36 protein-coding genes and 2 pseudogenes (2 of these 38 running past the window's edge) are annotated in these 57,671 nt (G+C 48.4%); 25 read left to right on the top strand and 13 right to left on the bottom strand.

Features of this window, described 5'->3' with window-relative positions; all coding sequences use genetic code 11:
* Together ACN4EK_RS06020 and ACN4EK_RS06015 are read left to right on the top strand one after the other, a co-directional pair.
* On the top strand, positions 1-30 hold the end of the coding sequence (locus tag ACN4EK_RS06020) for a globin family protein (RefSeq protein ID WP_431656613.1). It extends 1,707 nt beyond the left edge of the window; the window shows 30 of its 1,737 coding nt (coding positions 1,708-1,737); its start codon lies off the left edge, out of view; the stop codon is at positions 28-30.
* A gap of 170 nt (positions 31-200) precedes the next feature.
* Positions 201-2,270, top strand: coding sequence for a YncE family protein (locus tag ACN4EK_RS06015; protein ID WP_431656611.1), 2,070 nt, complete (start codon positions 201-203; stop codon positions 2,268-2,270).
* A gap of 160 nt (positions 2,271-2,430) precedes the next feature.
* Here ACN4EK_RS06015 and ACN4EK_RS06010 read toward each other — a convergent pair whose 3' ends face one another.
* The 5 genes from ACN4EK_RS06010 to ACN4EK_RS05990 all read right to left on the bottom strand — a co-directional run bounded on the left by ACN4EK_RS06010 (position 2,431) and on the right by ACN4EK_RS05990 (position 8,839).
* Positions 2,431-2,847 (bottom strand): hypothetical protein, encoded by a 417-nt coding sequence (locus ACN4EK_RS06010; protein WP_431656609.1) that lies wholly within the window; start codon positions 2,845-2,847, stop codon positions 2,431-2,433.
* Positions 2,848-2,861: 14 nt separating this feature from the next.
* A complete protein-coding gene (locus ACN4EK_RS06005) occupies positions 2,862-4,817 on the bottom strand; it encodes an alpha/beta hydrolase (protein WP_431656607.1) in 1,956 nt (651 codons plus the stop codon).
* 12 nt (positions 4,818-4,829) lie between these two features.
* Entirely contained in the window at positions 4,830-5,750 is a 921-nt protein-coding gene (locus ACN4EK_RS06000) for a hypothetical protein (RefSeq protein WP_431656605.1), read from the bottom strand.
* A gap of 235 nt (positions 5,751-5,985) precedes the next feature.
* On the bottom strand, positions 5,986-8,217 hold the full coding sequence (locus ACN4EK_RS05995) for a M6 family metalloprotease domain-containing protein (RefSeq protein WP_431656603.1): 2,232 nt from the start codon (positions 8,215-8,217) through the stop codon (positions 5,986-5,988).
* A gap of 298 nt (positions 8,218-8,515) precedes the next feature.
* Positions 8,516-8,839: a hypothetical protein gene (locus ACN4EK_RS05990; RefSeq protein WP_431656601.1), complete on the bottom strand. Its 324-nt coding sequence runs from the start codon at positions 8,837-8,839 to the stop codon at positions 8,516-8,518.
* Positions 8,840-9,865: 1,026 nt separating this feature from the next.
* Here ACN4EK_RS05990 and ACN4EK_RS05985 point away from each other — a divergent pair.
* The 9 genes from ACN4EK_RS05985 (at position 9,866) to ACN4EK_RS05945 (ending at position 20,828) form a co-directional block, all read left to right on the top strand.
* Positions 9,866-10,549 (top strand): response regulator transcription factor, encoded by a 684-nt coding sequence (locus ACN4EK_RS05985; RefSeq protein ID WP_431656599.1) that lies wholly within the window; start codon positions 9,866-9,868, stop codon positions 10,547-10,549.
* A 111-nt stretch (positions 10,550-10,660) separates the two neighbouring features.
* The gene (locus ACN4EK_RS05980) at positions 10,661-10,936 is read left to right on the top strand and encodes a hypothetical protein (protein WP_431656597.1); all 276 of its coding nucleotides are present in this window, start codon (positions 10,661-10,663) and stop codon (positions 10,934-10,936) included.
* 218 nt (positions 10,937-11,154) lie between these two features.
* Positions 11,155-13,410 (top strand): C25 family cysteine peptidase, encoded by a 2,256-nt coding sequence (locus ACN4EK_RS05975; RefSeq protein WP_431656595.1) that lies wholly within the window; start codon positions 11,155-11,157, stop codon positions 13,408-13,410.
* A gap of 269 nt (positions 13,411-13,679) precedes the next feature.
* Positions 13,680-15,362: an alpha-amylase gene (locus tag ACN4EK_RS05970; RefSeq protein ID WP_431656593.1), complete on the top strand. Its 1,683-nt coding sequence runs from the start codon at positions 13,680-13,682 to the stop codon at positions 15,360-15,362.
* 135 nt (positions 15,363-15,497) lie between these two features.
* Positions 15,498-16,427, top strand: a complete 930-nt coding sequence (locus ACN4EK_RS05965) for a thermonuclease family protein (protein WP_431656592.1) — start codon at positions 15,498-15,500, stop codon at positions 16,425-16,427.
* 85 nt (positions 16,428-16,512) lie between these two features.
* The gene (locus ACN4EK_RS05960; protein WP_431656621.1) at positions 16,513-17,493 is read left to right on the top strand and encodes a cyanophycinase; all 981 of its coding nucleotides are present in this window, start codon (positions 16,513-16,515) and stop codon (positions 17,491-17,493) included.
* 19 nt (positions 17,494-17,512) lie between these two features.
* Complete coding sequence (locus tag ACN4EK_RS05955) at positions 17,513-17,872, top strand: hypothetical protein (protein WP_431656591.1); 360 nt, start codon at positions 17,513-17,515, stop codon at positions 17,870-17,872.
* 16 nt (positions 17,873-17,888) lie between these two features.
* Positions 17,889-18,932 carry a patatin-like phospholipase family protein gene (locus tag ACN4EK_RS05950; protein ID WP_431656590.1) on the top strand — a complete coding sequence of 348 codons (1,044 nt, stop codon included), beginning with the start codon at positions 17,889-17,891 and terminating at the stop codon, positions 18,930-18,932.
* A 420-nt stretch (positions 18,933-19,352) separates the two neighbouring features.
* The gene (locus ACN4EK_RS05945) at positions 19,353-20,828 is read left to right on the top strand and encodes a C1 family peptidase (protein ID WP_431656589.1); all 1,476 of its coding nucleotides are present in this window, start codon (positions 19,353-19,355) and stop codon (positions 20,826-20,828) included.
* Between the two features lie 102 nt (positions 20,829-20,930).
* On the opposite strand, the gene ACN4EK_RS05940 is transcribed toward ACN4EK_RS05945, so the two are convergent.
* From ACN4EK_RS05940 to ACN4EK_RS05930, 3 genes are all read right to left on the bottom strand, one after another.
* A complete protein-coding gene (locus ACN4EK_RS05940; RefSeq protein WP_431656587.1) occupies positions 20,931-24,365 on the bottom strand; it encodes an nSTAND1 domain-containing NTPase in 3,435 nt (1,144 codons plus the stop codon).
* A gap of 172 nt (positions 24,366-24,537) precedes the next feature.
* Entirely contained in the window at positions 24,538-24,945 is a 408-nt protein-coding gene (locus ACN4EK_RS05935; RefSeq protein ID WP_431656585.1) for a hypothetical protein, read from the bottom strand.
* A 603-nt stretch (positions 24,946-25,548) separates the two neighbouring features.
* On the bottom strand, positions 25,549-25,689 hold the full coding sequence (locus tag ACN4EK_RS05930; protein WP_431656619.1) for a hypothetical protein: 141 nt from the start codon (positions 25,687-25,689) through the stop codon (positions 25,549-25,551).
* 319 nt (positions 25,690-26,008) lie between these two features.
* Between ACN4EK_RS05930 and ACN4EK_RS05925 the strand changes: the two genes are divergently transcribed.
* From ACN4EK_RS05925 to ACN4EK_RS05895, 7 genes are all read left to right on the top strand, one after another.
* Positions 26,009-26,245, top strand: a complete 237-nt coding sequence (locus tag ACN4EK_RS05925; protein WP_431656584.1) for a hypothetical protein — start codon at positions 26,009-26,011, stop codon at positions 26,243-26,245.
* A gap of 320 nt (positions 26,246-26,565) precedes the next feature.
* The gene (locus tag ACN4EK_RS05920; protein ID WP_431656583.1) at positions 26,566-31,479 is read left to right on the top strand and encodes a two-partner secretion domain-containing protein; all 4,914 of its coding nucleotides are present in this window, start codon (positions 26,566-26,568) and stop codon (positions 31,477-31,479) included.
* A 38-nt stretch (positions 31,480-31,517) separates the two neighbouring features.
* Positions 31,518-34,310: a CHAT domain-containing protein gene (locus tag ACN4EK_RS05915; protein WP_431656582.1), complete on the top strand. Its 2,793-nt coding sequence runs from the start codon at positions 31,518-31,520 to the stop codon at positions 34,308-34,310.
* Positions 34,311-34,364: 54 nt separating this feature from the next.
* A complete protein-coding gene (locus tag ACN4EK_RS05910; protein WP_431656581.1) occupies positions 34,365-36,365 on the top strand; it encodes a hypothetical protein in 2,001 nt (666 codons plus the stop codon).
* Positions 36,366-36,367: 2 nt separating this feature from the next.
* Positions 36,368-37,243, top strand: a complete 876-nt coding sequence (locus ACN4EK_RS05905; protein ID WP_431656579.1) for a hypothetical protein — start codon at positions 36,368-36,370, stop codon at positions 37,241-37,243.
* Positions 37,240-41,142, top strand: a complete 3,903-nt coding sequence (locus tag ACN4EK_RS05900; RefSeq protein ID WP_431656578.1) for an nSTAND1 domain-containing NTPase — start codon at positions 37,240-37,242, stop codon at positions 41,140-41,142. Before ACN4EK_RS05905 ends, ACN4EK_RS05900 begins: the two co-directional genes overlap by 4 nt.
* A 60-nt stretch (positions 41,143-41,202) precedes the next feature.
* Positions 41,203-42,009, top strand: a complete 807-nt coding sequence (locus ACN4EK_RS05895; protein ID WP_431656577.1) for a DUF928 domain-containing protein — start codon at positions 41,203-41,205, stop codon at positions 42,007-42,009.
* 272 nt (positions 42,010-42,281) lie between these two features.
* Here the strand turns inward: ACN4EK_RS05895 and ACN4EK_RS05890 are convergent.
* A pseudogene (locus ACN4EK_RS05890) lies at positions 42,282-42,587 on the bottom strand (transposase); the annotation flags it as partial.
* Positions 42,588-42,668: 81 nt separating this feature from the next.
* Between ACN4EK_RS05890 and ACN4EK_RS05885 the strand changes: the two are divergent.
* From ACN4EK_RS05885 to ACN4EK_RS05865, 5 genes and pseudogenes are all read left to right on the top strand, one after another.
* Positions 42,669-43,598, top strand: a pseudogene (locus ACN4EK_RS05885) (ISAzo13 family transposase); the annotation flags it as partial.
* 163 nt (positions 43,599-43,761) lie between these two features.
* Positions 43,762-45,309 carry an IS21 family transposase gene (gene istA / locus ACN4EK_RS05880; protein WP_431656492.1) on the top strand — a complete coding sequence of 516 codons (1,548 nt, stop codon included), beginning with the start codon at positions 43,762-43,764 and terminating at the stop codon, positions 45,307-45,309.
* A gap of 24 nt (positions 45,310-45,333) precedes the next feature.
* Complete coding sequence (istB, locus tag ACN4EK_RS05875) at positions 45,334-46,098, top strand: IS21-like element helper ATPase IstB (RefSeq protein ID WP_431656493.1); 765 nt, start codon at positions 45,334-45,336, stop codon at positions 46,096-46,098.
* A 196-nt stretch (positions 46,099-46,294) separates the two neighbouring features.
* A complete protein-coding gene (locus tag ACN4EK_RS05870) occupies positions 46,295-48,046 on the top strand; it encodes a transposase (protein WP_431656576.1) in 1,752 nt (583 codons plus the stop codon).
* Between the two features lie 349 nt (positions 48,047-48,395).
* Positions 48,396-50,447, top strand: a complete 2,052-nt coding sequence (locus ACN4EK_RS05865) for an NACHT domain-containing protein (RefSeq protein WP_431656574.1) — start codon at positions 48,396-48,398, stop codon at positions 50,445-50,447.
* Between the two features lie 99 nt (positions 50,448-50,546).
* Here ACN4EK_RS05865 and ACN4EK_RS05860 read toward each other — a convergent pair whose 3' ends face one another.
* On the bottom strand, positions 50,547-50,891 hold the full coding sequence (locus tag ACN4EK_RS05860; RefSeq protein WP_431656573.1) for a DUF6788 family protein: 345 nt from the start codon (positions 50,889-50,891) through the stop codon (positions 50,547-50,549).
* Between the two features lie 137 nt (positions 50,892-51,028).
* Positions 51,029-52,783 (bottom strand): hypothetical protein, encoded by a 1,755-nt coding sequence (locus ACN4EK_RS05855; protein ID WP_431656571.1) that lies wholly within the window; start codon positions 52,781-52,783, stop codon positions 51,029-51,031.
* An 879-nt stretch (positions 52,784-53,662) separates the two neighbouring features.
* On the opposite strand from ACN4EK_RS05855, the gene ACN4EK_RS05850 reads away from it, so the two are divergent.
* Positions 53,663-54,745, top strand: a complete 1,083-nt coding sequence (locus tag ACN4EK_RS05850; protein ID WP_431656570.1) for a hypothetical protein — start codon at positions 53,663-53,665, stop codon at positions 54,743-54,745.
* A 67-nt stretch (positions 54,746-54,812) separates the two neighbouring features.
* Positions 54,813-56,096, top strand: coding sequence for a PDDEXK nuclease domain-containing protein (locus ACN4EK_RS05845; RefSeq protein WP_431656569.1), 1,284 nt, complete (start codon positions 54,813-54,815; stop codon positions 56,094-56,096).
* 2 nt (positions 56,097-56,098) lie between these two features.
* Here ACN4EK_RS05845 and ACN4EK_RS05840 read toward each other — a convergent pair whose 3' ends face one another.
* Together ACN4EK_RS05840 and ACN4EK_RS05835 are read right to left on the bottom strand one after the other, a co-directional pair.
* Positions 56,099-57,079, bottom strand: coding sequence for a ParB/RepB/Spo0J family partition protein (locus ACN4EK_RS05840; protein WP_431656567.1), 981 nt, complete (start codon positions 57,077-57,079; stop codon positions 56,099-56,101).
* A protein-coding gene (locus ACN4EK_RS05835) for an AAA family ATPase (RefSeq protein WP_431656566.1) crosses the window boundary here: on the bottom strand, positions 57,076-57,671 show its 3' portion. It continues 97 nt past the right edge of the window; only the last 596 of its 693 coding nucleotides appear in the window; the start codon falls outside the window, past its right edge; the stop codon is at positions 57,076-57,078. Before ACN4EK_RS05835 ends, ACN4EK_RS05840 begins: the two co-directional genes overlap by 4 nt.

Below are 57,671 nucleotides of genomic sequence, written 5' to 3'. Positions count from 1 at the left end.
CTCGATTACGCCATTAACGCTGCTGCCTAGGGTCCTGTCAGTTGTCAGTTTGGGATGAAGCGCTGATCTTCCTTCAGGGTGAAAGAAATTAGATTTCTTAGATGAGTATTTACGCTTGTCAAAGATCTAATTGCTTTGTAGACAGTTCAAACTGTAATAAAAATATCACTATTTTCTGATAATGATTTGGAGGTTAAAACATGGTTACTTCCATTCAACTTGCATCTGGTTTAGCTGGTGCGATCGGGTGTGATTATCGACGCATTAATGATCAACTCTTTTTTGTAGAATATGCGGGTGGTAGAGTTTCTGTTTTAGATCTGGTTCGTCCTGTCAGTGCGATCGTGTCTCAGGGAAATACCCTTCTCAAAGGCACCTGGTTATTTGATTGTGAAACGGGTACCCTTGGTGGGAATCTTTCTGGTCCCGGAGACATCTGGTGGGAACAGGTCAATGCCGTAGAGCGCAAAATGGTGCCGATTGCTGGAGCCAAATTGGTCAACCTGGGTAAAGTCGATTTCAACGCAATTACCCATGCGGAACTACAAAACCTGACTTATGGTACAACACCGATTCCCGGCAACAACGATGCCACAAATCAATTAGTCACAGGTGATGTCTTTGCCGTCATCACTAATGCTGGCAATTTCACCAAGATCAAAGTCCTTAATTACGGCTATGACATGAGCATCCAGTGGGTGACCTACAAACTGGGACCACGTTATCGGGTGCTGGGGACAGGCTACACCCAACCAGAAGACCTGAAGCTGCGCTCAGACAATCGCTACGCCTACGTGACCGAGCGGACTGGCAATCTCCTGCGCGTGGACTTAATGAATGCCAATCGCACGGCTGCCACGGTCATCAGTTCCGGTATGAACGCCCCTCAGCAAATCGTATTGGATGAAGCGCGGAATTTGGTTTACGTGGTGGAGTACGCAGACCCCGGACGGCTACTGCGAATTGACCTGACCAGTGGGGTTCAAACAGTGCTTGTGCATAACCTGACCTGGGCGATCGGGTTAGCCATGAGCAGTGATTTTCAAACTGCTTACATTAGTGAGCAAAGCCAGGGGCGAGATGCAGGGCGGGTCAGCCGGATTATGCTTAGTACAGGTAACCGTGAGGTGCTAGTACAGGGATTAGTTAATCCGTTCTTCTTGACTTGGGCCGATGCGAATCAAAGTATCCTTCTCATCCCGGAGCGAGACCCAGCCAATCGCGTGACAATGATTGACTTGACGCGCACACCATTCGTTGCCATCCCAGTTTTCAGCGCGGTTCCGGGTCGTCCGTCCAGCGTCGCCGTGAAATCAGGTAATCAAATTCTGGTGTGTAGCGATCAGGAGATCACGCAGGTTGATCTAGCACAAAGTTTCTTCAACAGTGCCGGCTCAATGCTCATGGGAATTGGTCATGTGCCGAAGGATAAGATCATTGATGGCTATGCAACAACTGATACAAATTACTTTTTCAAGGTGAAAGACGCGCCCTTTGGCGGCACTTTGGCATTGATGATCAACCACGACAAGGCGAGAAGTCTGGGTGCCCAGTTCTATCAAATCTATGTGGATAGAAGTGCTCAAAATCAGACCTGGAATGATTACAAGTGGGTCACAGGTCAAAATGCGTTTGTGCTAACTCCCACACTGCCTACCAATAGCAACTTTTTCCCGGTGCGATCGGCTGGAGAGGTCTGGTACAACAAATGGTTGGGATATCAGCTCAATACCACGGCTCTGATTGATGGGTTACACACCATTACCGTGAAACTATTCAATCAGAGTTATGGTGAAATTCCTAATAGTGCAGATAGCGTGAAGGTGCAGATTGATAACCACTGGCCGCAGGTCGCGATCGACGAAATTATTCACGATGGTAGTGTGGTTGGAACCTGTGGCATTGTGGATGCAGGGAGTGATGTATTCACTTTCCGAATTGTGGCGCAGGATGCAGAACAACATTTATTGAGCTGGACACTGCTCGCACTGTGGGGAAATAATAAGTCTGCAACGGTTGCCTCAGACACTTACGAAAATCAACTATCTAACCCTGTGGTGGCATCGACTAAAAAATGGGCAGGGGTTAATGGTACTACCCCTATACCTGCGGCGGGATGGTACGCAACGGTAGCCAATGATCCGACCTCACGGCGATGTGCCCACACGTTCCGTTTAGCTGTTTGGGATCGCGTCATTAACGGGTGGAATTACATTCACTACGCTGAATACAATAAGTCGATCACCATTATGTTACCGCCAGCGGCGTAACTGTGTAGTTAAAGGGGAACCATTAGGCTCCCCTTTAACTATAGTTCTAGTGGACTCTTAGCTTACGAGTTAGACAGATCAGTTCTAGCCAACCAATTTCCCATCGAATTGGAGGAGAGTAATAGAAATTGGGAATTCATATTGTTGACTTTCATTATGGTTATTCCCGAAGCACCTCTGCTTGAGTAGGGAGCTGGGTGACATCGACTGCCACCAGATTGCGATCGCGATCGCGTTGAGGGATTCGGACTCCCGTATTGATAAATTCATCCGAGCCGGGTCTGCGGAAACGCACTTCTTCACCCTGTAAGGTTGCCAGTTGTTGGGGATCGTTTACCTTAAAATAAATCCCGTTACTGAACTGGGAGTATTGGCGAATCTGTTGATCACCCACATACAGTTCTACACCTCTGCTGTCATATACAGGTGGCGATTGCACGTAAAGCTTGACGATGTACGAGACTTCCTCGACCTTCTCCCTGCGTTCGGCAGCAAAGTGATGAATTCGTCGCAGGTCAGCCACTTCAGGACGGGCGAGCATTAACTGAGCGCTGGTCAAAACAATTTCAAGAGACATGTGCTCCTCCGGAGTTAATGACTGAGTTGAATTTCGTCGAAATACAAAGAACCCCGGCAGGTATTCGTTCCCAGGATGGGTTCATCAAATAGCAGGATAATTTGCCGGAGATGGCGTACATCTACTCCCTGTTCTGCAAATAAGCTGAGGGGAACGCGTAGGCTTTGCATGACGGAGCGGCGCATTCCTCTAGGAAAATTGATGTCTGCTGGGTAGGGGAGTGGGGCGATGCTAGCGGCTTTGACCGAGTGAGAATGGGTTCCGTCACTGAGGGTAAGGGTGAAATTCTGCAGTTTATCCAGCAGGTTTTTGGCATCGTTGGATTGCCCAGCTCGCAAAGCCAGCAGGTGCAGTTTTCCGGGTGTCAGGCCACCGGGAGCGATGTTAATCACATACTGCTTACCTGATACATCCCAATCTATCTTGAGTCCTTTTGTTTGCTGATACAGGTTACTATTCACCCCTTGATTAAAAATTAGCTCTAAAGCAGTGATATTTGAAGTATCAACGCTCGCATTCACAGGGGGAGAACTGGTGGTGACGAGGGTATCTTCCTCATAATGGGCAATGAAAAGTCGCTGTCGATCCTGATACTGGCTAACGAGCCGGATAGCATTGGGAATCCAGCCTTTTTGCTGGCTCAGTTGATGGTCTTTAAGCAAGCTGAGGTACTGCGATCGTCCCAACAATAGCCCTTGAGCGATCGCCCCAAAATACACCTTAGCGACATTTTCCTGCTCGGCTCTGGTGATAAACGGATTGCCCTCCTGCTCCCAAACTACGTTAAAGAAATTGTGGTTGCCTCCGTAAATCCAGAGCAATGCCTTGAACCCTTCCGCATCCTGCGTGGGGTGCGCCAGATCGATCGGATGCGCCCGGTCATAGGTCTGGTAACCTTCAAAAGTCCACACATCCCCATCACGACTGCCATGCAGGATGATGTAATTGTCCTGGACGCGCACCGGTCCGGAAACAGGCTGGTACTGGTTTTCCGTAGGCGCGATCGCTACCACCGCTCTCAGGTTGAAATGGTACGGTCCTAAGCCCAGGGAACCATCCAACGGCACCGGGGGATCACCTGGATGGGGCACGACAGCATCCAGCCGATTAAAGGCACTGGCATGACCAACAGCTTCTCCACCTCTGGAGTGTCCGGCAATCATGATCTTCTCTAGATCAACTTTGCCATGCAGTGGGTGATCCGTTTGTTGATTCCAGAGCTGAAACTGTTTGATCTGTTCGAGATGAACGATCGCCCGACCATCGTTTTCCCCAAAGTTGAAGCCATTGAGGAAGTTACAGTCTACACTGCCTGCCAGGATGCCATGAGAGGCGAGGAGATTTAACAAATAAACATAACCGGGAGTCGAGTTTTCCTGAGGGAAATGGTTGCCGTGGACGATCAGGCAGACAGGGAAGGGACCATCTCCCTGGGGAACGCGCAGAAGACCGTTAATAGGAACGTTGGCGATCGTAAACGGCCAATGGGGTGAGGCGGGCAGGGTCGCAAAATCAGATAGATCAATTGTCCGAGTTTGATAACTGGGGGTTGGAGCCTGGAAGACAGTGTATTGGCTCAATTCAGGGTTTCCTGAGTAATTGAGTCCCGGTGCGGCGTAAACAACCTCTTGGTAGGAGAATGGCCCAGCGATCGCCGGATTGATCAAATCATTAGTGACTTTGCCTTTGAGATACAGGTCGCCCTCGGGGTGGAGTTCCGCCCGCACTCCCTGGGTCTGGTGCCTAAACTGAAGCCCCTCCAGGGGGAGCAGTGCCCGTTCAAACAGGCGATGTTGCAGTTGGGTATTCTGTTCCGTTGTGGCGAGTTTTGGGGTGGAAGTTTGGGCGATCGCCAATCCTCCCACTGGCAACGACCTGAGTGTATCTTCCTGGTAGTATCCCAAGAATGTGGCATCCCCAGTGTCGCTGATGGTCATGACATCCTGGGTGACTTTTCTAATTCTCAACATGGCATTCCTCCTCTAAGAATTGGTAGAACGCTCAAGTCTGGCAAGCCGCTGATTCTGTACCTGAATGACTTCATCCTGTTGCAGCAAGTACAGCGAAAGTTCTTCAATCTTCTTCAACAGAGACAGGCAAAATTCCCCTAAATTCACTCCTTCCTGATGGATGGTTTGGGCTGAAGGGATATCGGGCAAGTGTTTGTGGCGATCAATAAATGTTCGCAGTTGATTCAGATCTCGCAGTTCATAGTCCGGTTCAAACACGTAATCGGGAACGGATAAGGTCCAATCTTTGACTTTTATGTCACCGTTGACATCCAGTGTTGCCTGGGGATTGGTTGTGCCAATGCCAACTCTGCCGTTGGTAATTCGCATCACCTCCACCTCTGTCAGCTTGTTGTTTTCCCCCGTACCATTCACACAAAAGGCAAGTCCCCCTGTCCAAGTTCCCTGATCTGTGGATTGGATGAAACCCGGTCGCCATTCCGCAGTCGTATTTCTAGGATCGCTCCAGAATTCCAGACGACCTGCTCCAAAGCCAGTGGAAGATTGAATGCGGACAGTCGTTGGATTGTTGGGGGAGTATACATGCAACGGTGCTTGAGGTTTTGGCGACCCAATCCCCACATACCCAATGTGATTAATCACAAATTTAGGCATTAGATCGGGAGAACCAAATCCATCTTCATCGTAAACTCGCAGCGTATCGTTATCCCCAGGGCTCCACAGGACAATCGTATTGCCATTGCAGAAAATCCCCCCTGACTCGGAGCCATCTGTACTTGCTTCTAGCCACAGTCCGTTGCAATTGTTATCGGGGTTAAAATTGACGCTCTGACCAAGTTTCCCGCGATTGCCATAATGCAGGGAAACATGATTATCAGATTTCAAATAAGTATCTCCATTAATTTGAAGATTGTCGTTAATGACTTGAGTCATCGCTACCTCCTGGTAATTTTTTGATTTATCGTTAGTGTTCTGAAATTAATCAACTGATTCGTAACATCCTGTTCCCTGAGGGCAAGATTGAGGCATGTTCAAATTATTACTTCTAAATTTTCTGAACGACTTCTTGAGTGTGATTAATTCATCCTTGAAACGGGCGCTATTGTTCCAGACACCGGGAATTTGTTAAAAACACTCGGTGTCTGGAACAAAAACCTTGAATTTCGCCTCAGAACATTAACCGCAGCGACCACTTCTCCAGTTTGCCCGCGTCCTCCGATTGCAAATCTTTGACCCGTAGCATCCAGTCACCCTGGATGGGTTGACCCAGTAAGGCTTTCAGGGCAGGAGTAGAGGTACGATCGTAGGTCATCCTCAGGTCATCTTGGCTATCTCCTGTCTGGTTATGCAAGGTAACACTCTGCCCTGAAGGAGCGACGATTTCGACCAGCAGATCTCCGATGTAGGGGTGGACGATCGCCACGCTAATGGACAAATCCGTTAGATTTCCAGACTCAGCGATCGCAATACTACTGCTGATTCCATCTGGTTTGTTGTCGGGAATCGGTAAGTTAGGGCTGACCTCTCCCTGGGCTACCTTTCCTGCGTCCTCATATTCCACCTCAATACTCCAACGGTTCAACCGTCCAATATCGCGGGTAGCCACGTCGCGCACCACCAGCACCCAGTCCCCCTTCAGGTCATCCCCCACCAATGGCTTCAGCGTAGGAATGGTGTCAGTGGTAAAGGTCTGTTTCAGATCACGCTGCATCGTTCTAACTCGATCGTAGAGCAACGCTTGTTTCCCCGAGGGCGACTTCAATTCGATCTGCAAATCTGCGGCGTAAGTATGGGTGATATCAACGCTCACCTTAACTGCTTTCACCTTGCCAGCTTGCCGCATGTTGATGATGCTACTCACTCCTTCACGCTGGTTGTCGGGAATGAGCAAATCAGCAATCACTTCGCCCTTGACCACACTGCCGCTTCCTTTCCCGATCTGCATCCGGATTACGTCACCTGGGGCTGAAATATCTGCAATGACTAACCCTGAGTCGGAGCCATCCCAGGCACGAGTCGAAGGCATAGTGGTGTAGGACAGAGCCACCCCACTGACTTGCTTAAACAGGTCGGTGCTGTCGCCCATGTTGCGGTTGGTCTCCAGGTCGAGATGCCCGTCGGCTTGCAGCAGTCCACACTGGTAATGGCGACTACTCGTCCCACCCTGCCATTCATTCGAACCCAATGTATCGCAGTGATAAATTGCCAATCCACTGGAGGGAATGTAGGTATCTAACCCTTGCTGAGTACGATTTTCCAGGATGAAGTATTCATTGGGGCGATGGGTTTCGTATTTCATCAACGTCCCGTAATCACCCTGTTTGATTTCGTAAATGCTGGGTGCATTGAGGCGAATTTCGCGATCGCACCATCCCACTAGATCTCGCAGGTAAGCACAGATAGGAGCAGGTGTGCGCCCATTGTTCAGGTGATTTCCAGCAGACATCAGGCAGTAGTATCCCATACCACTGCTTTTTTCAGAATCCCCATCGCGCGAGCCATAATCGTACAAATCAGGGAAACGGCACAGCAAATGCCCACTCTCATGACAGAATGTACCAATGCTCAAATCGACCCGCTGACGCCCCAAACTTTGGATCGTATAACCCCGTACCTTGATGCCGTTATAGGTCAGCTCCAACTCAGAGTTATGGGGCCAGAGGTCGCCTTCGTAGAGGGTTCGTCCAGCATACATAAAGCTTAAGGCATCGACATAGCCTTCATGCCGCGAATCAAACTGGGACAAATCAATTCGCAGTTCGTTCACCACTTGGTCAAGTGCTTCCTGACAGAGCAGATTTTGCACATAATATCGCTGGTTTTGTCGCAGTTTAACCGGTCCTACCACCAGGTTGGAGTAATCCAGTTTTCCGTTCGACAGGCGCAGGAAATAGTCTCGCACTGAGCAGAAGTTGCCGTTGTCCTGATAGTTTGACCCGTTCAACATGGCATCCACATCGGCAGCCGTTACGCCACTAGCAAGATCAGTAAATTCCACCAGAATCGTCAGCCCTCGCACCTGTCCTTCGCTGACTCGCCTGCCGTCTAATAAACCGTTGTTGCGTCCGAAGGTCCGCTCAATATTCGATGCAGCATTGATTGAAGGCGGACGCAAGTCTGCATAGCGTTGCTCAAACTTTTCATTGCGAATCTCCTCAGATTCACGCAATCCCCGCCGCAGATCGGTCGGGGGACGCTTAGAAACAGGAACCCCGCTGGATGCAAAACGACCTTTCATCAGGGCAGCATAACAGTAGAGACCACGATCGGGATCGTAAACAACCGTGTAGCCATCTTTCGTCTCATAGCGGGCATAGAACTCATCGCCAAATACAACCAGTTCTACATCGGAACCACTCTCCTGTTGAAAAATTAGCATTTCACCAATAATGGCACTCATCGTTATCTCCTTAGTTCGGGGGTAATGTTTTTAGCATGAATAAGTAGATGAATCTAATTTTTTAGGATGGACTACGTTACGCCAATCCATAATGTTCAAAGATTTCAGTTTCGTAATGCTGCAAAAATCAAATTATGTGTTGAAAAACAGTAGTTTTTATGATGCTAATCTATACCTGACGGCTATCAATAGTCAGTTGTTAGACACCTAGTGTTGTGTAGGAAAATGTGAGCCATTGGTAGGTCAAAAGAAATACCGAGTGTCTGATCCCCCCTAAAAGCCTTCAAGGCACTCAGAATTAAGGATTAAACGGGAGATCGGCCTCGGAAGGTCTAAGTTCGATGTATCGCTGACTGAATTTTTCTTGTCGGATAGCAGTATCTTCTTCTAGATGCGGTTGAATCCCAGTCGGTAGCGGTTCTGAGATGGGAGTCCCACTTGAGACAAGGTGTCCATCTTGCAGCACAGCATAGCAATACTGACCCAGAGCCTCGTCGTAGAGGACAGTATATCCCTCTAGAGTTTCACGGCGAGCATAGAACTCATCGCCAAAAACAAGCAATTCTACCTCTGACCCATTTTCTTGAGAGAAGGTGAGTTTTTCTCCAAAGATGGCACTCATAAAACACTCCTTCGATAAGCAAAGCAAGCGTCACTATCAATTTCACAGTTGATGATGGTGTTCAGCAAATACTGAGCTTTCCAAGTACACTGCCATTCTGGGTTGATGTATTAACACGAATGGTATACAGATAATCTCCAGAGAGCCAGCAATAACTTGCGTTATTCACAAAGGGAACGATGCGAATGGAATAAAGTTCTTTCTTCGATGCCTCCTAAACCATACCCTATCCAAGCAACGAAACGGCACTTTTTAAGCAGTCAACAAATCCTACTAATGACTTGGAAAGCGGATCTCAAGACCTTAAAACACAGATTGAAACATATGCTTGTAGCGATCGTGCCCCGCCTTTAAGATCCTTTCCTGTCAAGATTTTGTTCTAATTTTTTGTGAACGACCGACCTAAAGCAAAGATGTTTTTTAAAGATAGTTCAGATTTTCTAACCAATACCAATTGTAAGGCGTATTTTTCCATCGTCAACTGTTATTACTGATTTGATACGCTTTAGCACCCTTCTCACAGAGTTGTTTCCAGGCAGGAAGCCCTTCCCTCCCTTCTACTAGCTTGTTTGTGCGGCACAACCTAATGTAAGGTGGCTCCAATACAGATAAGCCTGAGCAACACTGAAATGGTAATACTCCACTTTGCATGCTTCGAACTGTATAAACAAAGTTATAGAAAAGTGTCAAACAAGTATTATTAGTAACAATCGTTGATACCTAAAAAAAGATTTTTATATAATAGGAGATTATTGCGATGTTACGTCTCTTTTAGAGAAAAGCTTTTTATCAGGGTGTTTCACTAGTAACCTTCTCGTATTAGTTGCCCAAAAGAGAATGACATGGTCAGATTGATGCTCAATACTCTGGTATTAGTGTACTAAATTTGTTGACTGTGTCTTTTGTCATAAGTGTTATCTGCCCTCCTGATATTTTAGCAGTGTTAGTTAGTGTGCAGAATAGAAACCGATTCCGATTACTGCTTGTGTTGCCGAGTTTGTAATTTTTGAATAACAAAAGATTTTTATGCCCCTAGAACAAAAGATGTCCTTGAGTTGCGATCGCCGCATTGCCCCAGACTGCGATCGCTGTACTGTGAGCCGCTTACGTCCGCACCAAATACTAACAGAGGAGGATAACTTCGCTTGCCATCAAATTCAACTACTACTGAGACAATTTGAACAAGTGGTAGAACAGGGGGGAGTAATCAGTTTGGCGATCAATGGACAAGTACAATTCATTACTCCCCAAGCAGAACAGCTACTGAACCAGTATTTTGGCTGTCAAGACTCACACGCCTTACCAGGCTCCTTACAGCAGTGGTTCAACGATCAGATGTCGCAACTGACACGCAACAGTCATGGTTTGCTCAACCGTTTGACCTTTTACATGGAGCAAGCAGAGCAGCGATTGCTCATTCGCCTCATTCCCGACCCCATTGGGACGCACTATCTTTTGCTATTAGAGGAACAAGTGCCGCTGTCGTTTTCGATCGCAGCTTTGGAATCTCTGGGACTGACGCAACGGGAAGCGGAGGTGCTGTTTTGGGTGGCTAAGGATAAAAGCAATGCTGCCATTGCCAGAGTCTTAGATTGCTGTGAAGGCACGGTACGAAAGCACCTGGAGCATCTTTACAAAAAATTAGATGTGCAAACCCGGATGGGGGCTGTGATGACTGCTCTAGAAAGGTTGAAGCTAATCCGGGCATAGTTTTTGCGCGATTGCCACAATCCTATACGCGGACGATCGTATTGCTATCACCACTTGTGCTAAGGAAAATTGGAGCTAAAGAGTTATAACAGGGAAAACGAAACAACATCAATGCCATTACTTCGTGTTGCGCTACAGGATGGTTTGATCAATGAAACTGTGATCGTTCGAGTCAATAATGAAGAGGTATTTCAAAAAACAGGTGTTAATACAAGATTTCAGATTGGGTTTGCTGAATTATTTGAGCTTGATGTACAAGACGGAAAAAATAAGAAGGTTGAGATAGTATTACCTTCGAAACAACAGTCGGAATCACAAACTTTAGAGATATCAAAGCCGACGTATTTGGGTATCTCAATCACAAAATCAAGCGATCGAACGCTTTAAAGTGACTATTCGAGTTCAGTAGATTGCAAAGAACATCATCTTAGATTTTGAGCAGGTTAAAGCCGTAACCGTCTAATCTGAGCAGTTTTTCAAACATTGAAATCGGGGATTTTGTGCTGTAGAGAGATGTAATCGTCGAGTCTCGCATTAACTTAAGGGCGCTAATTGCTTTGTGACAGCAGCGTTTGGCAAAGAAAAAATATACCGAGATGGAGATTATGAGCGAGAAACATTGGATTAGTTTTGATAACACGGACGTAGATTCGACTAGTGAGACTGAGGTCAGTAAAACCGTCAGACAACTCGCTACTTCTGCTATGCAAGATGCAGGTCAGCGTATTGGTATTACTGTCACCTATAAAGTGGGTGGTTTTTGGGAAGGCATTGTAGAAGGCGAAACGTTTCGAAGCTTTGAAGTCCCTTTTGCTACCCAAATAGAACAGGAAGGGGCACCCGCTGTGCCTAAAGATGGCATTTTTGTAGCGGTGCCATCGGATGCTGAAAATGTCCAGGTTCGAGTCATTGATAAAGCAATGGTGCCGTTTGATCAGGAAGTCTATTTGGTTCCAGCACCCCAGCAATTCAAGGAAGATGATTTCCGTGTGGTCTATCAGCCTGACCCGACCATTTATGAGTCAGACGCTCCTTTCCCTGGGCGGGACTTTGAGTTTTTGGGATTGAAGACTATTTCGGGGTTAAAAGTAGTACATATTTTTGTGTATCTGGGGCAATATCGACCTCGATCCCAACGCATGGAACTGCTTCAGTCCATGACCCTAGAAATCACCTATCAAACGCCCCCTGTGCGCGATCGTGCTCCGGCTAGAAAGCCCAGAGAATTGCCGGTACATGGGCTGATTCTGGGTTTAGATTTACTCAGTGACGAACATGATTTTTCGTCCCAGGTGGAAGACTTTTCCCAAATGAACGCTGTGGACATGGAATTGCTTGAAACTACCCTTGTGCCATCTCGCCGTTCTGACCCCGGTATTTCCTTATTAGAAACTAGCGAACAGGAAGGATATGATCCTGCCGTCATCACCTCTGGCACGCCAAGGCAGGTCGTCCTAATCGCTCCCCCAAAACTGAAAATCCCTGGGTTGATTGCAGAATATATCATTGTCACTAATAACACCCTGGCTGCCTCAGTTGAACCTCTACTGGTAGCGAAGAGTGGGTGGCCGTATTACGCCAAAGTGGCTTTGACTGAGGATATCCAACTGGAATTTCCGGCAGGTAGCCTCAAGGACTCCATTAAATCCTTCATCACCTGGGCTACTACAAACTGGACGGTGCCTCCCCGCTTTGTCGTTCTGGCTGGAGATACGGATGTCATCCCTATCCACACTTATCTCCAGAACAATGGTTCCTATGCCTCCGATCACTACTATACCGATATTTCTGGGGATCTTGTGCCAGAACTAACGGTGTCTCGCATCCCAACTTCAGATGCATCCACACTTAAGAGCGTCTGCGAACATCTGGTTCGGTATGACCGCTATCGGGGTGGTGATTGGGGTGGGTGGCAAAACCGTGTCATGCTTTGTGCTTATCAAGCATCTACCTATGAGACAACTTGTGATGAAATCGACACCAAGATCAAAAATCGTTATGAAGTCGTTAAATGTTACGCCAAGAATACATCTAAAGCAGATGTGATCAACACTGTGAACAATGGTGTGCTATTTGCTGTTTATCGAGGTCACGGATCGAAAACAACCTGGTCTTCTAACAACGGGCTAGATACAGAGAATATTACCAGTTTGAATAATCTATCCTATCCTCCCTTCGTGCTGAGCATTTGTTGCCAAAACGGGTGGGTTGATGACAACTCGCTGGAAACCATTGCAGAAGCATTTATTCGTCGCCGCAAAGCTGTGGCGGTATTTGCCTCGTCCCGCGACTCCTGGACATACCCTAACAATGACTTTGTCAAGTATATGTTTGATGCGGTGATGGTTGGTGGTTGTAATTCGCCTGCAGATATTATTCAGTATGCTAAGACCAAAATGGTTCGTAACCACGCCTCGTCTACATATCATCTGGACAACACTGTGATGTATAACCTGTTCGGTGATCCAGTGGCTCATGTTGCCAGTAATGCGGAATATTTGCGAGGCAGTTGGGTGATGGATCATGACGGTTGGCAAGGAACATTGAATGTCACGCGCATCTGGAACTATCGTATCGAAAATTCAGGTGACTACTCTGCTCCAGTGTGGAGCGTTTCTGGAGCCTATGTCGGTTCAGATAACAAGTCCTATAACTTCGTGGGTACGCTGGGAGGCTTTGATCCAAACCAACTTGGGAGCGAGTCTAAGCGAAGTGATCTCAAGTTTGAAATTCAGATTGCTTTTTCGGCATCAAATAACCAACAGTTTGTGGGATACATCCACTCATGGACTCGCAACCGTATTTCTGGTCTATGTTGGTGGTCAAACCATCCATTCGGTTGGACAGCATCCAAAAAGTAAAAGGGCAGGTTGCGATGCCTTCGGCATCCCCCTGATCAAGCTACTGTGTACACACAAATCGAGTTAGATGTCATTTGCATCGTTATTGGTCCCTAAATTTCCCAAGTTTGGGAAACTTTGAATGGGTTGGCTCCCCCAGAATTGGGGACTGGGGGCGGTTCGACAGGACTTTGACCTTTTTGAACAGAAATAGGGGCGATCGCGGCCAGTTCTCTGAGCAGCGATCGCCGGAAAGAATTGACCAGGACGCAACCAACGAGGTGTAAAATATGTCCGCCAAAATCAATGGTGTCATGCTGCAAGGCTTCCACTGGTTCCTCAAATTAGATTTTCCTGAAAGTCGTAACCGTAGTCTATGGCAATTTCTCCGAGATGAAGCGAACCATTTCAGAACCATTGGTATTGACGCGATCTGGATTCCGCCTGCCTACAAAGCAGCCTTTAACCGCAGCAATAGCGTGGGCTACGATGTCTACGATCATTTCGACTTAGGTGAATTCTTTCGAGATGGGGAAATTACTCCCAAAACTAAATATGGAACAAAGACAGAACTGGTTGAAGCAGTGCGATCGCTACACGGTGATGGAACTCAAAAACGCATTCAGGTGTATGCCGATGTCGTACTCAACCACAAGATGGGAGGGCAGGAAGACCACTATTGGCAAGCTATTCGGGTTGAAAAAGACAACCGTAACATTGAACGCTGGGGTGATGGATTTGAGCGAGGGCTGATCGAAGTTAAAGCCTACACAAAATTTGATCACCCTGAACGGGGAGGTAAATATTCCAGCTTCCGGTGGCGAGCCAGACATTTTGACAGCGTTGATGCGACTGCCGAAATTTGCCAGAACGGCAATGTTTTCCATGATCCCTCGGACAAATATATTTATCGATTCCTGCATAACGAATTAGGCTATATCCCTACTGATAAGAGGTTTGAGTCCTGGGTATCCTTGGAGAAGGGAAACTACGACTATCTCACTGGCTGTGATTTCGACTATGGTCGGTACGATGTGCGGGAAGAGATGAAGTATTGGGGCATCTGGTTTGCTAAAGAGCTTGACCTGGATGGATTCAGGTTAGATGCCGTCAAGCACATCAGCGCTGACTACATTCAAGAATGGCTGGGACATGTACGCTGGCAGACGGACAAAAACTTGTTTGCAGTAGGTGAATACATTGCAGGCTCCACAGAACCACTGCATGCTTATTTGACTCACGTAACTGCTGATGGCAAGTATCCTCAACCCATCACTTTGTTTGACTTCCCCCTTTCCTTCAAATTTAGAGACGCGAGCCGTATGGGAGAAGGCTTCGACCTTCGTACGCTTGACCAAGGAACGTTAATGGCAGAACAACCCACCTTAGCGGTTACCTATGTTGAAAACCACGACTATGAGTATGGTAGAGGCTTTAACTCCCATGTCGAGGAGTGGTTCAAGCCCCTGGCCTATGCCTTTATTCTCCTACGGGACAGGGGGTATCCCTGTATCTTCTTCCCGGATTATTACGGCTCCTTCGACTGGGTTGAAAATGACAACCTCTGGCATCGGGCACAGAAGCCCGGCAGAGAATACCTGGATCTGCTGCTGCAACTGAGGAAGCAATTTGCTTTGGGTGAAGAACGGTACTACACCGATCGCAACGTTGCCGGCTGGGTACGGATGGGTTTTGTCCCCGGTGCTAAAGGGGCTATGGCTGTCGTCATCAATACTGCCTATAAAGCGGTCAGGGCGATTCGGATGAATACTGGACGGTTCAACAAACGCTTCTACCATCTGGCGACCCTTAAGCTAACCGATCAAGGTTTTGTGGTAGTACGTCATCGCTATGACCTCTACGGTGATAAAGCTGAAGGGCTATGGACGGACGCTAATGGCTGGGCCGACTTTCTTGCCGAAGGTGGCACAGCATCTATCTGGATTGAGGATGGGGTTAAGTTAGAGGGCTGAGACCTGTGCTATTTGACGGTATGCTGACCACATTGAAACAGATGTACGATCGCAATCCGTCTTGGGGACATTTGTGATTCATAGCTCTTTAGTGCAAATAAATCTCTGATTGTATTCCACATTAGGGAAAAGCTCATGAACGGAACGGTAATTAAAGATCTCAAACTCATCAAGGTCATTGATGGTGACACAATTAAGATCCTGCTCAATAATGAGCAAGAATCGATTCGCTTCGTCTGCTTAGATACAGAGGAAAGCCAGACTGGAGGTGATAAACCGGTTACAAAAGCTGGTCAATTAGCATCAAAATGGGCGAAGCAATATTTCGCAACTAATGAACAGGGTCTACCGAACGGTGATGTGCGTGTGCATCTCGAATTTGACACGAATGATCCAGTTCAGGTTTGTCTGAATAAGCATCGCGATAACTATGGACGATTGCTCTGCTACGTTTACAAAGCTGGAGAATTGGAAAATTCCAATGTCCGCATCGTGCGCGAAGGGTGGAGTCCTTATTTCGTTAAATATGGACGATCGCGCCTCTATCATCGTCAGTTTGTTGAAGCCGAGGTTGAGGCTCAATCTAAAGGACTGGCGATCTGGAATCCGAATACCAATGCAGACGGCGATCGTCGGGACTACACAACCCTGCTGCCCTGGTGGTCTTTGCGAGACAGTGTGGTGCAGGACTATCGCTATCTGGGAATTCAAGCGGGAGCGCTATCCGTACGTCTAGACTATGACCACTTGATGGAAGCAGCCAGAACAGGTAACGAAGTCACTGTATTTTGCGACCTGCAATCCGGGATTAATCAATGGACGGGCAATGGTGCCCTGATTTATGCCGGATCAACCTTTCAAAAGTTCAATCTGTGGATTCCAGATAAAGATTCGCCAGTGGCTCAAACCATTTTGCGACTGATTAAAACTCGCTATGCCAATTTAGGTCGAGGCTACGTTTATGTTTCGGGCAGCGCCAGTCTCTATCCACTGAGGACGGACGGTAAGCCGCAAATCGTGATCACCCAGGTTAAACAACTCGCTGATTTCCCACCTGGAGCATGATGCCATGAGCCAGAACAGGAAGGATTCCCATTGCCACTCGATGAGATCGCCACACCCGATGAACCCTGTGAGGATATTCGTGCTGATGCTGGGGTTGGCGATCGCCAGTTTTCCAGCCCCAGCCGCCGCTAAGGCAAAACACTATTTGCTGGGAAATCCGACGGATGTTAATCCGCCTCTGTCAGGCGGGGTCTACGATTTGGGGGGCGGTGGCACAGATGTGGATGACGCAATTCAATGGATGATCAACCAGGTGAGAGGGTGTCGCAATTGTGCGACCACAGTCGATGTGGTGGTGATGCGATCGGCTGATAACGATCCTAGGAACGACGATGCCTATAACCCAGCCATTATGAAAATGAACGGGGTCGATTCTGTGGAAACGATCGTGATCAGCAATCGAGAGGATGCCAATCAAGCGGATGTCATCGATCGGGTGCGACAGGCAGAGGTGGTGTTTTTTGCGGGCGGCGACCAGTGTAACTATACGCGGAACTTTTATCGCACTGGATTGGAGGAAGCCGTGAAGTCGGTGTCTGCGCGGGGTGGCGGTGTAGGTGGCACCAGTGCGGGGGCAATGATTCAAAGTGAATTGATCTATAACGCCTGTTTGCAGGGAACCCGGAATGTCACTAGTCGCGATGCGATGCGCGATCCCTATGCCAATATTAGTTTTACAACAGATCTCTTTCCCTGGGATGCCCTGAAGGGCACGTTGATTGATACTCATTTTGATGTGGACGATCGCCTGGGACGGTTAATGGCTTTCATGGCCCGCCAGATTCGGGATGGTATGGCGGACGACATTCTAGGCATCGGTCTACCGGAAGCAACCTCCCTGATCGTTGATAAATATGGGTTGGCACAGGTGATGGGAAAGGGATCAGTCTACTTTGTTTTCGGCAACCACCAACCGGAAGTCTGTGAACCGGGGCAACCCCTTTCATTCTCCAATTTCAAAATCTGGGAGGTGAAGAGTGGTCAAACCTTTAATTTGAAAACTCGACCAACCAGCGGTTACTACCAGAGGTCGGTCGATCGGGGACAACTCAGCACCATTCGCTAATATTCTGAAGGAGATGATTATGACCCAAGCAGAACAACACAAAGCAACTGAAATCGGTCAAGAGCTGAGCGATCGCTTACAAAAAGGCTGGACGGTCAGTTTACCAAAGCCGGAGGAACTGAAGCACTTAGAACAACTGACGCTTGAATTAGCTTCTAAAGGCTATTTAGGTAAAGTTACCTTTGCTGGGCAAACATCCAGTGGCAGCTATTCTGTGCAGTTCAATACCGAGAATGGAACGGGATATAGTTCTGTGTGGCCAGCCTGGGCGTTTGAATTGGCAAAGTCGGCTTTACTGTACAATAAGCGGTTGTTCATTATTGCCAATGGAGATCCCTTCGGGCAGAACTTAATTCAGGTGCTGATGTTTGCCCAATAGCAGGAGGTAGAGCTTTGTGAAACCTAAATTAGCGATCGCCTGCCAGGGGGGAGGCAGTCATACAGCGTTTACAGCCGGTGTGCTAAAAAGAATTCTGGAGTCAACCATATTAGACGCCTACGATTTGGTGGCGCTGAGTGGCACATCGGGAGGTGGTATCTGTGCCACTGCCGCCTGGTATGGTTTATTAAAGCAAGCTCACGGGTCAATCGATCTGCCCTACAAGTGGCTAATGGAATTCTGGGCAGACAATTCAGCCTATCTCTGGTGGGAACAGTCCTTGAATGATTGGGCGCTGCAGATCCTGCGCTGCCAGGAAGCAGGTCTCTTCCCCCAATTTGAAACCAGTCCTTATACCTCAGAATGGCTGTTTCAAGTATGGAAAACCCTGGTTCCTACGCAGGAGTATTTTGACCTGCAAGCCTTGCTGGAAAAACACATTCAGTTTCAAGAGATCCCGGCACTGCTGCAAAAAAACAGCCCCAGACTGCTACTGGGGGCGGTTGATATCCTGTCCGGTCAGTTCAGAACCTTTGACTCCGCCCAGGAGACAATTCGAGTAGAGATGTTGTTGGCCTCTGCGGCCATTCCCACCCTCTTCAAAGCCGTAGAACTTAATGGTAAAGCCTACTGGAATGGCATCTTTTCAAGGAATCCACCGATCGCGCCTTTCCTGACTGAAGCTGTAGAACATCGCCCCGATGAAATTTGGATTGTGCAAATTAATCCGGAATGCCGAGTCAGTATCCCTAAAACCGCAGCAACCATCCTGGATCGCCGAAACGAACTGGCGGGCAATCTGGCGCTGAACCAGGAATTGCAGTTGATTCAGTTGGTGAATCAATGGCTTGGGGAAGACTCCACCACGAGCCTGTTCAAAGAAATGGAGCGACAACGGTTCAAACCGATTACAGTTCAACCGCCGATTACCATCAGTTCTGGACTCTCGGCATTATTGGACTATGCTTCCAAACTCGATCGCTCACCCACATTTATTAGAAACCTGATAGCCGATGGCGAGCAACAAGCTGAACTATTTTTACAGCGGTTACCTCTGTAAACGGAACTGGAGATCCTGATAGAGGATGCTCTCTATGGAATGGTTATTCACCAAGAGATCAGTATGGTGGATAGTCAGCCACTCAGTGCCAGGGAGTAGGGAGCTTTGTGGACAAGCGCCGCGATCGCCACAATGCTACATAGGCGACCAAAAACGATTGTTACGAGTTTACTATCGCCATATACGCAGATTATCGTATTGCCTGCATAATTGATTTTCACCAAAATAAAAATGAAGGCTGTAATTAGTGAGAGTGATGTCTAGCAGTCGAGTTTCGATCGGTTGTCTGGTGAGAAGTAAGGCAATGCCGAATAGGTCTGGATAGTATTTGCCGTGAGTTTGAAGAACCAATCCAAAGACTGATAGTTTAGATACGGAGTTTCGGTAACTATTTCAACGTCAAATCAGGAGATATGGGCTATGGCATCAGCATCAGACCGTTTGCCCAACATGGGTTGTTTGATGGATCACCACGATATTCGAGATTACGCATTGAATGATGCGCTACAAGCAATCAGTCAAGGTACGTTTGAAGAATTAGAATATGGGATTGTCGAGTATTGTAAACCTCAAAGTGAAAAGGTAATCTTTGATAGCAACAATGGACAATACCGAGCATTCGAATCAGATGACGATGAATCAGAATCTTTGGACAAATACCCGATCAAGAAATTAATTGCAGCCTTGAAAGAAAAACAGCCTACTATGGCTTCGAAAGAAAACCAACTTAGTGATTCTGCAATTTTTGTGCCGCTCCAACCGAAATCAAGATTAGGTGTCAGTTTAGAGGGGAAAAAACTAGTATTGATTGAGGAGAAAAATAATGAGATCGTGGGTGATCTGGAGGCAACTAAAGAAGGAATTACTGTCAAATTTAGGAATGAGCAAAATAACACCGCCCAAGAGGAGCCTTGTTTGCTTTTAGGATCAGGTTTCAGAAAGTATACTCTAAAGGCTCATCATTGGTCTCCAGTTGAGATGCAAGGTGAAACGCTATCTGTTCCCCTAGAAAAACGTAAAAAGTATTATCCTGACCCAATGTGTGGAGCAAATGCTGGAGTTGCCTTGTTAGAATACTTCGAGCGGGCAGCAACAGGAAGGCATCTCAATGCCTCGCGATTGTTTCTTCATCAGGTTGCATGTAAATTGATGGGCGTGGAGCTAACATCAGGGGTGTCGATTCGAGCTATTGTCAAGGCGATGACCAGATTTGGCGTTCCACCAGAAGAGTCCTGGCCATATGACTTCAGCAAGTTAGAAGATAAAAAAGAACCACCCGCCCTTTGCTATGCCTACGCCAGAAATTATCGGGCAACGAGTTATCTGAGCCTTGATCGACCCGGAATGAATAAAGATGCTTTGATTGCCCAAATCAAGATTTTTGTTTATTCGGGTTTGCCCGTCATTTTTGGCTTTTCTATCTACGATTCGATTGATCAATCCTCTGGTGATGATCACAAAGGTAAAATCCCATTTCCTACCTACGGAGAGATTCATGAATGTGGTCATGCAGCAGTCATCGTTGGCTACGATGATGGCATAATCATTGAAAATATGAATCCACTTGGGGACGCTGATAAAGCTAAGGTCAAAAACCTGAAAGCAGAAACCCAAATTGGTCTTGGAGAAGTAGCTTTGATTGGTTATGAAGATACCGAAGTGCTTAAAACGAGGGGTGCGTTTAAAATCCGCAATTCTTGGGGGAAGGAATGGGGTGAAGATGGTTATGGTTGGTTACCCTATGCTTATGTCATACATGATTATGCATTTGACTTTCGGACAATTCTCAAGTTTGAGCGTATGGATCAAGATGATTTTGGACCAATTCAACGCGGAAACAATTTAGTGGTTTGTGAGGATAAGGTAAGAGGTAGAACCACGGGCTACTGCAAGTGAACTATAATTGTTTCTTCAAGAACGGCTACTAATGCCAATTCAAATTCTATCGCTTTTAGACCAGAGTAATGGAGTTAATTGAGTCCCCTTAAATGAAAAGCTCTATGAGCAGAGCTTTTCTGTCTCAAGCTTAAAGGGAGAGGTAGGCTGCGTATATTGTTGAATCAATTGGCACCCATGCTTAAGCAAATCACCTACACTAATAGGATAGATTTTATTATCAATTGGATGCCACTCCCAAAGCCTGATTGTTTTATCACTGCTGGCAGAAACGATAAAGCTATCATCTTTTACCTTTAGAGTATTCCAGTCTTTAGAAAAAACAAAATATGCATTATTTACATCTGCGGTGTGACCTCTCATGGTAGATAATAAAGCTTCTGGTTGCTCACTTATTGCTTGAATAGGTTGACCTATTTTTGAGTAGAGTTCAATAGCTTTTCTTAAATCCCATATCTTTATTGTTTGATCGGAACCTGCAGAAACCAGCTTGGTTCCATCTTGGCTAAATCCTAATCCATTAACAGGCTGCTCATGAGCATGGATTACTGCAAGGGGTTTCAAGGGATTTACAGGTTGAATTGACCATACTTTGATAAATCCTTCACTATCACTAGTTGCTATCTTATTACCATCAGGGCTGAACTTAACCTGAACATCTTGAGCATCATGGTGACCTACCTTTTGAGGAGTCCGTTGCGGAAATCCACTTTCATAGCTCCAGACATTCGAATCTTTTTTTCCAATGGTTTCAGTGTATGCAACTATATTTCTTTGGGGGTGGAAATCAATATCTTTAATCTCAGAGTTTGCCTGACTGCTTGATAAAGGAGAGAGAAAATTGCTTTTTGTTATTTTACTTTTATTGATGCGCCAAAATCTAGCTTTTCCATCACTACCAGAGGAGGCAAGCATACTGTCATCCGAACTAAACGCGACTCCATAAGATACTTGACCATGCCCTGGAAATTCAGCTTCAAGTTTTCCTGTTTCTACATTCCAAAGTTTAACCTTTCCCCCAAGACCTGTTGAAGCGAGTAATTTCCCATCATGGCTAAACTTTAAACTCCAAACATACCCTTCTTGTTGGGGAAGCGGTTTTATGGATTCACCCTTAATATTCCATAACTCAATTGTGCCATCGCGTCCACCAGATGCAATTGCAGCATAGGTAGAAGAGATATTAACACGATTGGGAGGATTGTGGTTAAGGCTCAAAGTATAGATTCTATCTGAATGTGCAATCCACCTATTGCGTTCTTCAACCCCATACACAATAACTTGCAAGCGTTTAAGATATTGCTCTCGATCAATAAACAGATCTTTTGCAGCACTGAGGGCTTTGATACTTGTCACTAATGCTTCAAGTTGTTGGTGATTAGCAAAGTTGTTTTCAGCTAACTGCACCAGGGTTTCAACTTCTCCTTTCTTGGCTGTTTGTGCAGAGAAGAGTGAAAAAATTGTAATCGAGCAGAGTAATCCGGCAGTGAGAAACCAATTGCGACGTTCTCGGCGAAGTTTTGCCTGTTGTTCCCGATCGCGCTTCTCTTGACTTTTCCTGACAAACTCCGTTTCCATACTCGACAATCTGGGGTGCTCTCGTTTCTGCCACTCTTCGATCGCGGTCAATCGTCCTGCTGCGAGGAGATAACCCTCTGATCGCCCTTTTTCCTGCCACTCCTGACAATCATTTTCTAAATGACGGCGCAGACGGATTATTTCTCGGTTCTGTTCAATCAGTTGCCTGAGTAAAGTCCATTCCGTTAATAATGCTTCGTGGGCAACCTCCACAGTTTTTTCATGGGTGACAATCAACCGTCCATCTGCCAACTGTTTTACGACTCGATCCAACTGTTCTGGCGAATCTGCAAGTACCTGTAGCTGCTCCCGTTCTGCCCGTCGCCGTGTTACCTCCTGTCCTTCACCCAATTGCACCAGTTCCATCATGAGTTGACGCACCAAGGTGCGATCGGCATCAGAAAAAATTTCTTTATCAGAATAGATCTGAGCAGCTCGCTGTTGTAAAGCGCCCTGTACCCGTCCGATCGCCCGATACCCCTCCTGCGTCAACTGCTGTTCATCCCCTTTCTCAATGCATTGTTTCCACAACTCCGTTAGGGCATATTGCAGCAACGGTAACTCACCTGGCTGACCTACGACATCTTCAGCAATCTGAGACACCAATCCTGGCTCATAGGCTACCCCATGACGTGCAGCGGGTTGCTCGATCGCTTCCTCTAGCTCCGCCAGAGTTAACGGGGTCACCAAATAGGTAGAGGGTGGGTCAGTTGAGTTGATCAACTTCACCACTTCTATAAACTGGGTACAACGGTCTAGAAAATCTCCCCGAATGGCAATCAAAATCCGGGCATTCGGATTGTTGATTTCTTCTGATAGCCGGTGGATGAATTGCCGCTGCAGGGTCTCCTCCTGGCAGAGGGTAAACAATTCTTCAAACTGATCGACAAATAGTGCAAACGGTTGATTACGTTGATGTTGTCGGTTCAGAATCTCCTCCAGTACAAACGCTGGAGTCTGGCCGGGTGTGCAGCATTCCAGATCCCACTCGCGGCTTCCCGGTAAACGATCGCGCTGCAACTCTGGCAGCAAGCCTGCTTTAATCAGGGAGGACTTGCCACAGCCAGAAGGTCCGTATACTACCAAAAACCGACCTTTCATCAGGCGATCAAGCAGGTCTCGCACCGCTCTCTCTCGTCCATAAAAATAGTCTGCCTGCGTGATATCAAAGGCAGCGAGTCCAACATAGGGATTCTCTCGCCGGACGAGAGGAATAGGGATGGAAGCAGGAGGAGCAACTGGATACTTCACAACAGTGATAGCCTGTCCCCAGCCTAGATGCAGTGGTTCTAGATCCGACTGTCTCAGTTCCCGACTCAGGCAATCAAACAGGCGATCGCCGCTAATTAGTCCTATCTCATCAGCATTGTCGCGAGACAGTGCTTTGAGCAACGCTCCTGTGAAAACGCTATGGGGTTCTCGCCATCTTGCTATGGTTTTCTCAGAACTGCCACAGGCGGTAATAAAGTAGTAGTCTTTACTGGCACTAAACGCAGTTAATCGTTCAACTAAACAATGACGTTCTAGAAAATATCCACTGTGACAGCAATCTAACAATACAATTAAGCTATTCAAATTTGAACCAAGAATCAGTTGGTTAAAGTCACTCAAGGAAATTCCCCGACGCACCTCAAGCACCTGATGATCCTGCCATTCCACTGTAGAATCTGTTGTCACCAGATAGCCACTCTGTTGCTGCAAATAGCCCGTTGCCGTCATTCCGTGTCCTGTAAAATAGATGAGAGCTTCATTGCTTGAGGTTTGCTGTAGTAATAATTTTTGTAGTGCCTGACCTAATTGATTCCCAGTCACTGTTCCAGTCAATCGTGTGATCTTCTGAAACAAATTGGATTGCTCCAGAACCTGAGCAACCATCTGAGCATCAGTCACAGTTTTACTTAAGCTACGGGATGAGCTTTGATAATCGGAAATCCCCACTACTAAGGCATATCGTGCCATGAATGCCCCCTAGAAAAGCCCCCATTGCCGAGGCTAAACTTCAAAAGTTGGAACCACTCCTGAGAACTGGAAAATATTCCGCTCCCTGCCGAGCCAGGTCAACCTGAACGGTACGACTATGAGTATAGATGCAATGGCACTACCAATGAAATATGCTAGAGAACGTACAAATTTAGAATTCTGTCACAAGAATTCTTTCTCCCCATCCACCAGGATCAAGAACAATTCCCTTTGCAGATGAACCTACATTAGGTACTTGGGCATACATCTGAGCAGTATAATTTCCAGCACGTAACCCAACATACACACTCTTAGTGGATATTTCAGCTTGGAGATTTGTCAGTTTTAATGTGCCCTGAGAATCGTAATTGGGCGTTTTATTATCGAGTCTAATTTGAAACCTCACTCCATATCCGTTGTTGATAGAAGCGGCAAGACATTCACCTGAATACTCTAGCTCAATAGGCGTATAGTCTCTTGTTTTTACGACTTTAAAAGCAGGACCAACTGGATTCCAGTTCTGATCATTCAAATCATAAGACTTATCATTTAAACCTGAACTTTGAGTGTAAATAGGCATAATGCTCTCCTTATCGTTAAACTTTTTAGTTCAATACGGGCTTTATAAAAAGCAGAAGCCCGACACAACACCACAATAGATCGGCTAGCTGACGGATAAAGTCAGCGGTTACCGATCGCTCCCAATCCCTCAACGATCGCTGGTCACTCCGTTGCACTGACGGGTTAGTTTAGCGACGTACCGATCAACCTGCTCAATTAACTCTTTTATCTGCCACGTCTCCTCAAACTACTGTTTTCACCAACCATTAGGAACTTGTATAAGATTTCTATTTGAACTCTAACCAAAATCGCTTCCTGAGAAAATACGATGATCTGCGTATAGGATTATGAAAAAGTTGCAACACAAAGTTCTTCTCTCTGTTGCCCAGCAGACCTTTGTATTATCAGACCAGAAGCTAACGGCCAAGGTAAGCTGCTATATTTCCACGACTTGGCCCATGACAACTTTTAGTGCTCCGATGGCAGGGTCAGGATGTCTACCACTCGGGAGTTAATTGACACTTGGAATTCCGATTCTGTTGCAAAAAACTATTGAAGTACAAACGATTAACCTGTTCTAGACTCGATTCAGCACCAAGATCAAAAATTTGAGACACGACTTCTACTTGTACTTATACACAACTCTTTCAACATCCTGAACTTGCCCTTTATGAATCATATTCATCGCCTCGATTCCGCTTAAGGTTCGTCTAGCACTGTTGAAAGACTTAAATTCCAGCATCGGTTTGACGATGTGTTTGATACTTCGATGGTCCTACTCAATCAAGTTATTCAAGTATTTCACCTGCCTCAGTTGGATCTGGACTGACAGCATTTGGTCACTTTTTAGCCTTTCAATGCCGAGAATGGAACGGGATATAGTTCTGTGTGACCAGCCTGGGCATTTGAACTGGCAAAGTCGGCTTTACTGTACGATAAGCGGGTATTCATCATTGCTAACGGTGACCCCTTCGGGCAGAACTTAATTCAGGTGCTGATGTTTTCCCAATAGTAGGAAGTAAAAGTTCTATGAACTGGCGGGCAATCTGGCGCTGAACCAGGAATTGTGGTTGATTTAGGTGGTGAATCAATGGCTTGGAGAAGACCCTACCACCAGCCTGTTCAAAGAAACGGAGCGACAACGGTTCAAACCGATTACAGTTCAACCCCCGATTACCATCAGTTCTGAACTCGTGGCAACCTTGGACCATGCTTCTAAGCTCGATCGTTCACCTACGTTGATTAGAAACCTAATAGCCGATGGCGAGCAACAAGCCGAACTGTTTCTTACAGCAATTACATCTGCAAAAGCAACCTGAGTTTCCGATGGAAGATGCTCTCTATTCAACCTCTGCGGGTCGATTCCTCGCCACTCTGCGGCGTAGAATGCAGGAATGAGCAGGTTTCAAAATGAGAATTGCTAAATTCCCCAATTCTAGGAAGACTTTGAAGAATTAGTCTTTCCCTAAATTGGGGGCGGGGGCGAAGACAGTTGTCAAGTCTTGGTCAGTTGAGACTGGCTAATCTGGCTAATATTGCAGAGCTTTAAGCCGATGTTGCATTGAGTTACTTGTATGCACGGTGTAAGAAATACCTATGATATTCTTCAGTAAGAGGTTTTCCTGGGAGGTTGCCCCCTATGTTCAGGAACCGTGCTCAGTCCAGCTTTCTAACCCGCCTTGCGATCGCCCTTCTCTCCATCCCTGCTTTTAGCATTGCGATCGCGGTTCTTTCCGAGATCCCTGTCGCCCAGGCCCAGATTGTTCCGGATGCCACCCTGCCCGTCAACTCCCAGGTTGAGACGACAGGCAACACCAGCACGATCACGAGGGGCACGGAGCGGGGGGTAAACCTGTATCACAGCTTCCGAGAGTTTTCTGTTCCCACGGGGGGAGAAGCCTATTTCAACAATGCAGTGCGGATTCAAAACATTTTGACGCGGGTGACTGGCACCTCGATTTCTAATATTGATGGCTTGCTGCGGACGAATGGCACGGCTAATCTGTTTTTCCTGAATCCGAATGGGATTGTGTTTGGCCCTAATGCCCGTTTGAATATCGGTGGTTCATTTGTAGCCACGACGGCAACCAGTTTCAAGTTTCTGGATGGTAGCGAGTTTAGTGCCATCAATCCTCAGGAACCGCCGTTGTTGACGATCGATATCACGCCGGGGTTGCAGTATAGTGCCAGTAATCCCGGTGCAACGATCGCCAATCAGGGCATTCTCACGGCAGGGCAGGATTTGATGCTGGTCGGTGATCAGTTAGTGCTGCAGGGGCAGGTACAGGCAGGACGAGATTTGACCTTGCAGGGCAATCAATCCATTTCTGTGGCTGATGGTAGTGCCCTCTTGTCTGGAAGAGATACTATTGTTCGTTCACCCATCCGATTACTGGGTAATGCCAGCTACACCACTGGTGGTTATTTTCAAACCGAAACTCTAGACAATGCGTTGGTGGAGTTTCTGAATCCTCATCAGGCGAGGATTATGGCTGATGGGGATGTCACGCTGGCTGACTACGCTGGCCCACCGTTATATATCCTGGCTGGTGGCAAAGTAGCAACGGGAAACATCACGATTAATACCATCGATACAGGCACTACTGGCCCCAAAACTATTTCTAATGGACAGGGGGGAACCCAAACTATCACCGTAAATAGCAATCCAAATGGGGCTGTAGACATTCGTGCAGGTGTAGATTGGAGTTTATTTCCGGGTGACCTTCCTGGGAATCAAAATTCCAGTACCATAATTCCCACTTTCGCATCTCTGCCAGCAACGGAGGCAGATGTTACAGTTGGACCGATTATAAACCATGGTAGAAATGTCTTTCTCACTAATCTGTATCAACCTTGGTCTAATTTGGCAGGAGACATTACCTTTGGCTGGCAGATTGACACCTCTAACGATACAGGAGGCAATGGTGGTTCAATCGAACTAACAGCAAAGGGGGACATCACAGGTGCGGAATCATTTATCTCGCTTGAGTCATCCTCGTACTCAGACTTAGGTAATGCTGGCAACGGAGGGGCGATTTCCTTTGCCACTAACTCCGGCAATATCACCCTCTCAGGCTTATTACAGTCGCAGTCGCAGTCCTTAGGATTGGGTAATACTGGCAACGGAGGGGCGGTTTCCTTCGCTACCAACTCCGGTAATATTGCCCTCTCAGGCATATTGGAGTCGGCCTCGCTCTCAGACTCGGGTAATGCTGGCAACGGAGGGGCGATTTCCTTCGCCACCAACTCCGGTAATATCACCCTAACGATGATCTTATCCTCGGCTTCAGCCTCGCTCTTCGGATCGGGTAATGCTGGCAACGGAGGGGCGATTTCCTTCGCCACCAACTCCGGCGATATCACTCTTTCTTTTTACTCGGCTACGGCCTCGCTCTCAGACTCGGGTAATGCTGGCAACGGGGGGGCGATTTCCTTCGCCACCAACTCCGGCGATATCAGCCTGACGAATGCGGACTCGTACTCGGTCTCGCGCTCGGTTTCAGGCAATGCTGGCAACGGAGGAGCGATTTCCCTCACCTCTCACACCGGCAACATTACCTTAGACCACTCGGACTTGAACTCGGACTCGGACTCAGAGTCAGGTACAGCCGGGGATGGGGGAGAAATCAGTTTAAGGGCAGGTGGTATGATTTCTGGCAGTTCTTCCACCTTAAATTCGTTTTCTGTTTCTCAAGGAGGAGATTCAGGGGAGGGGGGCAATGTCATGCTGGAGGCAGGGAGTAGCATTTCTGGATTAACCTTTATCACCGTTTCGTCGGGTGGTCAGTCCGGAGATGTGCAGATCCGTGGTTCTGGCAACTTGCTGATTGATTCCCTCAACGTCCAGACGGCTCAAACTGTAAACGTCTGTTTCCATCCTCCTTGCTCCAGACCTGAAGACCTTACACCAATTTCCCTGAATGGCAGAAGTCAGGCTGGCAATGTGACCGTAGACAGTACAGGGAATCTTACTTTTCTCAATAGTGTGATCCAGAGTGATACTCTCGGTACTAATCCTGCTGGAAATATTTCCATTACTAGTCCCGGTATTGTCAATTTCAACAACAGCCAGATTACCAGCAACACCTCTGGCAGTGGTAATGCCGGAGATATTACCATCAATGCTCCCATCGTTAACGTCACGGCTAACTCCCAAATTCGAGCGGAAACCGCAGAAGGCAGCAGTGGCAGAGGCGGCAACATCACCGTGACTGCCCCCACAGCCGTAGACCTGACCCGCATTGCCGATGACAGTCCGGTGGTCTCGGTGGAAAGCAGTGGCGCAGGCAGGGCAGGAAACATCACCCTCAATACACCCCAACTTACCCTCTCCGATGCGGCTCGTATCACCGCCACCGCCACTGCAACTTCCACCAATCAGGAAGGGGGTGGCAGCATCACCCTCAATGCGTCTAATCTTTATCTCGCTGGTACGGTTGGGGTCTTCGCTGAAACTCAGGGGCAAACCCCAGCAGGAAACCTCAGCTTCCATCCCTACAACAATCAGCCTGACCTGAATATCACCCTTACGCCTAACTCCCAAATTTCCGCCTCCACTTCTGGCAGTGGCAACGGCGGCGACCTGATTGCAACGGCTCCCGAAGCGATCACGATTGCGGGACCTGGCCGATTAGCGGTAGAAGCCCAGGTGGGTAGCACAGGCAATGCTGGAAATATGAGCTTCACCACCCGCCATCTCACCCTGGCCGATGGAGTCCAGGTATCCGCTGCTACAGCGGGCACGGGTAGAGCTGGGGACATTGGGATCACCGCCGAAACAGCTACCCTGCGGAACGGTGCCACCCTATCCACCAGTACGACCAGCCCCGGCAATGCGGGCAATATTTTGATCAACGCGCCGCTCCTGACCATTGCGGGGGATGCCAAGATTCTGGCTGAAACCAGCGGCAGTGGTCGCGGCGGCAACATTACGGTCAATGCCCCTACAGCGGTCAACCTGAACCGGATCGCAGATCACGTTCCCGTGCTGTCGGTTGAAACCAGTGGGGCAGGGCGTGCTGGCGATATTTTAATCAACACCCCCAGTTTAGTTCTGACCGATCGCGCCCGCATCACCGCCACCGCCACCGCCACATCTACCAACACCGAAGGCGGCGGCAGTATTATCCTGAATGCCTCTAACCTTTATCTGGCAGGGATTGTGGGTGTGTTTGCCGAAACCCAGGGACAGGCTCCGGCGGGCAACCTCAGCCTCAATCCCTACATCAATCAAGCGAACCTGAAGATTGCCCTCACCCCCAATTCCCAGATCTCTGCCTCTACTTCGGGGAGTGGTAATGGTGGCGATTTAATGGTGACGGCTCCTGACTCGATCGCCATTGTCGGCCCTGGAAAGCTAGCGGTCGAAACCAGCAGCATGGGCAATGCTGGGAACATGACTTTCACTACCCGCCGATTAATCTTGCGGGATGGGGTACAACTCTCTGCCTCTACCTCCAGCAGTGGCAGAGCCGGAAATATTGACATCAACGCTGACACCGTGGATCTGAGTGGCAGGGCAAGAGTCTCGACCACCACCTCCAGCAGTGGTCAGGCAGGCAATATCACGATCGCTGTCAGCGATCGATTTGCCTTACGAGGAACGGGAAGCGGTTTCAATGACCTGAATGATACAGGCATTTACGCCGGAACGACCGCCGGGTCTACAGGCAACGGGGGCAGTATTCGCATTGCCGCCCAACCGCGAACCCGTCCCGCTATCAGCCTCCGAGATGGAGCCAAAATTGCCGTCAATAGTGAAGGTGAAGGCAATGGCGGCGATATTGAACTGAGCACTCCCGGCAGAATTACCTTAGATCGCCGTGCCTTTATCAACGCCACCACCGACAGTGGCAAAGGCGGCAACATTACGATCGACCCGGACATCATCCTATTGCGTCGTAATAGCCAGATTTCCACCAGTGCGGGTAAAAATCGCGGTGGGGGAGATGGTGGCAACATCACGATCGACACTCAATTCCTGATCGCAACGTTGTGGGAAAACAGCGACATCACTGCTAACGCTTACTCCGGTAGTGGGGGAAATATTCGCATCACGGCGAACGGCATTTTCGGCTTTTTCAAAGCTCCCGCTGGCACGCTGGATACCCCCTTCAGTGATATCGCCGCCAGTTCTCAACTGGGGATTAATGGCACCATCACTCTGAATGTGCTGAGTCCAGACCCGAGCAAGGGTCTAAATGCACTGAATCTGGGATTTGTGGATGGGTCACAACTGATGACCCAGAGTTGTGTCACTGGCAAATGGCAAACCCTGAATCAGAACCGCTTTGTGATTACAGGACGCAGTGGACTTCCTGCCAGTCCTGAAGATGTCTTTCGCGATCCCGAAATTCTCACCGAACTGGGTCTGTCCCCAACCACGGATACGGTGGCCAATCGTCCTATTTTTCCCCCTCCTACCCCGATCTCTGCCGACATCAGCGCAGCCCAGGGTTGGGTCGTAGCCCCCGATAGCACCATCTTTCGGGTCACCGAATCCGCTGCCCCACCTTACTCCCCCCCTCAGTTTTTCCATGTGTCCTGTCCTTAGCTCATGGTTTAGCTGCTGCCCCCAACTAGAAACTAGCCATGTTCCTGTCTCGCCTCCGTCCAGTCCAGCGCTTATGGTCATTCCTGGGTTTAGGGATGGCGACCCTGCTGCTGATCCTGGCTCTCAGTCTGCATCCCATTCCTGGTGTCGCTCAACAAATTCCTGGCGATCGCCCCACCCCAACCCGTAGTCCCCAACCTGCTCCTGATCTGGTGCAGCAGGGCAAAACGGCTTACCAACAAGGGCAACTGAACCAAGCCATAACCCTCTGGCAACAGGCTGCTGCCACTTTCGCCGCCCAGGGCGATCGCCTGCATCAAGCCATGACCCTCAGTTATCTGGCTCAGGCTCATCAGCAATCTGGAGACTGGGACAATGCCAGAACCGCGATCGCCCAAAGCCTGGAACTATTGCGGCAACCCAACCAGGGAACTAGAAGCGAGCGACTGCGGATTCTGGCAGAAGCCCAAACTATCCAGGGGAGCCTGCAACTAGATCAGGGACAGGCAACGGCAGCCTTGACCAGTTGGCAGCAAGCTGCTGATGCCTTTCAACAAGCCGGCGATCGGTCAGGAGTAATCCGCAGTCAAATCAACCAGTCTCAGGCATTGGTCATCCTGGGATTGTACAAACGCGCCAATCAACTGCTAGAACCGCTCTATACCCAACTGCCGCCGGAAGCCCCCCTGCAACTAGCGATTCTGCTCAACTATGGCGAAACTCTACGGTTGATTGGGCACCTGCAATCGGATGAATTGCAGCCATCCCCCAGTTCGGAAGCCGTTCTGCAACAAGGGCTGACCCTGGCCCAGAAACTACAGTCTCCTGTAGAGATCACCCGATCGCAAATTAGTCTGGGCAATACCTATCGCGCCATTTATGACCAGAAAAAACGGCTCCAACCCAATCCCTGCCCTGATCCACAGGTACTATCCTACCAGCACCAAGCCCTGCAAGCCTATCAAACGGCAGCCGCAACCACAACTGTCTCAGCCAGCAAAATTCAGGCTTTGCTGAATCAACAAAGTCTGCTCTTAGGCAGTCCAGCTGACCACGAAACCCTCGGTAGCCAACCCGCCCAGGTCGTTGCCACGATCGCCACCCAGATCCAACCCGACCTGGATCGCCTGCCCTTGAATCGCACCTCCCTTTATGCCCGGATTCAACTAGCCTACAATCTGCTCCAGATTGGCAACCGTCAGCCAGCCATACCCCTGCTGCAAACCGCGATCGACCAGGCGGCACAGTTAGGCGATCGAGCAGCCCAATCCTATGCCCTGGGTTATCTTGCCCAGGCTTATATCCAACCACGGCAGACCGGAAATGATCCGCAACTGATGGCTCAGGCGTTAACCCTGACCACCCAGGCGTTGCAACTGACCAGAGAACTCAATACTCCCGAAATTGCCTACCGCTGGCTGTGGCAGTTGGGTCGGCTGGAGCGGGACACCCATCCAGAACGTGCTCTGCAAAGCTATCGGATGGCTTACCAAACGCTGCAATCCTTTCGCACCAACCTGGCACCAGATAATCCAGATTTACAATTCTCCTTCCGGGAGAATACCGTCGATCATGTCTACCGGGAATTTGTGGATTTGCTGCTACAGTCCGAGTCTGGAAAAACCAAAGCCCAGTCATCTGACCCAGAAGCGGCACATCTGCAGGAAGCCCGTCAGGTGATTCAAGACCTGCAAAGTGCTGAACTCTCTAACTTCTTGCAAGAACCCTGTGCCCTCAGCAACATTGAAGCGATCGACAAGCGAGTCGATCAACCAGGCTCCTTCACCGCCACGCTCTATCCAATTCTGTTACCCGATCGCATCGAAGTAATTGCTAAATTCCCTAACAGACCGTTATTCCATTACGCCTATCCGATTTCCGAAACAGAAGCGCGTCAGAAGATGGCTAAATTTCAATTCGATTTACAGTTACCTTACACCTTTGATCAGGTGAAACAGGAAGGGCAGGAAATTTACCGATGGCTGATGAATTCAGCGGTGCAAGCCGAATTAGAGCAAGCCAACATTAACACGATCGTCTTCTCCCCGGATGGCCCTTTACGTAACATTCCAATGGCGGCGCTGCATGATGGTAGCGGTTATCTAATTGAAAAGTACGCGGTTGCCGTCACCTTAGATCTGGTTGTCACCGATCCCAAATCCCTCCCCAGCACTCGCCTCAACGTGTTAGCCGCCAGCCTCGCGGAACCGCCCCAGCAGAAAACCAAATTCAGATTTGCCAAATTACCCTATGTGGATGCAGAGGTGGATGCCATCCAGAAACTGCCAGGAATTGCCGTGACTCCCATTCAGGGTCAGCAATTTACGCGGGATGGATTCAATCAGAAATTTAATGGGTCTCCCTTTCAAATTGTGCATATTGCGACCCACGGACAGTTTAGTTCCAACCCAGCAGAAACCTTCATTCTCACGGCTGCCAGTTCTGCGAATGGTCCGTTGTCGGACGGTAAAGTCCGGTTGCAGGATTTTGATGCCATGTTCCGCACTCGCGTTCTCAACCGCCCCGATGCGATCGAACTGCTGATCCTGAGTGCCTGTGAAACGGCTTCTGGAGACGATCGAGCCACTTTGGGAATTGCCGGAACCGCCGTTCGCGCCGGAGCCAGAAGTGCGATCGCTTCCCTCTGGAGCCTGGATGATGCATCCAGCCAAACCCTGATTGCCACCTTTTACAAGACAATTACTCAACCCCAGACCAGTCGTGCAGCAGCCCTGCGTCAGGCCCAACTGGCATTATTACAGGCAGATGATGATGCCTACGCTCACCCCCGTTACTGGGCACCATTTCTACTTGTCGGTAACTGGCTCTAATCATCGCTATCTGTGTTCTGCTCATCCCCACTGAATTTCCTCCGGAGACTGTGCATGTCTGACCAACTGCTTTATTTCAACGGTATTAATGGTGTGACTGGAGGCTATCTTTTACCACCGATGCCTCTTGAGCAAGTTGCCGAAATGGCTCAGGGCGAAGAGTTTGACCCAGCACACTTAAAAGAACTGCAGCGCAAAGATCGCCACGTTAAAGGGATAGAGCCAGACTTTGCCCCGATCGAGGGAGTAGATCCCAAAAATCTCGCTGAAACTGGTTGGGGTATCATCTTTGCCTTTGATCCAGAGACGAAAGGCCCCAGTCCGGCGATTAAAGCAGCACTACGGGAATTGCTGGAGCATCGCCACAGCCAAGCCACTCAGAACAACGAAAAATACTATCAGGAATACATCTATCGCCCCGGTGAGTCAAAAAATCAGTTTTTAGCCCGGTATGGGGTGGGACCAGGACCTGCTGATCCAGACAAAATGCCCTATTACCTGCTGATTGTAGGCGATCCAGAAACCATTCCCTATCGGTTTCAGTATCAGTTGGATGTGCAATATGCGGTAGGGCGGATTGACTTCAGCACCCTAGAAGAGTACGCCCGCTATGCCCACAGTGTGGTCGCCGCCGAGACGAGTCCATTTTCCCTGCCACGCCGTGCTAGTTTCTTTGGGGTATGCAATCCAGATGATCAAGCCACCCATCTGAGTGCAGCCCATCTAGTGCAACCCTTGGCGGAATGGATGCTCCAGGATCAACCGGGCTGGGAGGTGCAATCTATCTTGCGGGAAGCCGCCACCAAGTCCCGATTAGCGGAGGTGCTGGGAGGGAGTGCCACCCCTGGATTGCTGTTTACCGCCAGTCATGGCATGGGATTTCCCAGCGGCGATCGTCACCAAATTCCCCATCAAGGTGCCTTGCTGTGTCAGGAGTGGCCGGGACCCCAGTGGCGTCATGCCATTCCAGAGGACTTCTACTTCTGTGCAGAGGATGTGGGGGAAGCCGCGCGATTACTGGGCTTAATTGTCTTTCACTTCGCCTGTTACGGTGCGGGCACTCCCCGGTTTGACGAGTTTACCCATTGTAGTAACAGTGCAGAACGGGCCGCGATCGCGCCCCAGGCTTTTGTCGCTCGTCTGCCCCAACGCCTGCTCAGCCATCCTAAAGGGGGGGCATTAGCGGTAATTGGTCATATCGAACGCGCCTGGGGCTATTCGTTTTCCTGGGCAGATATTCGTGGCTTAGGACAATCTCGGCGGCAATTGGCTGTTTTTCAAAGTACCTTAAAGCGTTTGCTAGAAGGGCATCCAGTGGGATCGGCAGTAGAATATTTCAACGAACGCTATGCTGAATTGTCCTCCGATTTGAGCAGCGAGTTACAAGAGATCAAGTACGGACAAGATGCGGATGCGTTGACTTTAGCAGGGATGTGGACTGCCAATAATGATGCTCGCAATTACGCCATCATTGGTGATCCTGCTGTGCGATTGATGGTGGGAACTCAGCCTTCTAACACCTTGGAACGTCTCACGATTGAACCTCTAGTTCTATTGACTGCACCATCCCCAAAAGAGTTTGCCAAGGAGCCTGTAAACATGATTGAAAAGATCATAATGTCTGAGTCTACAACGTCTGAATCGACAGTGCAGGATTATGGCTTATTTGATGCTCTGTCATTAAAGCAAACTCAGGAACGCTTGATGGCTACGTTGCAACAGTTCTCCGATCGCTTGGGGAAATCCCTGCAAAGTGCGATCGATGAAACCTCTAGCCTGGATGTTGGCACTTACACCAGCGAGGATCTGAACAAGGTACGGTACAATCCCGTGACTAAGCAATTTGAGGGGTCTGCAAAACTTCAAGTGCTGACTCGAATTAATCTGGATGGAGATACTTTTACCTGTTTTCAAGAGAAAGATGGCAAGGTGGATGAGGCTCTGGGGAAAATCCACCAGAACGCTGTCACGCAGGCGCAGGCCCATCATTCTGAACTGCTTAAGCTCACGGTTTCCACTGTTACTGACCTGTTGAAACTGTTTAAGGTGGTGTAATTTTGAGTCGGAGTCAACCCTCTCCTGTGTTTCAACTGTTTGACTCCATCCTAGCGGCGACCACTCCAGAGATCGTCAATGTATGGGTGACCTGTCCTGGAACGACGTACTCAGAGGTCGTTTTGGCAAACTCTTTGGCATCTCAAGAATTCCAGGGATCTGAGCCGTTGGCATCAGTGTCATTCGATGCTGAGACGATGAATTCAGAGGTTGCTGTAGCTATCCCTGTGTGGCGCGCCAATTTCCCGGCGGATTTCAGCCAAGCAACTTCATACCTGACTGAGAGTGAAGCCAGTCTCTGCCAATCTCAACAAGCCTTAGAGTCTGCTATGGATCGAATTCAACGGCTGGTTCACTGCATCGATTCTCAGTCTGGTCTATCCTTTGCACTGAACTCTGTTGCTACAGGGCAACCCCAACCGGAACGGGAATTACTGGCAACATTGCAGCAGATGCAAAACCCAGAGATCCCAGTCAGCTTCGGTCTTGGGGAAGAAATTGCTGGTTTTTCCCACCAGGTCGTTGAGCAGTTTCAGGCCGTTGTGGAGCGATCGCTGCAAGTCATTGCCCATTATGCCTGGATCGAAACTCAGGTCGAGGGACGTACCCTGGCGCGAACATCTGTGGGGTGGTTAGGAAATGCCAATAGCATCTGGCAAACAGGATTGACGGCTGCCCAGGTCAGTCTGCACCAACGCACCGTGATTTTAGCTCTGGCATCCAGGGATACGGTATTGCAAATTTTCGGTGTCACCGTGCAAACGGCGTTGAAATTGTCTGTTCTTGCCAGTGTGCCGGGTGGGTTAATCCTGATGTTGCCAGTGGCATGGAAGTTCATCGATCAGGTCATGACTCAATTTAGGGAAGTTAGTCCATGAGTACCTTTGAAATTGCTCTCCAGCGGCAGTTTGAGGATGCCTGGCCGATTGTGGTCAAAATTAAGTCTATTGATGGGCTAACTACCCATGCAGCAGGCACGTTTCGCCTCAGTGCCGATGATTTTACAGAGCTAATCGAATTACAGGAGAACCCTGAAGCCTATGGCATCCTCTTGGGCAAACGGCTGTTTCGTGAAGAGATCCGGGATACTCTCATCTCCGCTCGTAGTCAGACGACTGGCTATCTCCGGGTGTTGCTCTCCCTGGAAGTAGACAAACAAGATCGGTTGCGCACTCTGCATTGGGAATGGCTTTGCGACCCGGTTGAATCTGGCGGCTGGAATTACCTGGCACTGGATCAAAAGTTACCCTTTTCCCAATATATTCCAACGCATATCGATCGCCGCTTTCCTCCCATTGGACGGCGGGATCTACGGGCACTCATCCTGGTCGCCTCTCCAGAAGATTCACAGCGGTTTAAATTAGCCCCGTTTAATGTCGCAACCACGATCGCTGGGGTGCAAGCATCTCTGGGAAAAATTCCCTGTGATGTCCTGGCAAACCATGTAAAGGAAGCGATCGCGGCTCCTACCCTGGATAACCTCTGTGAGCAATTAGCCAATGCACAACGCCCCTATACTCTGCTGCATATTGTCTGCCACGGCAGGCTGATGACCGCTATTGAGGGCGATACGGTTCTCTACTGGGCAACGGCCAGCAATCAGGTAGAGCCAATTCCTGCAAAAACCTTACTGAGACGGCTGTATCAGCTTGGTGGAAAAAATGGCTTGCCCCATCTGATCTTTCTCTCCACCTGCGAAAGCGCTGACCCTAGAGCTGAAGGAGCCTTGGGTGGATTAGCCCAACGGCTAGTTCGAGACCTCGGTGTGCCTGCGGTAGTGGCGATGACCCGTAGAATCAGTGTGGAAACGGCGTTAACTCTGGGTCAGCGATTTTATCAGCGGTTGAGAGAATCCGGTGAAGTAGACCTGGCACTCCAGGCGGCAACCGTCGGTCTGGCCAGTCGTTCAGATGTGGTTGTTCCTGCCCTGTTCAGCCGTTTAGGGGAGCGACCTCTATTCAGCGATCGCCTGGAAGGCCGTGAGCTGACGGATGCAGAAATTGAGTTTGGCATTGCAGAGTTTGGCAAGCTGATCGACGATCGGGCTCCCAACGCCACTAAGCTGAGAGAAAGTCTCAATCTCCAGGTGCAAGTCTTAGCAACCTTTCGGGGAGCCACATCCAGTCCTGGATTGACCCAACGCCAGCAAGCCTTGAAAGAACTCAACTATCTCTGCGAACAAGTTCTGGAAATTAGCTTTGATGCCCTGGCTGCTCTGGGTAAGGAACCGCCGCCCTATCAAGCAGAATGCCCGTTTCCTGGCTTATCCTCCTTTGCAGCAGCAGCATACCACCGCTTCTTTTTTGGTAGAGATGAGTTAGTTAAGTCGCTGCAAAAAGAGCTGGTGAAAGCCAACTTCCTGGCAGTGTTAGGTCCTTCTGGCAGTGGCAAGTCTTCCATCGTATTAGCCGGGTTAATTCCCCAACTCCAACGCCAGGAGCCATCTCTCAATTTAGCCTATTTAACTCCAGGTAGCGAACCTCTGGAGCAACTGGAAGCTAGCCAGGTTGGTATTTCCGGTGAACCCACTGTGTTTGTGATCGATCAATTTGAGGAACTGTTTACTCTCTGTACTGATGAAGCTAAACGTAATGAGTTCATCGATCGCCTGCTCAATCTGGCACAGGGGCAGAAAGTCATTCTCACATTGCGAACGGATTTTCTAGGCGAGTGTACTCGTTACCGAAAATTGAGTCAGCGGATCGAAGAGCGCCAAAAACTGATTGGCCCAATGACAGCGGCAGAATTGGGCAGAGCTATGAAAATGCAGGCAGATCAGGTGTTGCTGGAATTTGAAGCAGGCTTGAGTAATGCCATTCTGGCTGAAGTGGAGGATGAACCGGGCGCCATGCCCTTACTGCAATATGCTCTACAGGAGTTATGGAATCGCCGCCGGGGAAGATGGTTGTGTTATGAGGAATACGAGGCGATCGGGGGAATGCAGCAGGCGATCGCTACCACTGCAAATCAGTTCTACAACAATCTGTCAGCCCAGGAACAGCAACAGATCAGGCATATCTTTGAGCAATTAACCCGCATTGATGAAGAATTTGAGCCATCCAATCAGGATGATCAACCCAGAGATACTCGCAGGCGAGTCACTGTGAATCAATTAGTGACTGAAACGGGTGACCTGAATCAAACTAAAAATCTGATCGCGAAATTAGCCAATGCTCGTCTCGTCATTACCAGAGACAATGAAGTGGAAGTTGCCCACGAAGCCTTAATTCAACACTGGCCCCTATTACAACGATGGCTAACTGAAAGTAGACCCCGGCTTAAACTGCAACAGCAACTTCGTTCCACGATTAAACGCTGGCAGGAAAGCCAGGATGACGGAGAATTGCTGCGCGGTGGTTTATTGCAAACCGCTAGCGCTGATCTAGAGGCTACACCCGCTGCCTTCAGCCAGGATGAAAAAGCCTTTATTCGAGCGAGTCAGGAGTTGCCCCGCCGTAAGCCCAAGCTGCCTGCCGTCTTGCAAGCCAGTTTTGCCGTAACCGCCTTCGTTACCGTGATCCGCATTTTTGGACTTATGCAACCATTAGAATTGGCGGCTTATGATCAGATGATGCGACTGAAGCCTGGGGAAGCCAAGGATGAGAGACTGTTAATTGTTGCCGTTAATGATCAGGATATTCTAGAGCAGTCCAAACGCAATGAGCCAGGAGTAGGAGTGATCAAAGATCCCTCCCTACAAAAGCTGCTCCAGAAATTGCAACAGTATAAGCCTCGTGTGATTGGGTTAGATGTACTCCGTGATGCTCCAGATGATCCATCAACCCAGTTAGACCAGTGGCTCAAGTTGTTAACAGCGCACAGAATTCTGGTTGGCATCTGCACATCACCGGAAGGCACCGTCATAGGGCAGGGGGGCCGTTATCCGGTTGCCCTCTCCTTAGACCAGATAAAGGATAGTATAGGCTTCAGCAACTTTTTAGCGGGTGATAACGAAAACAATCGGCTGCAACCTTTGCTTAACCCCATTGTAGAAGACAAAATTTGTCCAACTGAGCAATCGTTTAGCTTTGCGATCGCCCGTCACTATCTAGAAGCTAGGGGGATATCCTATCAACCACCCCTTACCCAGGAACATCAATATACGGGGGATTTGAAATTGGGTGAGACTCCGATTAAACGACGTACAGGTCTGACAGCAGGCTATCAGGGAGATTTGAGTGAGCCGCCCACCTACCAGATATTTCTGAATTACCGTTCCTACCAAGGAGACATCAATAATTTTGCTGAACGAGTCAGTCTGCAAGAAGTCCTGACTGACAAGCTTTCTGAGCAACAGGTCAAAGATAAAATTGTGATGATTGGAATTGATAGTGAGTTTAGTGCTCCGGATGTTGTATTCACAGCCTTTGGCAAGAGGTCAGGTCCCATTGTGCAAGCGCAGATGGTCAGCCAGATTGTCAGTGCAGTTGTGGATCAACGCCCTTTGATCTGGTGGTGGCCTGTCTGGGCGGATATACTCTGGATTGGGATATGGGCTACAGCAGGTGGGCTGATTGTTTGGTGGTTTCACCAACCCCTGCATTGGGTTATGGGTGCAGTATCCCTCATCAGCCTTACGGGAATCTGTTATATCATTTTCACCTCTCAAAGTGGCTGGATACCCCTTGTCCCACCGTTCTTTGCTTTAATCAGTGCGGCAGGTATTGTCGCATTCATCACCTTCAAACTGCGACAGGGCAATTCTCGAAAAAAGAGCAATAGGGCTAAAAAGCTGGTATTTATCTTCCCTCATTCCAGTAAAACACCCTCATCCTAGCCCTCTTCTAATCAGAGCCACCGTTACATCAATCGTCAATCTCTCGTTTAGAGTTTAGATATGCTTCATTTCAAGTCATTTTATACTCAGTTAATTGCCTGGATTAGTATTTTTCTATATAGCATTACTTTTTTTCTATCCAGTTTCGTGACGTGGGTACCACCTGCCGAAGCCAGTTGTTACTTTATCTTTTTCTGCTCGAACAGCAAGAGTAGTTTTAGAAGTAAAGGAGGGGTACGACGAGGTCCTTGTGCGACGGAAGAATTTACATCTATAGTAGCCCTTGCTCCTGAGAAAAAGTTGAAGTCAGCCCTCGGCTCTAGGAAAAAAGTGGCATCAACTGTTCAGGACTATCCAACTTTCTGGTTCTATCTTCCTCCCTACCAGAACTCCATCCAATCAGTAGAGTTTGTCTTGTTAGATGAAGGCAGACATTTGTTTCAAGAGCCTATTTACGCCCAGTTACCTCAGAATTCAAGTGGGATGATTGCTGGATTAACTCTTCTAAACAGAGGCAAAGCTTTAGAAGTGGGTAAACAATATAGTTGGTATTTCTCAATCCTATGCGATCCTTACAAGCCATCCAGAAATCCTGAGCTAACTGGACAGATTCAACGAGTGCTTCCAAGTACACTGATCGTTTCTAACAAGCCAGATTATCTTGTCTACGACAATACTTATACAGGGCAAGAGGGCATTGAGAGCGTTGTCTTTTATGACACAGTAACCCAGTTGATCGAGAAACGTAGTAGCTATTTATCAGACTGGAGTACTTTACTAAGCAATGCAGAAATCCCCGATTCTGCTAAACCTGTGAAATTAGACATTCTGGATAGCTCCCCAGAACACTGCAGCTTCCCAAGTTGAAGTACCGCTAAATTTTCAGGAGCGCAACCTTCGAGCCGTCTTCGCGAAACGCGACATCTAATACCCAATGCAATTGATTCTCAATCCCTCAATGACCTCGCACAACTTCAATAAATCGTTGTGCACTCAGCGGTAAACTCATGAGGAAATAGCGTTTCTCTGTTGTTGTCTTTACACTGACCGTCCGTTGCGACTCAATACAACCAATTACTTATTAAACGACAATGCAGATGGGCTCTTCCCAACTTTTGATGCTGGTGGCGAAATATTACTTAATCTAACTGAGCCATTAGTTTTACAAACCGAGAAGTTCGAGTTGCAGCCCGTGGTAGATCGGATAACCAGTTGAAAATTCGCTTAAAGTTGATGGCTGTTGCCGTCATCAGATGTTGCAGATGGGTTTTGGCTAGCCCAACATATCGAGCGCGTCGTAGACCATGAGCACGCACCCCCTCTGAAAGTGTTCCTTCAATTCCAGCCCGACGGGCATATTCTGTTTGATAGTCTAGCGTAGCCGCTTGCTGTCTAGCGGTTTGCAGTGCTTTGTACTGCGCTTCAGGACGGAGGGTAAGGACTCTTATAAAAATAAGTTGCGTAACTTTCCCCTTTTCCCCTGGGTGAAATCGTTAGGCTAGATAGAGTGGCGTTCTAGTTGCACCATGGTTCCTGATTCAGTAGTCAAGCAAATTGAACATAAATATCAACACCTTAGCCCCTTCTTGAATGAGCGTAGCCGTCGGTTATGGGCTGCAACGGAAGCAGAAGCGTTGGGGTACGGTGGCATCGTTGCCCTCCATCGTGCCACTGGACTGAGCCAAAATACGATTCGTGCAGGACTCAAAGAATTGGGTGGTGAATCAACAGAGTTGCTTACGTCTGAACACATTCGCCAAGCGGGAGGTGGACGCAAACGAGTCGAAGCGCGAGACCCTCTGATTTTAGAAGCGTTGGACCGTTTAGTCGAACCCACCACTCGAGGAGAACCCGAATGTCCTTTGCGCTGGACGTGCAAGAGTGTCAATCAATTGGCAGATGCTTTGCAGGAGCAAGGGTATACCATTTGTGCCATGACGGTGTACACGCTGTTGGTAGAAATGGGCTACTCGTTGCAGAGCAACCGCAAGACCCAGGAAGGCAAGCAACATCCGGACCGAGATAGCCAGTTTAACCACATTGCTCGGCAGGTGGAAGTGTTTCAACGGCAGCACCGTCCGGTGATCTCGATTAATACCAAGAAGAAGGAGAACCTGGGTCAATTCAAAAATGGGGGACAGGAATGGCAACCGAAAGGTGAACCAACTGCTGTCAAGACCCATGATTTTCCTGACAAAGCCCAGGGTAAAGCCATTCCCTATGGCATTTATGACCTGACTCATAACCAAGGGTGGGTGAATGTTGGCATTGACCATGACACTGCAGAGTTTGCGGTTGAATCGATTCGCTGCTGGTGGCAGCACCTCGGACAAGCCCAATATCGCCGCAGCAAGCATCTGTTAATTACGGCAGACTGTGGGGGAAGTAATGGTTATCGCAATCGGTTGTGGAAGCTCAAACTGCAGGAGTTTGCAGATGAAACGGGCTTGACATTGTGCAAAATCGCACAAAGTTCGGCAGGTGATTCTCACTGAACTTCGGCGGGTGATTCTCACAAACCTCGGCACCCCATTCCCAACGAACTTCGGCAGGTAATTCTCACAAACTTCGGCACCCCCTTTACACTCGCTGTCAACGACAAGCGGAGGTAGCGGGGATATGAAACGGAAGCAACAAGGAGGATTACTGCCTGTGGCAAAATTTCGAGAGATCTTGCGACTTCACGATCTGGGCTATAGCCAGTGCCAGATCGCCCAAAGCTGTGCGGTGGCACGCTCAACCGTGCAAGATTACATTCGTCGCGCCACTGCCAAGAACCTGAGTTATACCGAGTTGACCCAGTTGAGTGACAGTGAGGCGCAAGCGGCGCTGGGCAAAGGAAGACAGAACCCCGAACAGCGGGCGGAACCGATTGACTTTAGTGCGGTAGATGCCCAATTACAGCATAAAGGCGTGACGCTAGCTCTGCTGTGGCAGGAGGGACTGGACAAAGGACAATGGAACTGTAGCTACGCCACTTTTTGCCGCTGGTACAACCAGTGGCGGGTGCGGCACCAGTTGTCGATGCGGCAGGTGTACAAGGGAGGTGACAAGCTATTTGTGGACTACTGCGGGCTGACGGTGCCCATGCAGGACAAGGAAACCGGACAAGTGATGGCAGCCCAAATCTTTGTCGCCTGTTTGGGAGCGAGCAACTACACCTACGCCGAAGCTACACCTACGCAGGAATTACCGCACTGGATTGGGTCGCACCAGCGGGCACTAGCGTTTTTCGGTGGTGTGCCGCAGTGCATTGTGCCGGATAACCTCAAGTCCGGGGTCACCGACCCTTGTCGGTATGAACCGGGCATTAATCCGAGTTACCAGGAGTTCGCCGAGCACTATGGGGTCGCCATTATTCCGGCTCGACCGTACAAACCGCGTGACAAAGCCAAGGTCGAAAAGGCAGTGCAGGAGGTAGAACGACAAGTGCTGGCACCGTTGCGGCACGAGCAATTCAGCACACTGAGCGACCTTAATGCTGCTATTGCCCAGAGGCTGAAGGCGTTAAATGAGCGGACGATGCCCGGTTATGGGGTGTCGCGACGGGTATTGTTTGAGCAAGTAGACCAACCTGCCCTCTCTCCTTTACCGGTTCAACCCTTCACGTTTGCCCACTGGAAGACAGCGAAGGTCAACCTGGACTATCACATTGAGGTCGAAAAGCACTATTACTCCGTCCCCTATTGGTTTGTGCAGCACGAAGTGCGAGTCAAGGTGTCTGAGCAAATGGTCGAAATCTTTCACGATGGCAAGCGGATTGCTGCCCACGAACGCTGCCGCCTGCCCCATCGCCACACGACGCTACCCGACCATATGCCGCCTGAACATTGGGCCTACAAACGCCAGTCGAAAGAACGCTTTTTAGCCTGGGCGCAACAGGTCGGACGCCACACGACAAGCCAGGTGGAGGCAATGTTTGAACGCAAAGACCATGAAGAGCAGGCGTTTCGTACCGTGCGAGGTTTGCAGTCTCTAGCAACGCAGTATGGCACGGCGCGGCTGGAAGCGGCTTGTCATCGGGCGAATGTGTTTGGCATTGTCAGTTTGCGTCGCATCCGCTCCATGCTGCAAACCCAGTTGGACAAAGAACCCTTGGCGGATGACAATCCAGTCGTTCCGGTTGTTGAACATGCAAACGTCCGGGGTGCTCAGTACTATTCCTAACTATTTCTCATTGGATCAATTCTCATGATGAATCCGTCTACGATTGAACAACTCAAAGCCTTGCGCCTGGTCGGGATGCTCGAAGCCTGGAGTGAGCAACAGACCAGCAGCACTTATCACGATCTCAGTTTCGATGAACGACTAGCACTGTTGGTGGAACGTGAGCACTGGCGACGTGCCCAGCAACGGTTGCAACGCCGCATCAAGCAAGCTCAACTGACGACCACTGCCAGTTTGAATGACATTGACTTTAACGTCGCTCGTGGCTTGAGCAAGGTGAAGTTTCTGGAGTTGGCACAGGGACAATGGTTACACCAACACCTTCAATTGATCCTTGTCGGACCCACAGGTGTGGGCAAAACCTTCCTGGCTTCGGTGTTGGCAGACGCCTTCTGTCAGCAGGGACACAGTGTGCGCTACTTCAGAACCGCAGACCTCTTGTTGGAATTAAAACTTGCCAAAGCAGATGGATCATTGCCTAAGTGGAAACGACAATTAGCCACCTTCAACCTGCTCATCCTCGATGACTGGTTGCGCGATCCTCTCTCCCAGGAACAGGCACGCGATCTACTCGATCTGTTGGACGAACGCTATCGCAAAGCGGCTTGTTTGTTTGCGACCCAACTCCCCGTTTCTCAGTGGCATCAACAAATCCAAGACCCCACCCTGGCTGATGCTATGCTCGACCGCATTGTTCACGATGCGCTGAGACTGTCTCTCAAAGGAGAGTCGATGCGAAAGTTAACCAGTTCGGTTCAACCCGATACGGCTGAATATGCCATCGCCTAATTCAGCCAGAGAGGGATCATGTTATCGTTTGGAGCAAAGGTGATCTCACATGCGATCTGATCTACAACAAATTGACCGGCCGAAGCAGACGAAATTAACCCTGCCGAAGTTGGGTGAGAATCCAGTGCCGAAGTCACTGAGTTGACCCTGCCGAAGTGATGAGAATATGCACCAGCGAACGGGGCGCAGTCCATGGGTGAGTACAGTCAAGACAAAGGCAGCGGGGACTCCGGAAGAACATACCGTGCCACGGTTGGATCTCAGTTGGATTGATGGCAAATGGTGGGGTTTGGTGACTGGGCAACGGCACCGCACCCCTTATCCCAGCCAAATCCATCGTCGCCACTTTGAGGCCTGCGTCTTTTCCCAAGTTCGCTTGGAATTGAAATCGGGCGACCTTTACATTGACGGGAGTGATGCCTATGGTGACTACTACAGTCAGTTGATCTCCTGGGAAGACTATCACGCCACGGTGTCGGGCTACGGGCAATTGGTGAACCTGCCAGTAGACGGGCAAGCGTTTGTCAGCCATGTTCAACAGGAATTGGCATTGCAGATTCAAACGACCGACCAAGCGTTCCCAGCCAATACCGAGGTGGAGTACAAGAAAGACCGGCTGGTGATTCATCGCCGTAAACCGCAACCACCCAAGGGACTGGCAAAACTCAAAGCCCTGATCAGTGAACGTCTGAACCCAGTCAATTTGCTGGATGTCCTCACGGACACTGAACTGTGGCTGCACTGGACCCGCTCGTTTAAGCCGATTTCGGGCTATGATGCCAAGCTCAAACAACCCGCTGCCCGTTACCTGGCAACGACCTTTTGCTACGGGTGTAACATTGGTCCCAGTCAGACGGCCCGCTCTCTGAGCGAGTTTGATCGGCGACAGTTAGCGGATATTCATCATCGCCACATTGATGACCACAAGTTGCACTCCGCGATCGAGGTTGTCATCAACGCCTATAATCGCTTTGCATTGCCCACCTACTGGGGCACTGGCAAGCATGCCTCAGTTGATGGCACCAAGTGGGATGTGTATGAGCAAAATCTGTTAGCGGAGTATCACATCCGCTATGGCGGTTATGGCGGGATTGGGTATTATCATGTCTCCGATACCTACATTGCCCTGTTCAGTCACTTCATTCCGTGTGGAGTTTTTGAGGCGGTTTACTTACTCGACGGGTTACTCAAGAATACGTCCAACATCCAACCAGACACGATTCATGGCGATACTCACGCTCAAAGTACCACGGTGTTTGGGCTGTCCTATTTGCTGGGAATTACCTTGATGCCACGGATTCGGAGTTGGCAGGATCTCAAGTTCTACCGGAGTGATCCCACAACTCGCACCACCCATATCGACACCTTGTTCTCTGACAGTGTGAACTGGAATCTGATTAAAACTCATCTGCCTGACCTGTTGCGAGTCACACTGTCGATTAAAGCAGGCAAGATTTCAGCGTCAACGATTCTGCGGAAGTTGGGTACGAATAGTTCCAAAAACAAACTCTACCAGGCATTTCAGGAGTTAGGTTATGCCATCAGAACAGGATTTCTACTCCGCTACATTCATGACGCGGATCTCCGGGCTGTGATTCAGGCTGCAACCAATAAGAGTGAGTCCTTCAATGGGTTTTTGAAGTGGTTAGCCTTTGGTGGAGAAGGGGTGATTGCCACGAACAATCGCGATGAGCAGCGCAAGTTAGTGAAGTATAACCACTTGGTTGCCAACTGTTTGATCTTCTACAACGTGGTTGAGATCAGTCGCATCCTGCATGACCTGATGCAAGAGGGGGTGAAGATTGAACCCGAAACGATTGCGGCGCTTAGTCCTTATTGGACGCAACACATTAATCGGTTTGGTCGTTACAGTCTGGACATGGATCGTTGCCCGCGTCCCATTGACTTTGGCATCCCGGTTGTCTCCCAAAAGTCATCCGATCTATGATTTTCTCGAAAAATCGTGTCCTGGAAGTACTGCCTAGCAAAGGTTTTAGGCAATGTGGTACTTAATTGCCAGGAACGGTGTCATACCCCTACTAGACAAACTGCAGGAAGCGGAAGTACTGGAACCCGTTTTTGATGGCGTTAGCAATCTGCCGCGAGTTGCTGGTATCCACTTTGACCTGAAGCTGCAATCCAAACAACGCTCTACAAACCGGAAGCATCTGACCACCTTGATCGGACAATATGGTTCACTGACTCAGGTTCAATCAACTTTGCAGATTGACGCTCAAGTCCAGCAAGTGCGTCAGCAGGTATACGAGAACATCCAGCAAGAATATGGCAAGATTCGGATGTTTGGCATTCCAGAACCCGTCGATGTCAATGACATTTACACAGCAACAGACGTTTGGCGAGAAATTATCAACCAACGCTGGCGATCGCTGTTTGAACTACTACAATCGTGTCCCTCTACTGAAGCGCTTGAGCGTTTGGGACTGGAACGCCACGAGCCGGTACGCCATAGCGGATGGCATGTAGCAGAGAATTTTCAACGGCTGATGGTTCTAGGTAAACCGGGAATCGGCAAGACAACTTATCTGAAATATTTAGCCATCCAATGTGCGGCCGGTCGATTTCAACCTGACAAAGTACCTATCTTCGTTCAACTAGCTCATTTTGGAAAAGTCGCTCAGCAAGATGTCGGTCAAGATAAGTTGTTCAGTTTCGTTAGCTCTGTGCTCGTAGGGTGGGGCGTACCTAAGGAACTCGCGCAGGAGATCATCAAGCAAGGTAGAGCGTTAATTTTACTGGATGGTTTAGATGAGGTGATCAGCTTAAATGATGCTCTTGTGTCAGAGGAAATTAGTCGATTGATCAACTATTACCCTAGCAACGCTTTTCTGATCACGTGTCGAGTGGCCGCAAATAAATATAGGTTTTCCAGAGAAAAGTTTGTGGAGATTGAGGTTGCTGATTTCAGCCGGGCGCAAGCAGAATCTTTTATTCGATTGTGGTTCAAGGCATTACAAGGGAACTGTGCTGAGTTGGAGGTTGATCTATCGGAGGATCTAATTGAGGCTCTAAACCAGCCGCCGCATCGAGCCATTCGAGAGCTGGCTGTCACGCCCTTACTCCTGAATCTAACTTGCATCGTTTTTCGTGACCTAAAATCCTTGCCAAAAACTCAGCATCAACTATACGAACAAGGGATTAATGCACTTCTAGAAGATTGGGATCGGTATCGAAATGTTCAACGAGATGAGATTTGCCTCAATCTGGGGAAAGCCAACAAAATAGAGTTACTGTTAGAACTGGCCCGAACTACATTCGAGCAGTCTAGATATATCTTTAAGGAACAGCTGGCTCGGGATATTGTATCGCAGTATCTCCAGAGATCTGGGGTGGGTTCATCCAATCCAGCGCAGGTGTATGTCAATAGTCAAACGATGCTTGAATTGATCGCGGCGCATCATGGACTTTTAGTCAAGCGTGCAACTGGAATTCTATCATTTTCCCATCTGACATATCATGAGTATTTCACTGCTCGCTCAATCTACTTGGAGCAGGCGTGGAAAGTACTGCTGCCGCAAATCTGTAACCCTCAATGGCGCGAAGTATTTCTGCTCGTGATTGAGATGCAGTCTCCCTGCAATGATCTGATTTGCTTGATGTACCAACAAATTCAGTCTATTTTTGCTATCCATATAGATTTGCAATGCCTACTCGTCTATGTGGATCATCGGGCCAGGCAAACGGCCTCAATCTTACCCTATAAACCCGCTGCATTGCGAGCCTGGTACTTATCTCTAATAGGATGTAATTTTGACGACGGTGTTGCCTCCTTTCGAAAAAGTGGTCAGGCTAGCGTTGATTACCAGGCACTCCCACTGGCACGGACGATGGGGATTGACCAATCTCTGGTGGAGGACTTATTAGAATTTAATTTTTTGTATCGGCGCTTATGCGATGGTCTAAGTCTTGTTTCCGAAGAACCCCTAGCGAATGATTTGGTCTCAGCCCTTGTCCAATTTTATGAAGAGCACCTGGTTGATCAGCTATTGCCCGCTATTCTGTCAATCAAGCAATTATTATTGCAGCTTGACAATCTAACGTCCTCGCTACAGCAAAATTTGTTTATTGATTGGTGGCGACACGAGGGAGAAGTCTGGGCCTCACATTTGGTTCAAGCGCTTCAAGCTTCTGACCCTGAAGCGATTAGAGAGTTGCATCAATTGATGCACCCAAGGCAGACAGTACGAAAAGAAGTTTTGCAGCAGTACTACAATGCCAATCTACTGTTACTGGATTGCATGAGACGCAGCGAGTTTGTGACTTCAGAACTCCAAGAAGAGATTGAGTCTACTCTGTTAAAGCCAAGTAGGGTAGATAACGCCCAAATTTAGCGTTCCAGCAGTCATGGCAGTTCTCTGAAACAATACACTTGGCAATGACGGCGGCTGGTGTTTGATGAGTGCTGGGATGCAACAGGTTGAGCGGCTAGTTCAGGACAACAGCCGAAAGCGCTTGCCGATGTAACGGCTTTTCTGCCTGCCGTCCTCTCGCCAGTAAGCATACCAATAGGGACCATGCAGCTCTCCATCCGCTCCTGCACACTTACATCCTGCTTTGCCACAGCGTACCCGCTCCAGTTGGTAAAGGTAGTCACCGATGTGCCTGGTATCCACCACATCACGGCGGCTGGATTCCGCTGGTGTGGGTGAGGTTGAAGCTTGTTGTTCTAGATCCTGAATCAGAGTGCCCAGTTCCGCATAAAGCTGCTTGGCCTGCTGGAGCGTGAGACGGTGCAGGGAGTGGCGGAGGCGATCGAGGGGTGAGGATTTGGGCATAGCATCTTATGTACAAAATTAAGTTCTTAGGTACAGCTTCAGTCCTCATTCGCAATGCCGTGTTCTGTACCTAAGAAAGGGCAGAACGTACATAAGAACTGGTAGCAAGCTGGAATCCCGTTTGGGTCGGGTTGAGCTCACCCCAGGCGATCGCCTGCAGGATGATGGCTGGAATGGTCACGTACTTCCTCTGTTAGTAAGGACAACTGAAGTGGGGTCAGCTTAAGCACCCCTGGATTAATACGAGCCCAGGCTAAGGCTTCTGCCATCAGAATGGGATCCCCCGAATCGAGATACTCTTGCATACGGTTAATTTGGCGTTGCACAGCTGCTTCTGCCTTAATTTGCTGACGCTGAGCCTGAGTTAGTCGATTGGCTTCTTGGAAGGCGGCTTGCGAGGCTGAGAAGTCGAACAGTTCCTGCTGCTCGAAGGGAGACTGGGCTGCTGAATCAGAATTACCAGCTAAGGACAGTGAACTGACAGGACTGAGAGGGCTAGAACCCTTGCTGGGAGGATTATCACCGCCACTACTAGGAAATAAGCTTGGAGGACTGTGCCAGTTAGATGGCGCTAGCTGTTCTAACTGGCCATCCATTTTGACGCTTGGGGGGTGCGGGGGGTTTTCCACAGGCGACTCTGTATCCATCTCAAAATAGTTGGGATGCCAGAGGTCGCGATGACGATATAAGGATCCACCGCCAATGCCATACTTCAACAGGCTCTGAAATCGAGCGGTCGGTTTGGCAGGGAGTTGACCAGTTTCTAATAAGTGAGCGATCGCTTGACGAATCCGATCTCTTGTTGCCGCAGATTGCCGCTGGTTCCAAGAGGGGGATTGCTCGATCGCTTCTATGAGATTGGGATCTTGAGCGATCAGTGATTGTTTCTTACTGTGATCGCCAAAGTGGTAGTAGTGGCTGCCCTCAATACAGCGAGCCCATTCTTCGGCCCGGTGTTCAATCTCATGCTGATGCCGACACCAGTCCTGGTAGCCAGGGAGCGAGGTGGCGGTCTCCACAATTTCATTAACTAGATTTTGACCGGCTAACGGCTCTCCACCGGAAAGGACATGGTGAAAGATATAAGCGCGCATGGTGATGCGGCCTAACAGGTGATTGGTTTGCCCATAGCCCGTCCAGCCCAACTCAATTTCCGCGTTCAAGTCGTTGAGGAACTTCTCAGCTTTGCCTGAGATGCCAAAGTGTTTGCGTTTGGCTTGCTTGAGGATGCGTTTAAGGGTGACCTGATCAATGTCGTTGCGCTGTTGTGCCAATCGCCATTGTTGAACGAAGGTATAGGAGTCACCCCAAATCCGCTGGAAAGCTTCATCTAAAAGGTAGGAGCCAATCTGCAAGGGCAGGCGATGGGCATTGAATAAACTTAAGTTGCCCGCTGGCAGGTAGGGCTTTGGGTTGGGAAAGACTTCGAGGTGTCCTGGTTGGAGTTTGAATCCGGCATTTTCGAGCAAACAGGCTAGGGCGATTGCCAACTGCCAGGAGCTTTGAGATTGTTGGAAGGGAAGGTAGAGATGTAGCCCACCACTGTAGCTAGAGGTACAGACCAGGTAACTGACCAGGCCCAGCGGTTCTAGAGCTGCCACGATCCGAGCGATCGCCAGTGGATCATTGTTAGGGTGATAGAGACTTTCGCGATCAATATCTAGGAGACCGTAGTTTGTTTCTGCCCCGAAGCGAACGCCATAGAGGTATGCACCCTGTCGAATCAAGCGATCGCTCAACGGGTGACGACTTTCTGTTTTCCACTGCACCTCTGCATTGGGCTCAGGATGCTCTGCCCAGATGTAATCGAAGCGATGAGGAAAGAGTGAGAGGAATTCATCATCCCACTCCTTAATATATTGAAAGTTTTTTGCTGATTGTGAAACAGACATATCAGTTCCATTAACTAAATGGAACCGGTATAGGTAGCCTCTTGCTCAGATAGCTCAACACTGCAACCTAACAGTCCAAGAGTTGCCATACACAAAACTTAAAACCAAACAAAAACAACCAGAGTTTTAAACTCTGGCAATCTTGTATGACAATCCCTAAGGGCTGCTATTATGCAGATACACAAAATTTGAGTTGAGAGAACGCTAGTTTCTTCAACTTAAACCAAGGAAGCCAGGATAATGGAGACTTTGGCGAGGCTCTATCCCGGTTTCCTATTTGCGCTGGGGAAATGTAATCAAGACCTGTAAATAAAAACTATCTGAACAACGACCTTTGAGCCGCTGCATCATGTATCAACCTCCAAATGACAGAATTTGAATGTGTATTAGCCTGTCTAGAGCAAAAAGCTAGACATTGATGCGATCCATTAAACCTCCAAATTTTCGTTGTGAAACATACCAAAAATTATCATTCGGCTTCTCTACGCTGGAGTGATAGAACAGATTTACGCTGGAGTGATAGATTGATTCATACGCCGGAGTGATAGAACAAAAATTGAACGTCCTCTGGAGTGATAGAGCAACCTATACGTTGGAGTGATAGAACAAAGCACCAAGATGCTTGTATACAAGGGGTTGTTCTATGAGTACTTTTAAAGGTTTTACGCTGGAGTGATAGAACGATTTATACGCCGGAGTGATGGAGCAGGGAAATGCTGTACGCTGGAGTGATAGAACGATTTATACGCCGGAGTGATAGTAACTAGACGTAAAAACATACGTGGGAGTGATAGAGCGAGAGGCACTGTCCTGATGATTAAACTCAAAATCTAAACTATCTAGTAGAATTCGTCCAAAGCCTACTTTCGCAATAACATCATGGCCGCAAAAAAAGAATTAACTTTCCCAGTAGATGGGCAGCTACTGATGGTGTTGCCTAGAGCGGCGGCTTCTATCAGTAATCCAGATGTAAGATTGCCGATCTTGCGTTCTGATGGTGATGGTTATTACTTAGAGATGCGGGTGGAAGCGGACGCTGATGATGCTGGTGAAGTTGCAGTTACACGGCGGGTTCCACTTGAGGATTTAACAGTTGATGAGTGGGAGGAACTGAAACAACAGTACGACAGCCTTGACCTGGCAGCTCTTGCTGCTCAAGGTATCGGTAAGGGGCTAGAAAAAATTCAGGATCGTAAAATTCAACGCCTTTTTATGGCACTCCTGACCTTTCTCAACCCCCGGCAGGTTGGAATTGTGCTGCATCTATATAAGCTTGCAGCTGAGCAGAACAATGGACCAGTTGTTACGTTTCGCTCGAATGACTTGCTAGAGAGTTTAGGCTACTCACGGTCTAAAGGAGGTAGTTTTCACGCTAAGGTTCGCTCCCAATTAAATCGTGACTTGGTTGCATTACATCGAGTTGAACTGGTTTTAGCTAAGTCCTTAAGGGAAGGAAACAAAATTGGAGCAGAGGTTATCATTAAGAGTATCCTTCGGATTAGAAGCTACAAGATAGAAAACCTCTCACGAGACTTCGATTTAGCGAAGGCTGCTGATTATACTTATGAGTTAGCAGATGCATATACAGTTTCTTTAGAATTTTTTGAAGGACCTGGTCGTACAGGAGATTATGTCTTATTTGCTGGGGACGTTGATATTACTCAAAAACTTGGCAGTAACACCAAGAACGACTATAAGACAAAACTGCTGGTCTATCTTGCAAGCCGATTGAAGTGGGATTCGCCTCAAGATGGTCAGTATTTAACAGTATCTAAGCAGTATTTATTCAAGAATCTTGACTTATTCGGTAGCAATTCCTCGCGAAATAACCAAATCTTCTGGCGCACAGTCGAGGAGTTAAGGCAAGAAGAGTATATTCTTGGTGCTCAAGAGCTACCTGGTAAAAGAAAAACACCTAGCATTCAATTTCAAATTAACCCTGAAAAGCTAAAATTCAACTAAATTTCGCTACCTGAACCACGAGAAATACTTATAACTGCCTCCATCCAGGCTCACTACTTAGATCACTGTGGAATATAGTCGCCTTCTAGCTGGAATCAGCCATATCAATCACTTTAGTCAAATCGCTGTTGCACGGGCGATTAATCAAACACTTACTCTTCGCAATTGGTTAGTAGGAGCTTACATTGTTGAGTATGAACAGAACGGTATTGATCGGGCGGTCTATGGCACTCAGTTGATCGAAAACTTAGCAAAGGACTTGAAAAAGCAGGGTGTTTCTGGCTTGGCTGTAAGTAACCTAAGAAATTTCAGGCAGTTTGCACTTGTGTACGCTCATCTGTCTCAGGGCACTATCCTGTCACACTTAGTCACTGCTGCCAGACTAGATCCCGCAGTAATTCGCCAGACACTGTCTGGCGAATTGGGTTTAGAAACTACTGAAACTGAAATAGAGTCTGCGGCAATTCACCAGACAGTGTCTGGTGAATTGAGTTTGGAGGCTTCGGCAATATCTATTGATATTGCCGAAGCCTTACCTGTAAGTTTTCTTTCATTCCCATCCCTCCAAGCTCGGTCTTTAGCTGAGCCTCCTCTGCAGTGGCAGGATGCAAAATATTACCAAAAGCTCTTTGCCACTCTGTCATGGTCACATTTGTTAGAGCTATGTCGCATTAGCGATCGTCTTAAACGAGCTTTTTATGAGCTAGAAACGGTCAAGAGTAATTGGTCGTTCCGGGAGATGAAGCGTCAGATAAATAATATGCTTTACGAACGGATTGGATTATCTAAGGATAAAAGTGCAGTTCTGGCGTTAGCGGAGCAGGGGCAGATAACTGATAGCCCCCAGAATCTGATTCGCGACCCCTATGTCCTCGAATTTTTAGGGCTAGCAGAACGACCTGTTTATAATGAGACCGATTTGGAGCAAGCTCTGATCGATCATCTTCAGGAGTTCATGCAGGAGCTTGGTCGAGACTTCTGTTTTGTTGAACGGCAGTATCGTATGACAGTTGAAAATGAACATCATTTTCTAGATCTGCTGTTTTACCATCGAGCTCTTCAGTGCCTCATCGCGATCGATCTAAAGCTAGGTAAGTTTAAGCATGACTATGCTGGACAAATGAATTTCTACCTTAATTACCTGCGGGAAAACGTTGCGTATCCTTATGAAAATCCTCCAGTTGGACTAATTCTTTGTGCTGAACGGGATGCCGAAACTGTCCGATATGCTACCACTGGTCTGGATAATCAACTGTTTGTTTCTCGTTACCTCATTGCTCTTCCTTCGGAAGCAACATTAAAGCAATGGCTACGGGAAGAGCAGGGGCGCCTGAGTCAAGCATTGGATTAGATCTAGCTTTTGATCAAGGTTTCTAATTGGCTGAGCAGCCGTTCTAACTGCTGAGTTTTATCTGGATCATTCCAGAGTGCCTTATCCTTTTTGGCTAGCTGAACCGTCTGACTGAGCCGTTGTCTCAAGTTAGGAGGTTCAGGGCCCTTTACCTTATCGCTATGGTTTTTAATATGCTGCTTGATTTCTGAGAGGCTTAACGATTTACTAATCACCTCCTCCAGAAGTTCTTGCCGTTCGCCTGCATCTTTTAGACTGGCAATCAGAATTCCTTTTGTATAATGAATTTTTCCTTGGCGAATACCATCTAAAATTTCTGGTGGTTTCTTTAATAAGGGCAGCCGAGTAGCCACAAAGGATTGCCAGGTAATACGTCCAAACGAGTCAAATATCTGCTGGGCTAGTTCTGCTTCGCGGCTAACCAAAACGTTTTGGTTAGTTGTCCCTTTAGCCGCGTTGTTCATACGATAGAGTAAACTCACAACTTCTTCAGTGCTGTACCCTAACTGAATTTCAAGCAGGCGTAATGTATTGTCTAACTCTTCTAAGGCACTAAAGTCTCGACGATTTGCGTTCTCAGATATCGCTGCTTGAAATGCCGTGCGGTCGTCCCAATTGAATATTTTGACTGGAACTGATTCAATCCCGATAATACCTGCAGCTTTCAGCCGCCGTAGCCCCGCAACTAATTCATATTTACCAGCTTGCTCAGGATGCGGACGAACCCAGAGCGGAGAACGAATTCCATTTGGTTTGATATCATTGACTGCCCAGTGCTGCAACTCGTCTGGATCATAATAGTGTCGAACTGGTTTGCCGTCAGGAACGAATGTAAATGTACAAAGAATGTCCTGATGTGCAGCCAGCTGTTCTTGAGTAGCTTCTGCTGCTTGAGTAATCTTTTGAACGTTCGCTTTCCCAAAAACGAAGCTTAATTCCTCACTGCTAGAGATTGCATCTTTCAGTTTGCGACGGGTACTCATAGTAGTTCAGCCTCAAATAATTTCAAAGCTTCAGTAAGGAGTTGGCCATAAGCGTTGGCAGCAGCTTTTGGAGAAGCCCCTTTCATTCGAAATACTGTGCTACCTTGCCCTGGAGCATCTTTAATACACTGGCGATCGGGTAACACTGTTAATAACAGTGGCAAAATACCACCTTGTAAGGCTTCTTGAGCTTCACGCAGTAAAATTGTGTTGTCTTTCACTGCATTTAAATAAACAGCAGCTACTGGCTGACTACCTCGAATCTCTCTTGCTTGACGGACAAATTGAACAATCTTGCCAGTACTGGCCAAATCAATCATGGAATCCCGGCAGGGAATTAAGACAAGATTCGAGCGAATCAAAACTGCTTTAGTAACCTCACTGGCATTGCCAGGACCATCGATAACGACAACATCATAGAGATCGCTTAACTTCGGTAGTTCATCAAATAGCTCCTCTGGATTACTGATCACTCTGCAAGGAATCCCGATTTCTTTGACCCAGGCAGATGAGCTTTGCTGACCGTCTGCATCTACTAGAAGAGTGGAATAGCCCTTTTGAGTAAACCAATCAGCAGCGTGAACTGCCCCTG

The organism is Pantanalinema rosaneae CENA516 (assembly GCF_050753385.1).
In the GTDB taxonomy this organism is placed as follows: domain Bacteria; phylum Cyanobacteriota; class Cyanobacteriia; order Leptolyngbyales; family Leptolyngbyaceae; genus Pantanalinema; species Pantanalinema rosaneae.
This window is presented reverse-complemented; position numbering and strand designations above follow the sequence as displayed.

Excerpts from the sequence above, each read along its gene's own strand:
- ACN4EK_RS06015 (WP_431656611.1), top strand. The coding sequence starts at position 201 with ATGGTTACTTCCATTCAACTTGCATCTGGTTTAGCTGGTGCGATCGGG.
- ACN4EK_RS06010 (WP_431656609.1), bottom strand. The coding sequence starts at position 2,847 with ATGTCTCTTGAAATTGTTTTGACCAGCGCTCAGTTAATGCTCGCCCGT.
- ACN4EK_RS06005 (WP_431656607.1), bottom strand. The coding sequence starts at position 4,817 with ATGTTGAGAATTAGAAAAGTCACCCAGGATGTCATGACCATCAGCGAC.
- ACN4EK_RS06000 (WP_431656605.1), bottom strand. The coding sequence starts at position 5,750 with ATGACTCAAGTCATTAACGACAATCTTCAAATTAATGGAGATACTTAT.
- ACN4EK_RS05995 (WP_431656603.1), bottom strand. The coding sequence starts at position 8,217 with ATGAGTGCCATTATTGGTGAAATGCTAATTTTTCAACAGGAGAGTGGT.
- ACN4EK_RS05990 (WP_431656601.1), bottom strand. The coding sequence starts at position 8,839 with ATGAGTGCCATCTTTGGAGAAAAACTCACCTTCTCTCAAGAAAATGGG.
- ACN4EK_RS05985 (WP_431656599.1), top strand. The coding sequence starts at position 9,866 with ATGCCCCTAGAACAAAAGATGTCCTTGAGTTGCGATCGCCGCATTGCC.
- ACN4EK_RS05980 (WP_431656597.1), top strand. The coding sequence starts at position 10,661 with ATGCCATTACTTCGTGTTGCGCTACAGGATGGTTTGATCAATGAAACT.
- ACN4EK_RS05975 (WP_431656595.1), top strand. The coding sequence starts at position 11,155 with ATGAGCGAGAAACATTGGATTAGTTTTGATAACACGGACGTAGATTCG.
- ACN4EK_RS05970 (WP_431656593.1), top strand. The coding sequence starts at position 13,680 with ATGTCCGCCAAAATCAATGGTGTCATGCTGCAAGGCTTCCACTGGTTC.
- ACN4EK_RS05965 (WP_431656592.1), top strand. The coding sequence starts at position 15,498 with ATGAACGGAACGGTAATTAAAGATCTCAAACTCATCAAGGTCATTGAT.
- ACN4EK_RS05960 (WP_431656621.1), top strand. The coding sequence starts at position 16,513 with ATGCTGGGGTTGGCGATCGCCAGTTTTCCAGCCCCAGCCGCCGCTAAG.
- ACN4EK_RS05955 (WP_431656591.1), top strand. The coding sequence starts at position 17,513 with ATGACCCAAGCAGAACAACACAAAGCAACTGAAATCGGTCAAGAGCTG.
- ACN4EK_RS05945 (WP_431656589.1), top strand. The coding sequence starts at position 19,353 with ATGGCATCAGCATCAGACCGTTTGCCCAACATGGGTTGTTTGATGGAT.
- ACN4EK_RS05940 (WP_431656587.1), bottom strand. The coding sequence starts at position 24,365 with ATGGCACGATATGCCTTAGTAGTGGGGATTTCCGATTATCAAAGCTCA.
- ACN4EK_RS05935 (WP_431656585.1), bottom strand. The coding sequence starts at position 24,945 with ATGCCTATTTACACTCAAAGTTCAGGTTTAAATGATAAGTCTTATGAT.
- ACN4EK_RS05920 (WP_431656583.1), top strand. The coding sequence starts at position 26,566 with ATGTTCAGGAACCGTGCTCAGTCCAGCTTTCTAACCCGCCTTGCGATC.
- ACN4EK_RS05915 (WP_431656582.1), top strand. The coding sequence starts at position 31,518 with ATGTTCCTGTCTCGCCTCCGTCCAGTCCAGCGCTTATGGTCATTCCTG.
- ACN4EK_RS05910 (WP_431656581.1), top strand. The coding sequence starts at position 34,365 with ATGTCTGACCAACTGCTTTATTTCAACGGTATTAATGGTGTGACTGGA.
- ACN4EK_RS05900 (WP_431656578.1), top strand. The coding sequence starts at position 37,240 with ATGAGTACCTTTGAAATTGCTCTCCAGCGGCAGTTTGAGGATGCCTGG.
- ACN4EK_RS05895 (WP_431656577.1), top strand. The coding sequence starts at position 41,203 with ATGCTTCATTTCAAGTCATTTTATACTCAGTTAATTGCCTGGATTAGT.
- istA (WP_431656492.1), top strand. The coding sequence starts at position 43,762 with ATGAAACGGAAGCAACAAGGAGGATTACTGCCTGTGGCAAAATTTCGA.
- istB (WP_431656493.1), top strand. The coding sequence starts at position 45,334 with ATGATGAATCCGTCTACGATTGAACAACTCAAAGCCTTGCGCCTGGTC.
- ACN4EK_RS05865 (WP_431656574.1), top strand. The coding sequence starts at position 48,396 with ATGTTTGGCATTCCAGAACCCGTCGATGTCAATGACATTTACACAGCA.
- ACN4EK_RS05860 (WP_431656573.1), bottom strand. The coding sequence starts at position 50,891 with ATGCCCAAATCCTCACCCCTCGATCGCCTCCGCCACTCCCTGCACCGT.
- ACN4EK_RS05855 (WP_431656571.1), bottom strand. The coding sequence starts at position 52,783 with ATGTCTGTTTCACAATCAGCAAAAAACTTTCAATATATTAAGGAGTGG.
- ACN4EK_RS05850 (WP_431656570.1), top strand. The coding sequence starts at position 53,663 with ATGGCCGCAAAAAAAGAATTAACTTTCCCAGTAGATGGGCAGCTACTG.
- ACN4EK_RS05840 (WP_431656567.1), bottom strand. The coding sequence starts at position 57,079 with ATGAGTACCCGTCGCAAACTGAAAGATGCAATCTCTAGCAGTGAGGAA.